Consider the following 42,725-nt stretch of genomic DNA (forward strand, 5'->3'; position numbering starts at 1 on the left):
CTGCTGCCCGACGGCTGGATCGAGACGCTGACCGCCTGGGCGGACGCCCGCGGCTGGTCCGTCTCACTCCAGGGCCGCAAGGTCTACGCGGTGCCGAAGCCGCTGACCAAGAGCGCGGCGGTCGCGGAGGTCCGCCGCCGGACCGGCGCCACCGAGGTCCTCGCGGCGGGGGATTCCCTCCTCGACGCCGACCTCCTCCTCGCCGCGGACCGCGCCTGGCGCCCCGGCCACGGCGAACTGGCCGCCACCGACTGGCACGCCCCGCAGGTCACCGCCCTGACCGAACGCGGCGCCGCCGCGGGCGAACGCATCCTCCGCGCCTTCCACGAGGCGGTACGGGAGGGGGACGGCGCGCTGGGCACGCCGGTGTGACGGTGCGGCCCGGCGCCGCGGGGCGGTTCGGGGCCGGTGGCGTCGAAGCAGGTCAGCGGCAGATACGGTAGGAGGTGAAGACCTCCGGGCGTGGTGTGTTCCTGGACAGCTCCATCACACCGGGGGTCTTCTTCCGTACCCGCGTCCGGCCGCCGTGCCGCGGCGGGCGCGGGGCTCAGCCGCAGCAGCCGCCCCCGCAGCAGCCGCCGCCCCCGCCACCGGCGGGCGCGGGCGCCGGGGCGGAACCGGCGACGGCGACGGTCGAGAGCAGCTTGACGGTGTCCTCGTGCCCGGCCGGACAGACGGCGGGCGCGGCGGACTCGGCCATCGGCCGGCTCAGCTCGAAGGTGGAACCACAGGGACGGCACCGGTACTCGTAACGAGGCATGGCGACAGATTACGGGCTCGCCGGCGGCGGCCGGCCGCGGCTCCGTCCGGCACGGGACGCCGCCGGGCGTCCACCCGGCGGCGTTCGGCTCGTGCGGCCCGGCGATCAGGCCCCGGCCCGGCCGGTCTCCGGCTCCTCGCCCTTCCGCAGCTGCTCCACCGCCGCCTGCCGGGCGGCCGTGGGGCCCGGAGCGGGCGTCGGCCGGTGGGCCGCCTCGGGGTGCCGGGCGCGCCAGTACGGGTTGTCGTGCGACAGCCCGCCGCTGACCCGCCCGTACATGCCGAAGACCACCAGCAGCAGGCCGACCACGAAGCTGAACAGCACGTTCTGGATCTTGAACGCGAGGAAGTTCGCGTCGGTCTGCAGCAGCGCCAGGTTGGCGAAGCCGCTCAGCAGGAACAGCACACCCAGCACGATGTTGAGCGTCGAGGCGAAGTTGCCGCCGATGACCATCCCGCCGAAGAGCACCACGCCCACGACGATCGACAGCACGCTCAGCGCGCCGTTGGTGTTCAGCCCGGCGACCGTCGCGCCACCGGTGTCGAAGAACCCGATCTTGTCGAGCAGACCGAGAATCCCGAACGCGACCAGGACCAGACCCATCAGCCCCGCGCCGATCCGGTAGACCTTGCTGAGCCGGTGGTCGATCGGCAGATGCTCGTCGAGTCGCGTGTGGCGCAGTTTGCCCCCGCGGAACAGATTCGAGGGCCCGTGCAGACCGTGCGGTCCGACCTTCGTGGTCCCGGTGGCCCCGGTGGTAGCCATCTCCGGCCTCCCTTGCGCAGTACGTGCCGCCTGGGCTGTGTCGCTTTCCAGCATCCGCCAGGGGATCGGGTCACGCCAATGCGCCACTGCGGGGGACGGGACGGGGAGGGTGGGGTACGGGCGGCGGCACGGGGCGCCCGGGCCGGAGGGCGAGCCCGGCCGCCGGCGCCCAGGGCTCCCGCGGCCACCCCCGCTCAGCCCCCGGCCCCGCCCCGCTCCTCGCGGATCTCGCGGACCACCCGGGCGGCGGTCTCGCGTACCGCCTCCGTCTCGGTCAGGAAGTGCCACCAGTCGGGGTGGCGGCCCTCCAGACCGTCGACCGCGCGGTCCAGCCGGGCGACCGCGTCGTCCAGCGGGCGCGCATGGCGGGGGTCGGGCGTACTGCGGCCGGTCATCGCCAGCCGCTGGGCGTCGCGGACCGCGAACCGCGTCCGGTCGACCTCCTGCTGCCGGTCGAAGGAGACCGCATCGAGCCGCCGCAACCGGTCACCCGCCGCCGACACCGCGTCGTTCGTGGTGTCCAGCAGCGCCCGGACCGTCGCCAACCGGCTCGTCGCATCCGCCCACCGCTGCTCGTCCCGCGCCTGCTGGGCCTCGCGCAGCTTCGTCTCGGCCTGCGCCACGGAGTCCGCCGCCTGCTCGGGAACGCGCTGGAGGTCCTGCCAGCACGCCGCGCTGTACCGCCGCCGCAACTCGCTCAGCACCGGATCGACCTGCCCGGCACGCGTCGAGATCGCCTGTGCGCGGGTACGCAGCGACACCAGCCGCTTGTCGATCTCCGCCGCCCGCTCCGGCAGCCGCTCGGCCTCCGCCCGCACCTCCTCGGCCTGCCGCAGCACCTCGTCGGCGCGCCGGATCGTCTCCTGCACGCCGTGCCGTCCCGCGCCCTCGTTGAGCTTGGTCAGCTCCGGCGCGAGCGCCGCCAGCCGGGCCGCCAGTCCATCGGCCTTCAGCCCCTTGGCGCGTACGGCGTCCAGCGCGTTGCTCGCCGCGAGCAGCGCCTGCCGGGCCCGCTCCACGGCGGGCGCCAGCCGCGCCAGCTGCGTCTCCGCCGCCGCCAGCAGCGGGCCCAGCCCCTGCCCGAAACGGTCCAGATCCGCCTTGGTGCGCTCCAGCTCCTCCCGGGCCCGCGTCAGATCGGCCCGGGCCCGCCCGGCGGCCGCACCGTCCAGATCGTCGCGGTCCAGGTCATGGGCGTCGACGGCGGTGATGTACCCCTGGCTGACCTCGTCGATCCGCCGGATGAACCCCTGGTACTCCTCGGCCGCCCGGCCCGCCCGCGGAGAGTTGTCGACCGCGGTGATCGTCTCGATCGAGATCCGCAGATCCCGCTGCGCGGTGTCCAGCTCGTAGAACGCCGCCGCGGCCGCGTCCTTCGCCGCCTGCGCCTCGGCCCGCTGCCCGTCCCCGCGCCCGAACCACCGCCGCGTACCGCCCCCGGCGAACGCCGCGGGAGCCACCGCGACCAGCAGCGGCAGCGGCAGCAACAGCAACCCCACCGCCTCCCGCAACGGCCCCCCACGGGCCCGACGGCGTGCTCGCTGCTCGTACGGCTGCGTGTCTGTCGCCGTCACATCCCTCTCCCGATCGGATCGCCCCGGAACCGGCTGCCATTCTCCCACCCGGGAGAAACGAACACACCGACCGGTAAGTTCGCGATATGCCCGCTGGCTTGCAGTTCGGCCCGTACGGCAAGGTAGTCTGTCGCCTCGACCAGGGCGCATAGCTCAGCGGTAGAGCGCTGCTCTTACAAAGCAGATGTCGGCGGTTCGAATCCGTCTGTGCCCACCGGTCCGAAGGCCCCCCGCCGATTGTGGCGGGGGGCCTTCGGCGTTCAGGGTGGTGTCGGTTCCGGGGTGGGCCCGGGTGCGGGAGTGCAGGGGGCGGGGATGTCAGGGGACGGGCGGCGGTACGGGGCGTTCAAGGTGTTTGCGGTGCGGGTCGCGCGGGCCGTGTTGCCGTACGGGCGGGACGGGCGGCGGAGCTCGATCTGGTCGTGGGATGCCCGTGGGCTCTTCATGGTGGCGCTCGGGGGGCCGGTCATGGTCGGGAACGCCGTGGCGCCCGGGCTGGACCGGGTGTGGTGGCAGCGGGCGCACTTCGGGGTCGGGGGCCTCGTCTTTGTCGTGATCGCCGTGCTGACCCTGGTCGGCGGGTGGGGCTTGGCGTCCCGCAAGGAGTGGGCCGCCGCGACGCGCCCTGACTGACGCCGTGACCTCATCCCCCCGAAGGCCCCCTGCGAGCACCACGCAGGGGGCCTTCCGCGTAGGCGCCCCTCGCCCGTCCGCCAGGTCGTTTGTCCCCGAAAGCCCTGCTGTGTATCGTCGAAGCCAATGACTTGAAGTTTCAAGTAAGTCGATTCAAGCAGATCTTCCCCGTGTCCCCGTCCGAAAGAGCGGATCATCATGACCACCCCCCTCGGAACCGTCCCGACGGCGCGCGCCGGTGCGCCGGAACATCCCGACTCGTCCCCGCACGGCTACGCCGCGGGCCTGCTCGTGCTGCGGCTGGTCATCGGTTTGACGATGGCCGCGCACGGGGCGCAGAAGCTGTTCGGCTGGTTCGACGGGCCGGGGCTGGACGGCACCGGGCAGTTCTTCACGATGAGCGGCTACCCGGCCGGACACACCATGGCCGTGGTCGCCGGGCTCAGTGAGGTGCTGGGCGGGCTCGGGCTGGTCGTGGGGGTCTGCACACCGCTGGCCGCCGCCGCCGTCGTGGGCACGATGATCAACGCGCTGGCCGTCAAGTGGGGCGGCGGCTTCTTCGCGCCCAAGGGCGTCGAGTACGAGCTCCTGCTGACCCTCGGGGCGGCCGCCCTCGCGCTGACCGGACCCGGGCGCTACGCCCTCGACCGCTGGGTTCCCGTCCTGCGTGCGCACCGGCTGCGGTACGGCGCCCTGGCGCTGATCCTGGGTGTGGTGGTCGCCGGAATCGTGCTGCTGGTGCGCAACTGACGTTGCCGCCGGTGCGGAGAGGAAGGTGGTTCCGGTGGCGGTGCGCCGGCTGAACCATGCGGTGCTGTACGTACGGGACGTCGCGGCGTCCGTGGCGTTCTACGAGGAGGTCCTGGGCCTCGCGTCGGTCGACGAGGTGCCCGGCCGGTTGGCGTTCCTCCGGGCGGCGGGGTCCTTGAACGATCACGACCTGGGACTGTTCGCCGTGGGGGCGGACGCGCCGGGGCCCGAGGCCGGGCGGGTGGGGCTGTACCACCTGGCCTGGGAGGTCGGCACGCTCCGGGAGCTGGTCGCTACCCGGGAGCTGCTGGCCGCGCGCGGTGCGCTGGTCGGCGAGAGCGATCACCTGGTGTCGAAGTCGCTGTACGCCAAGGACCCGGACGGCAACGAGTTCGAGGTCATGTGGCGGGTGCCCCGCGAGGACTGGCCGGGTCCGGACGAACCGGACCGGCTGCGCCCGCTCGACCTCGCCGCCGCGCTGGCCCGCTGGGGGCCGGACCGGGAGACCGGCGCGGGCGCCGGCCAGACCACCTGAGCCGCCCGGGCGGCGCCCGCTCAGCGGCTCAGGGACGAGAGGAAGTCGTGGAGGGCGTGGTCGAAGTGGGCCACGTTCTCCAGGTTGACCATGTGTCCGGCGCCGGGGATCCGCACCCGGCGCGCGCCCGGGACCGCGAGGGTGAGGGCGTGGGCGTTGGCGGAGATGTCGCGGCTGTCGAGGTCGCCGTCGAGGACGAGGGTGGGGACGCGCAGCTCGCCGAGGCGCTCGGCGGCGCCCGCCTCCAGCGGCATCCCGGTGCCCTCGGCGTGCACCTCGACATTGGCCTCGGCGGCGGCGCGCAGCCGCTCGCGCAGACCGGGGTGGACCGCTTCCGGAGCCCGGTGCGGGCCGTCGACCCAGGCGCGCAGAAAGTGTTCGACGTACCGCTCGACGCCGTCCTCCTCGCCGCTCGCGGCGGCCTGTTCCCGCAGGTGGCCGAGGAGGAACGGGTCGGTGAAGGGGCGTCCGCTGATGCCCGGTGAGGCGAGCGCCAGCGCCGCGACGCGGTCGGGGTGGACCAGCGCCGCGTCGAGGGCCACCCGGGAGCCGTGGGAGAGGCCGACCAGGACGGCGCGCTCCACCGCGAGCGCGTCGAGCAGCGCCCGCAGGTCGTCGTGGTGGGCGAAGTCGCCGGTCGCCGTCGCGGAGAGACCGTGGCCCCGCAGGTCGTACCGGATCACGCGGAGGCCGGAGTTGACGAGCCAGACGAACTGCTCGTCCCACATGCGCTGGTCGAGCAGCGCGCCGTGCAGCAGCACCACGGCGGGGCCGGTGCCGGCGGCTTCGTAGAACAGCTCGCCGTCGTCGATCGGCACCGTGCCGTTCTCGACGTCGCTCCATGCGGTGATGCCCTGGGTCATGCTCCGTCCGTCCTTCGTGAACCGTGTCGTACGAGGTGGGGGGCGGGCGGTGCGCCTGCTCCCTCCGGGGCAACGTCCGGATCGTCCGCGGAGTGCCGGGGATCTCCCGCCCGCGGTCCGCCCGGTCGCCGGGCCGCTCCGGTCAGGCGTCGCCGGACGGCCGCGGTGCCGTGCCGGGCGCGAACGTCACGACGAGGTCGGCGCGTTCGCGGCCGGCCGCCACCAGGCGGGCGTTGGCCTCGTCCGAGGTGCGGACGAAGCGCTCGGCCGCCTCGCGCGCGGTGCCGTACCGCTCATGACGCGCGATCAGCCGCCGCACCCGTTCCGCACCGGCCAGCTCGACGTACCAGACCTCGTCCAGCAGCGCGCGGGCGCGCCGCCACGGAGGTGTGTCCAGCAGGAGGTAGTTGCCCTCGGTGAGGACCAGCGGGACCTCGGGCGGTACGGGGAGCGCGCCGGCCACCGGGTCCTCGATGCGGCGGTCGAACTCCGGGGCGTAGACGACCGATCCGGGGACGGGGTGGCGCAGCCGCTCCAGCAGGGCGGTGTAGCCGTCCGGGTCGAAGGTGTCCGGGGCGCCCTTGCGGCTCAGCCGGCCCAGGCGGCGCAGTTCGGCGGTGGCGAGGTGGAACCCGTCCATCGGGACCAGCGCCGCCTGCCCGGCCAGCCGGTCCACCAGATGGGCGGCGAGCGTCGACTTCCCGGCACCGGGCGGCCCCGCGATGCCGAGCAGCCGCCGGTGGCCGGGCGTCGCGGTGGCGGCGAGCCGGCGGGCGCGCGTCAGGAGATGCTGAGGGTCCATGGTGACTCCATGGTGCCCGAGGGGCCCGGCTCACCCCAGGGCGCGCCCTCAGACCCCGTCGGCCCGTGCCGTCAACCGCCACAACGACGTGACCTCCGCCGACCGCGCCGCGTGCAGCGGGTCGGAGGCGTCGCGCGCCCGGGGATGGCGCGGGGCGATGTCATGACGCCCGACGACGGTCAGCCCGGCCGCGTCGAAGGCCGCCAGCAACTCCGCGCGTGGGCGCAGGCCGAGGTGTTCCGCCAGGTCGGAGAGGATCAGCCAGCCCTCACCGCCCGGCGTCAGATGGTCCGCCAGGCCGTTGAGGAAGCCGCGCAGCATACGGCTGCCGGGGTCGTACACGGCGTACTCGACCGGGGCGGACGGTTTCGCGGGGACCCAGGGCGGGTTGCAGACCACCAGCGGGGCGCGCCCCTCGGGGAAGAGGTCGGCCTCGACGATCTCGACCCGGTCCGCGACGCCCAGCCGCGCGGTGTTCTCCCGGGCGCAGGCGAGCGCGCGCGGGTCCTGGTCCGTGGCGACGACCCGGCGCACGCCCCGGCGGGCCAGCACCGTGGCGAGGACGCCCGTACCGGTGCCGATGTCGAAGGCCAGCTCCGTGGCGGGCAGCGGCGCCTCGGCCACCAGGTCGACGTACTCGCCCCGGGCCGGGGAGAAGACGCCGTAGTACGGGTGGATGCGGTCGCCGCCCAGCGCCGGGATCTCGACGCCCTTGCGGCGCCACTCGTACGCCCCGACGAGGCCGAGGAGTTCACGGAGCGAGACCACCGAGGCGGTGGCGCCGGGAGCGGCGGACCCGGAGGGCTGCCCGTACGCCTGGGCGCACGCCGCGCGGACGTCGGGGGCGCGGGGCAGCGGCACCGCCAGCTCCGCGTCGAGGGGGACGAGCAGCATGCCCAGGATGCGGGCGCGCTGGTTCTGCGCCGCGCGGTGGCGGTGGAAGGCGAGCGCGGGATCGGTGGGCGGCGCCTTGCGCGGACGGCGGTCGATCCGGCGGGCCAGCGCGGCCAGCATCTGCCGGGCGTTGTGGAAATCGCCGCGCCACAGGAGCGCGGTGCCCTCGCAGACCAGCTTGTAGGCGGCGTCCGCCTTCATCCGGTCGTCCGCGATCACGACGCGCCCGGGCGGCGGCGCGCCGCTCTCGGAGCGCCAAGCGGCGGTACGGGCCTCGTCGGCCTCGGTCCATGCGACGACCGGCGGTGCGTTCACCTGAATGTGCCTCGTGTGGATGGTGCGGACCCCGGCCGGCCGCCGCGGGGCGGGGCTCCGCCCGGGGTGCCGGGCCGCCCTCGGCGTGCGCGGGCACGGGGGCGGAGCGGCGGGATGGTGACGGCCGACTCTACCCGGTGCCGGACGGCCGCACCGGTGCGCGCGGCCCGTCGTCCGAGGTCCGGGCGCCGGGGGCGGCAGGGACGGGACCTTCGTCCCGTGCCGGGCGGCATTCACCGGGGCAGGATGAGAGCAGCGGTAAAGGGGCGAAGGGCGTGGGAGGTGTTCAACCATCGCAGGGCGGGCTTTTCCGTATGGGTGCGCCGGGGAGTGGGCTTCTCCGGAGCGCGCCGCGAGCGGTGCCGGACACCGGTCTCCCGCCCGGCGTTCGACGGGCTCCCGCCCGTGAGAGAACCCCACAGATCCAAGGAGAGTCGCATGGAGGGCAACCTTCCGGTCATCGTCGCGGTGGACGGATCCGCCGACAGTGAGCGGGCGCTGCGCTGGGGCAGGGAGGCGGCGCGGTTGCGGGCGGCGCCGCTGCACGTGGTCCACGTATGGCCGTACGCCACGGCCGAGCGGGCCGCCGCCGGGCAGGCGGGCGGTGACCCCGTGCTGGCACGGTTGCGCGACGAGTGGGAGGCGGCGGAAGGGGAGCCGGATCCGGTGTTCCGCAGCATCGGCGGACTGCCCGACAGCGCCCTGCCCGCCTTGGGGGCCGAGGCCCGGATGCTGGTGCTCGGCTCGCGCGGACGCGGTGGCTTCGCCAGCCTGCTGCTCGGCTCCAACGGTCTCGCCGTCGCAGGTCAGGCGGCCTGCCCGGTCGTCATCGTGCCCCGCCCGGACCGCGGCGGCGGACGGCGCGCGGACGGTGAACGGCTCGGGCTCGGCGCTCCGCAGATCACCCTCGGCGTGGACGCGGAGGAGGACGAGCCCGGCGCGATCGGCTTCGCCTTCGCCGAGGCCGACCGCCGCGGCGCCCGCCTGCGCGTCATCTCCGGCTACACCTGGCCGCTCCTGATGCCGCCGGCCTTCGAGTACCTCGCCGCCTACGAGGCCACCCAGCAGGAGTACGAGGACGCCCTCGCCGACCAGCTGACGAAGGTGCTCGACCCGTACCGCCGGCACCACCCGGAGGTCGCGGTGGAGGTGGAGCTGCGCGGCGCCGACGCGGCGGGGATGCTGGTGGACGCCTCGCTGGAGAGCGATCTGGTGGTCGTCGCCCGCCACCGCCGCCGGTTGCCGCTCGGGCGGCGGCTCGGCTCGGTGGCACACGCGGTGCTGCTGCACGCGCTCTGCCCGATCGCCGTCGTACCGGGGCGGACGACGGCCGCCACGGGGGAGCCGGAGGCGGGGACCGGCGCGTGACGGAGCGGTGAGGGTGTCCGCCGCGGCGGGGGCCGGGGTCAGGCCGAGGTGCGGCGTTCCGGACGGCGCATCAGGAACGCCGCGGCCGATCCGGCGAGGACGAGGGCGCAGACGGAGAGCACGGTGCTCATCCAGGAGGCGCCCAGCCACTGCCCGCCGAAGTAGCCGAGGCTGACGCTGTACCCGGCCCAGGCCAGGCCCGCCAGCGCGGACCAGGGCAGGAACTCGCGGACCGTACGGTGGGCCACCCCGGCGCCCAGGCTGACCACCGAGCGGCCGGCGGGCGCGAAGCGGGCCAGGACGACGATGGCGCCGCCGCCCCGGGTGAGGGCGGTGCCGAGGCGCTGCTGGGCGGCGGTCAGGCGGCGGGAGCGGCCGATCGCGCGGTCGAAGCGGTCGCCGCCGCGCCAGGCGAGCCGGTAGGCGACCATGTCGCCGAAGACGGAGGCGGTCGCGGCGCACAGCACCAGCCCGAACAGCTCCGGCAGCGGGGTGCCGCCGTCCACGGTGGCGCCGACCGCGCCCGCGGCGGTACGGGTGCCCGCCGCCGCGGTGGCCGCGGCGATCACCAGGACGCCGCTGGGCAGGAACGGCACGAACACGTCGAGCACGATCGAGAGGCTCACCAGGGCGTACACCCAGGGGGTGCCACTGACGGGCCCCAGGCTTTCCAACAACGTGCCACTCCCGGTCCGAACCCCGCCGCGACGTCGCATGGGGCGGCAGGGGCGGCACTACGGCTATACAGCGTACGCCTGGAATGCGGCGGCTTTTGTCCCAGGGGGACAGATGTTGTTCGTTTCACGTTCGCCCGGGGGATTCGGTCCCCGTGCCCGGACGGCGTACGGCGCCCCCGGAGCGGGTCCCGGGAGGCGCCGTACGGGGCGGCCGGGGGCGCGGGCCGTGAGCGGACGGCCCGCGCCCCCGGGTCAGACGGCCGCCCCCGGGGTGTTTGCCCGCGGTGCGCGGTCGCCGAAGAAGAGCCGGTCGAGCGACCAGGTGCCGGGGCCGAGGAAGAGGATCAGCAGGAACGCCCAGCAGAACATCACGGACGGCTCGCCGCCGTTCTGTATCGGCCACAGCGCGCTGCCCTGGTGGACGGAGAAGTACGCGTACGCCATCGAGCCGGAGCTGACGAAGGCGGCGGCGCGGGTGCCGAGGCCCAGCAGGACCAGCAGGCCGCCGGCGAACTGGATGACGGCCGCGTACCAGCCGGGCCAGGAGCCCGCCGGGATGGTCGCGCCCTGGCCCATCGCACCGCCGAGCACGCCGAAGAGCGACGCCGCCCCGTGGCAGGCGAAGAGCAGGCCGACGACGATCCGGAAGAGCGCGAGGACGTGCGGGGTGTACCGCGTGGTCAGCGGCGCCGATGCGGTATCGGTGCCGGTATGGCGGACGGTGGGCGGATTGAGCGGAGCAGACATGTGGGGACTCCTACGGTTTCGGAGGGGACGTACAACCGATGGAGGCATAGGTTAGGGATGCCTAATAGTGCTTGCAACTTCAATCTCTAACCAAAGGTCGGCCTGGCCGAAACGATTGGTCTGAACCAATCATCCGCGCGGGGCCCGACGCGTCAACGGTCCCGACGTCAGCAAATCCGCACACCGCCCCCGCCGGGCTCCCTGTGTCCCCGACTGCCCCCGTATGTCCCGGCGCCCGGCGCCGCGGCGCGGCCCCCGCGCCGGATTCCGGACATGCGAAAGCCCGCCTCCTGGAGCGGACTCCGGGAGGCGGGCGGTGATCGAGGGGGTGTCCCGGGGTGTCGGTCAGGCCGCCGGTGCGCCGGGCCGACGCTCGTCCGGCGGCTCAGCAGCCGTCGAGGAGCTCCTTCAGCTTGGCCTTCTCCGCCGAGTCCGCCGTCAGCTCGTACGTGTGCTTCACCCAGATCCACATCCGCGCGTACTCGCAGCGGTACGAGGTCTTCGGCGGCAGCCAGTTGGCCGGGTCCTTGTCGCCCTTGGACCGGTTGGAACTGCTGCTGACGGCGACGAGCTGGGAGTGGGTCAGGTCGTTGGCGAAGTCCTGGCGGTGCGCCGTCGTCCAGGCGGAGGCGCCCGACTTCCACGCCTCGGACAGCGGCACGACGTGGTCGATGTCGAAGTCGGACGCGTTGGTCGTCTTGACGTCGTCGTACGGCGAGACCCAGGTGCCGCTGACCGCCGCGCACTTGTCGTCCGCCTTGACGTCGGTGCCGTCGCGCTTGAGCACCACCTCGCGGGTGTTGCAGGCGCCCTCCTGGGTGATCCAGTGCGGGAACTTGTCGCGGCTGTAGCCGTCGGACGAACCCTCGGGCTGCTCCTTGATCTCGGAGAGGTAGGTGCGGGCGGTGGCCGCGCTCGGCGGGCTCGGCGGCGCCGCCTCGGCGGTGGTGCCGGTCAGCGCCACCGTGCCGACGAGCGCGAGGACCGTGCCCGCGGCGACCGTCAGGCGACGCGCGTAGACCTTTGGCATCGAAACTCCCTTGACGTGGGGGGAAGTTGGAAGCGGGTGGGCCCATGCTGGCGGCCTGGGGTGGCCGGTGGACGGGCGCCAGGTAACAGAGTGACGACATGTTCACGTCACTTCAAGGGCTTGACGCGGCGCCATCTTCGTGTCGGAGCACGGGGGTTGGGACGCTCCCGCGCACGCGCCCCCTGTCCGGCGCGCGTACCGTCGCCGGTCAGCGGCGGTCCGGGAGCCGCCTCGCGGAGACTCCGGTCGTCGCCGCGGTCGGGGCGGACCGCGCGTCCGGTGGTCCGGGCGCGTGCCGCCGCCGCGCCCGGAGCGCGTGCCGCCGCCCCGGGCGTCGCGGTGGCCGGGGCGGGGGAGGGCTGCCGTGGCTGCCGGGATCTCTCGTGCGGATGTTCGTCGCGACGAGGCGGGGTCGGCACGGGCCCGGCGCGTGGGATTGGTCACGCCGCCCGGTGTGCCGTCCGGAGGGCGGCGGGCGCGTCCGGCCCGGCGGGGTGCGGCGGTTCACGCCGGTGGCGGTGGAGAGCGCGGGGCGTCGTGTTCCCGGAGCCGTTCGCGCGCGGCCCGGCCGACCCCGTACCCTTGGCCGGAGCAGAAGGGGAGTAGCTCTTCGCCGGACCGTCGACATACTGCCCGCCCTCGTGGCGGGCCGGCGCCCGGAGGCTCGCGACCGCCGGATCCCGGCGCCCGCGGGCCAGCGAGACCTTCGGCCGCAGTGTCCTGACGCTGCCGTGCCGAAGCGACCCCGGATACGGGCCCCTCGGCGCGGCCCGACCGAACGAGGTATCCCACCCCGTGTTCAGCCTTACCGTCGCCGCCGTCGTCTTCGGCGTCATCTTCCTCGCGGAACTGCCCGACAAGACCGCCCTGGCCGGTCTCATGCTCGGCACCCGCTACCGCGCCTCGTACGTCTTCGCCGGTGTCGCCGCGGCGTTCCTCGTCCATGTGGCGCTGGCCATCGCGGCGGGCAGTGTGCTGACGCTGCTGCCGCACCGCCTCGTCCAGGGCGTGGTCGGCGTGCTCTTCCTGGCGGGCGCCGCCGTGCTGCTCTTCAAGAAGGGCGACGGCGAGGAAGAGGTGAAGAAGCCCGCCGACCAGAGCTTCTGGAAGGTCTCCGGGGCGGGCTTCATGATGATTCTGGTCGCGGAGTTCGGCGACCTCACGCAGATCATGACCGCCAACCTCGCGGCGCGGTACGAAGACCCGGTCTCCGTCGGCGTCGGCGCCGTCCTGGGCCTGTGGGCCGTCGCGGGCCTGGGCATCCTGGGTGGCCGCACGCTGATGAAGCGCGTCCCGCTGAAGCTGATCACCAAGGTGGCGGCGGTCGTGATGCTGCTGCTGGCGGGGTTCAGCCTCTACGAGGCGATCACCGGCTGAGCCGCCACCGGGTGGCGACCGGAGACGGCGCCACCCGGGACGACGGGGTGCGGGCCGGGCGGGGCCCCGCGGGGCTGCTCAGGCCCCGGCCGCGTCCCGCCCGGGGAAGCGCAGGGCGAATCCGCCGTCCGGCAGCGCCTCGACGCGGATGCCGGTCAGGTCGCCGACGTGCACCGTCGGCGCGAAGGCCGCGGCGCGTTCGCCCACGCCGACGACCCGCATCCCGGCCGCGCGGCCCGCTTCGATGCCGGCCTCGGAGTCCTCGAAGACCACGCACTCCTCGGGCGCGAACCCCAGCTCCGCGGCGCCCTTCAGGAACCCTTCCGGATCGGGCTTGCTGGCGCCCACGCTCTCCGCGGTGATCCGCACGGCGGGCATCGGCAGCCCGGCGGCGCCCATCCGGACGTCGGCGAGGGCACGGTCCGCGGAGGTCACCAGGGCGTGCGGCAGCCCGGCGAGGGCGGCCATGAAGGCGGGCGCGCCGGGGACCGGCACCACACCGTCGGTGTCGGCGGTCTCCTGGGCCAGCATCCGCCGGTTGTCGGCGAGGTTCTCCGCCATCGGGCGGTCCGGGAGGAGGGCGGCCATGGTGGCCCAGCCCTGGCGGCCGTGCACCACCCGCAGCACGTCCGCGCCGTCCAGCCCCTGCTCGGCCGCCCAGCGGAGCCAGCAGCGCTCGACGACGGCCTCGGAGTTGACGAGGGTGCTGTCCATGTCCAGCAGCACGGCGCGGGTGGTGAGCGTGGTGATGGCCGTCATCGGCGGGCTCCTGGGCGCTACGAGAGTGCGGAGGACGCCGTCAGGCGGGGTCGCTGCGCGCCCGGTGCCGCGGGGGAGAGGTCAAGCGGCTCCGCCCGCCGGTCAGGGAGTGCGGGCGGAACCACTTTGTTCCTACACGATACAAAGCGCGTCGGGGTGCCGACAACCGGCCCCCGTGGAACGTTCGCGGGCCCACGCGTGAACGCCGTGTGCACACCCGGATCCGCACCACCCGGAGCCCCGCCCCGGCCCCCGGCGACGGCGGCCCCCCGCCCGTCGCCACCTGCTCCGCGCGTACGCCGGGGGCGCTCGTCTCTCTCCCGCACGCCCCTGTGGCCGTGGGTCGGGATGTGCCCGACATCACGGCACCGGGGCGGCCCGCGAGGGCGTTGCGGGGCCGCGCCGGGGGGCGCTCCCGGGCGGGCGCCCTACGGCCCGTACGTGTGGGACTCCAGGGAGGCGCGGGTGGCGGGTCCGTAGACACCGCGGAGATCGTCCGGGACGCCGTACCGCGCCTGATAGCGGGCCACCGCGTCCCGGACGCCGGCGCCGTAGTAGCCGTCGACGGGCGTGGTGAAGATCCCCAACTCCCGCAGCCGCAGCTGGAGTTCGGTCACCCGGCGGCCGGTGGCGCCCTCGCGGAGGGTGGCCGGCACGGGCGGGGCGGCGGTGGCGTGGGCCGGGGGGCGCGGGTGCCAGGCGCCGGGGGCGGAGGCGGCCGCGTCCGGGAGCGGGCCGGGGGAGGCGGCGCGGGAGGTGGAGCGCGACGGGGGCAGCGCGTCCGCCGGGGCCCGGTCGTCGTCACGGGCGGTGTCCTCGGCGGCCGGGACCGCCGTGTCGTCGGCGGGGGGTGTGGCCCGGTCGCGGCGGTCGGCGAACGGTTCGCCGCTCAGCAGCCCGGCGGTCACGGCCACCGCGGTACCGGCCATGGCCAGGACGGTCGGGACGGCGCGTTTCCCCGGGCGCGCGCCGGGGGGCGCGGGCACCTCGGCCCCGGGCTCCGGGCACCGCACCGTCCGCGAGGTCGGCCCCGCGGCGCCCGGCCGGGCCCGGCGCCCCGCCCCGGCCCGCGCCACCGGACGGACGCCCCGCAGCCCGCGCAGATCCGGCAGGGCCGCGAGCGGCGGCCGTGCGTCCCCGGGCGGGGCGGGCCCGGCGGGCACCCCAGGGGGCCGCCATCCCGGGGCGGGCGGCGGGGCGACGGGCGGGAGCGCCGGGCCGGGCGCCGGCTCCTCGGGGTCGGGCAGCCGCACGTACGGCCGTAAGCGCAGCGGCTCGAAGTCGTCCGGGGCGGAGACGGCGCACAGGCACGCCGGTCGTCCGCCACCGCTCTCCGGCGCCAGGCAGTACGGGCACCTCGCAGACGTCACAGCGGTACCTCCCGCGGTGCCCGGAACTCCCGACGTGCGCGCGGCGGCCCCGGAGCGGCCCGCTGCCCCCGCCTCCGGGCGTACGGCGGAGCCGCGCGGACGTGCCCCGGCCCGCGGTGGCGCCGCGGGCGTTCGGCCGCTGTGATTATGCGCCCCCGCCCCGGCGCGCGCAGGTACTCCGGCACATCCAGGGGGCGTACGGGGGGTGGCGGCCGGATGTCCGCACGGGGCGGGCCCGGCATGCGCCGCCCGCAGGGGTGCGCGGGGGCGCACCGCCCCGGCGCCGTGGAGCGGCCTCTCCCGGCGGGGCACCGTGCCGGCGGTGTGCCCCCGCTCGGCGGGCCATATCGGGACATTGCGACCAGGATGGAGGGACGGCCGCCCGGCGTGGACGGCCGTTCCCGGCGACCGGGCCCGCCTGATCGCGGCTGCTCACCGGGGCCGGCGCACCCGGCGCCGCGACGGCGCGAGGGCGGTGTGGGAACGAGGAGAACGAGGAGCCGGAAGGCAGCACCTCCGGGCGCCGGGCCCGACCGGGCCCGCCCCGGGCGCCAGGGCCGCCTTCACCGGGCAATCCGGTCACCCGGGCCACCCGGATACCGGGAAGGTCCGGCGACCGACCGGGAGCCGAGAGGCCCGGAGGCCAGTGATCCGGAGGCCGGGCACGCGGTGGCCGGGAAGCCCGGAAGAGCCGGGAAGTCCGGAAGAGGGAGAAGACGCTCATGGCGCAGGACACCGGGGAAGGGACACCCGCGGGGCCCACCGCGGGACCGGCGGGGCCCACCGGGGCCGGGGACCGGCGGACGATTCTCGTGGCGATCGGCGCGCTGCTGCTCGGCATGTTGATCGCCGCACTCGACCAGACCATCGTCGCCACCGCGCTGCCCACGATCGTCAGCGACCTCGGCGGACTCGACCACCTCTCCTGGGTGGTCACCGCCTACCTCCTGGCGTCGACGGCGGCGACCCCGCTGTGGGGCAAGCTCGGTGACCAGTACGGCCGCAAGAAGCTCTTCCAGACCGCCATCGTGATCTTCCTGATCGGCTCGGTGCTCTGCGGTCTCGCCCGGAACATGGGGGAGCTGATCGGCTTCCGGGCGCTCCAGGGCCTGGGCGGCGGCGGACTGATCGTGCTGTCCATGGCGATCGTCGGGGACCTCGTACCGCCCCGGGAACGCGGGAAGTACCAGGGGCTCTTCGGGGCGGTCTTCGGCGCCACCAGCGTGCTCGGGCCGCTGCTCGGCGGGGTGTTCGTGGACCACCTCAGCTGGCGCTGGGTCTTCTACATCAACGTGCCGATCGGCGCGATCGCCCTGGCCGTCATCGCCGCCGTGCTGCACATCCCGGTCCGTCGCACCCCCCACCGCATCGACTATCAGGGAACCTTCCTGATTGCTGCGGTCGCCGCCTGCTTCGTGCTGATGACCTCGCTCGGCGGCGTCACCTACCCCTGGGGCTCCTGGCAGATCATCGGGCTCGCCGTCCTCGGGGTCGTCCTGCTCGCCGCGTTCGTCGCCGTGGAGCGGCGGGCCGCCGAACCGGTGCTGCCGCTGCGCCTGTTCCGTCTGCGGACCTTCGCGCTGACCTCCGTCATCGGCTTCGTCATCGGCTTCGCGATGTTCGGCTCGATGACGTATCTGCCCACGTTCCTACAGGTCGTCCAGGGCGTCACACCCACCATGTCCGGTGTGCACATGCTGCCGATGGTGCTCGGCATGCTGCTGTCGTCGACCGCGTCCGGACAGATCGTCAGCCGCACCGGCCGCTACAAGTTCTTCCCGCTGGCCGGGACCGCCGTCACCGCCGTCGGCCTGCTCCTGCTGCACCGGCTCGGCCCGGACAGCGGCGTCGGGGTGATGAGCGCGTACTTCTTCGTCTTCGGCTTCGGACTCGGCCTGGTCATGCAGGTGCTGGTGCTCATCGTGCAGAACGCCGTCGACTACCGGGACCTGGGCGTGGCGACCTCCGGCGCGACCTTCTTCCGCTCCATCGGCGCCTCCTTCGGCGTCTCCATCTTCGGCACGATCTTCGCGGGCAAGCTCGGCCCCCGCATCGCCGACGCCGTCGCGGGCCGCCCGCTGCCGCCGGGCATCTCCCCGGCCGCCATCGCCCAGGACCCGCGGCTCGCGGGCCACCTGCCACCCGCACTCCGCACCGGCGTGCTCCACGCCTACTCCGCCTCGATCACCGACGTGTTCCTCTACGCGGTGCCCGTCGTCCTCGTCGCTTTCGTACTGGCATGGTTCCTGAAGGAAGAGCCGCTGCGCGCCGGCGTCACCGCACCGGACACCTCCGAGGTGCTGTCCTCCAACCCCGTCGAGCGGTCCTCGTACGAGGAGTGCGCCCGGGCGCTGTCCCGGCTCGGCAGCATGGAGGGCCGCAAACGGATCTACGAGAAGATCACCGAGCGGGCCGGGCTGGATCTGAAACCGGCGGCCAGCTGGATGCTGCTGCGCATCCAGCACCACGGCTCGGTGGAACCGGCCCTCCTCGCCGAGCGCACCACCGTGCCGCTCGGCGTGATCTCCGAGGCCACCCGGCAGGTCGAGGAGCGCGGTCTCGCCGTACGCGAGGGCCTCGACCTGCGGCTCACCGAGACCGGACAGGTCGTCGCGGAGCGGCTGGCGGGGGCCCGGCGGGAGTCGCTGGCGCGGATGCTGGGCGACTGGTGGACGAAGGACCGGCCGACCGATCTGACGGAGCTGGTACGCGAACTGACCTCGGAACTCTGCGGCTCGGACGCCGAGGAACCCCACAACGGCGACGCCCGCCGCACCCTGCCCCGCACGGGCTCGGCGCCGCGCCCGCCGGATCTGGCGAAGTGAGAGGTGGTGGGGCGGCGGCCCCGCGGGCGCCCGCTCGGGGGGCCGCCGCCCCGGGGGCACGTTCGGGGGCAGCCGCCCCTCCCCGGGAGCGCACGGAAAAGGGCCTTCCCCAGGGGAGCTACAAGGAGCCGCCCCCGGAGAAGCCCTGCCGCGGACCGGGCCGGACCTCAGCCCTGCTTCGGACCTGCCTGCTGGACGACCTCGAAGGACCAGAGGGTGGAGCCGGACGCCGCGGGCTTCGGCCGCTCACCGCCCTCGCCGCCGCCCTGGTGGGCGGCCTTCATCGGCCCCTCCATCCACGCCTGGAAGGACGCCTCGTCGCGCCAGCGGGTGTAGACGAGGTACTGGTCGGTGCCCTCGACGGGACGCAGCAGCTCGAACCACTCGAAGCCGTCGGACGAGTCGACGGTCCCGGCACGGGAGGAGAACCGCTGCTCCAGAACCTCACGCTGCTCGGCGGGGACGGTGAGTGCGTTGATCTTCACGATGCTCATGCCGCCATCGTGCCCCATCCCGCCGGGCGGTTCCGGGGCAGGTCCCCCGAGCGGACGACCGGCCGGAGCCGGAATTGGGACCCGGCGGGGAGCTTCGCGGACCTGGGCCGCTCCGGCTGGGCCCGCGATGTGGAACGTCCGGAGTCCGAAGAATTGATGACTGCCGTGCGGGGGGGGGGGGGGGGGGGGCGCCACGGCGAGGCTGAGTCCGTAGGCGTCACACAGCTTCATTGACTTCTGCGTACAACCAGTTGCTGACGTCATCGTTTTGGTTCCCGAAGGCCACATTATTGATGGCAGAGGCGTTCGGAAGAGGGAGATCGGCGCCTCCGCAGTGGTTGAGCGGTGTGCCCGCTGGCAGCGCTGCGAGCAGACCGCTGGCGATTCCGCTGCCGTGCTCGGCGCTTCCTGTGTGGTGCGCTGTTGTGCCGTGGCTGGCGCACGAGTTGGCGAATGAAGGCGACGCGATGGCGATGATCCCGCCGGCCGATGCCGGTGCGGCGCCGGCGAGTCCCGCTCCGAGTGCGGCTGCGGCGAGTCCGAGTGCGGTGGCGAGTGTCCTGCGTGTGGTCATGTTCGGGTAACGACGTGCGGGCCGGTGGGCGCCGGGCGTTCGCTCGTGTGGCCCAGCAAGGCACGGCGGCCAGGCGGCGGCGGGTGTCGAGGCGGAGGCCGGGAGGGCGGCATCCGGCGAGCTGGGCTGAGTGCTCGGCGCTCCGGTGCTACGTGGTGATTCGGCGGATGGCCTGGGCCGGTCAACGAGTGAGTGGGGCCAGGTGAAGTCGTGCTCGGATGACCGGTCGTTCGCCGGGGCCTAGGTTGCGGTTGGCGGGCGCCGGGAGCCGGGGCGATTCGAAGGAGAACCCGAGTGCGGTCAGGAACTCCGTGCCGGGTCGCCAGCCTTCGGTCACCGACGTAGCCACGTGGGTGTAATTCTCTGCGGCGAGTTCGCGGAGGAGAGCGGAGGCCACCAGACTGCCCAGCCCCCGGCGCCGGAAAGCGGGGTGGATGAGGAACAGGCCGAGCGTGCAGGAACCTGCCGTGGGATACCGGATGACGGCGTCGATCACGCCGACGATCTCTCCGCCGACCGCGATCACGATGAGCGTCTTGTCCTGGAAGGCTGCGCCTTCCGGCAAGGCGTAGTACAGGCTTTGGACATCGCCGGGTGCGGCGGGCCGGCCCGTGGCGGCCGTGAACCAGTCTCCAGCCGCGTCGAACAGTGCGAGCACATCCTGCTCGTCATCCGGCTTCAGATCTCTGATCCGGATTCTTCGGCCCTCGTGTTCAAGATCCAGCAGCATGGCGGCACCTTAATTCCGACCTCGCCGTCCTGCGCCGTCGGCGAGGCGCGCGCGTGGCCCCGGCTGAGGGCCCGGAAACACCGGAGCCCGGTGCCGTGACGCACCGGGCTCCTGTGTGTTCCGTACCGCTCGGGAACCGTCGGCCGGTCAGGCCGTCGCGGTTGCCTCCCGGCGGACGGTGCGGGCGACCTCGCGGGCCTCCGCCTCGGTCTCCACCGCGGGCGGCGAGCCGGGCAGCGGCTTGCAGGCGCTCTCCGACATGAGCCAGACGGCGATACCGCCGATGACGGCCGCGGCCATCATGTAGTAGGCGGGCATCATGCGGTTGCCGGTGGCGCCGATGAGCGCCGTGACGACCAGCGGGGTGGTGCCGCCGAACAGCGACACGGAGATGTTGAAGCCGATGGACAGCGAGCCGTAGCGGACCTTCGTCGGGAAGAGCGCGGGCAGCGTCGACGGCATCGTGGAGGTGAAGCAGACCAGCAGCAGGCCCAGCGCGCCCATGCCCAGGGCGATGGCGAGCAGCGAGCCCTGCCGGATCAGCAGCAGCGCGGGCACCGAGAGGAGCAGGAACCCCGCGCATCCCGCGGCCATCACCGGGCGGCGGCCGAAGCGGTCGCTGAGCCGACCCGCGAAGGGCTGGACGCCCATCATCACGACCATGACCGCGAGGACGACCAGCAGCCCGTGCGTCTCGTCGTACTTCAGCTCCGAGGTCAGATAGCTCGGCATGTACGAGAGCAGCATGTAGTCGGTGACGTTGAAGACCAGGACCAGGCCGACGCAGAGCAGCATCGTGCGCCACTGGCCGAAGATCATCTCGCGGACGCCGACGCGCTTCTCCGCCTCGCGGCGCTCCTTCTCCTTCGCCCGCGCCTCCTTCTCCAGCTGCGCGAACGCCGGGGTCTCCTCCAGCCGCATCCGCAGGTAGAGGCCGATGATGCCCATCGGGCCCGCGATCAGGAACGGGATCCGCCAGCCCCAGGACAGCAGGTCGTCGGTGGAGAGCAGGGCGGTCATCAGGGTGACCAGGCCGGCGCCGCCGACGTAGCCCGCCAGGGTGCCGAACTCCAGCCAGCTGCCGAGGAAGCCGCGCTTCTTGTCGGGCGCGTACTCGGCGATGAAGGTGGACGCGCCGCCGTACTCGCCGCCGGTCGAGAAGCCCTGCACCAGGCGGGCGACGAGCAGCAGGATCGGGGCGCCGACGCCGATGGAGGCGTACGACGGGATCAGCCCGATGCAGAAGGTGCCCGCCGCCATCATGATCATGGTGAGGGCGAGGACCTTCTGGCGGCCGATGCGGTCGCCCAGCGGGCCGAAGACCATGCCGCCGATCGGCCGGACCAGGAACGCCGCGGCGAACGCGCCGAACGTCGACAGCAGCTGCGCCGTCGGATTCCCGGACGGGAAGAAGACCTTGCCGAGGGTGACGGCTATGTAGCTGTAGACGCCGAAGTCGAACCACTCCATCGCGTTGCCCAGCGCCGCGGCGGAGACCGCGCGCTTGACCATCGCGGGTTCGACGACCGTCACGTCGCCGGCGGATTCTCTGGAGGGCGTTCCCCCGGTGCGCTGTTCCGAGTCGGGTGCGGCGGTTGTCTGGTTGCCGTCCTTGTCACGGGGTCCCGGTGCGACGGGGGACTGCGTCGGCACGTGCTCGCTCGCCTGCGCTCTCTGGGTCGACTACAAGAAAAAGTCCCGTCACGGGTGACGGGCGAAAGTCGACCATAGGGGCAGACCCGGTCATCACGGACGGTGCACGGGTGACCGCGCAACTGCTCGCCTACCCGCTCCACACAGGGCAAACGTGGCTTCGCAGGCGCTTCGGCGAGGAGCCGTGGTGTGAGCCATATCGCGGTGAGAGCCTGCAACCGCGCGCCGGGGTGACGCGGCCCACACCCCGCGCGCGGCGCCCTCGTACGCGCCCCTCCCGCACGCCTTCCCGCCCGCCGCGCACGGCCCCGGCGGCCCGTGCGGACGCCGCGTACCGGGCCCGGGAACGCGACCGGCGCGGCAGCCCGCAGGGGCCACCGCGCCGGGGGATCGTCGCGTCACTCAAGGATCCGCCCGCCCCGCCCGGACCGCCACCCGGCGGCCGCCGCTCACTCCATCCACGCCTCGTACGAGAGGACCGCGCCGGCCTCGACCCGGGTGCCGGGGATGTCCTCCGTCGTGGTGGTCTCGCTGCCCAGGAGGCGGCCGTCGGCGGGGTCGAGGATCAGCATCTGGCGGATGCCCTCCATGGCGCCCGGCCGCCCGGTGCAGACGTACGCCTGACCGCGGCGGCCCAGCCGGTCGGTGACGGGGCCCACCGGGCGCAGATCCCCGGCGGTGGCGAGCAGCCGCACCACGGCGGCGTTCTCCCGCGGCCCCGGCGTCCACTCCTGACGGAACGCGGACAGCGCCTGCAGCAGCTGCGGCGTCCCGCCGTCCGCCTCGCCGTAGAGCGCGCCCAGCAGCCGCCGCAGCGCCTGCGGGTCGGCCGGCGGCGGGGTCCGCGACGCCGGACCGCCGCGCCGCGTCTCGGCGCCCGCCGGGTACGCAACCCGGTGCAGCACCTTTCCGTCCTCGACGGTGGAGCGGCGGCCGTCGTCGGTGGTGTGGATCACCGGGCGCCCCGGGTGGCGCGGATCGGTCGCCACGACCAGCTCGGAGCCGCTGCCGTCGGCGTTCCACCGGGTCAGCCGCTCCTCGGGCACGGTCACCGGCGGCGCGTCCACGGTGCCGGTTCGGCGGTCCAGGTACCAGCTCTGCAGATGGCTGCCCCGGTGTGGCCCGGCCCCGGGGCCCGCCGCGGCGGCGTGCGCCCCGGCGCGCCGCGCCAGCTCGGCCAGCGGCACCGCCGGGGCGCCGGCACGCACCTGGAGGGCGGCCGGAACGGCGGCGGCGGGCGTGGAGCCGGGCCCGGAGAGGGTGTAGGCGAGCACCGCGAAGAGGGCCAGCGCCGCCGCCTCGGCGCGGAGCACCAGCCGCCGGCCGATCTTCCGGCGGCGGTTGCGGTACAGCAGCTGGTTCAGCGCCCGCTCGGCCCGGTGGTCGAGGGGCCGCTCCCGCCACGGGCCGGTGCGCGCCGACACGGGATCGGCCGTGCGCAGCAGCTCCAGTTCGTCATCCATCGCACTCGTCTCCTGCTCGCGCGGACACCGGCGTCCGCATCCGGTCGATCTGGGTACGGAGCCGGGCCCGCGCCCGGTGGAGCCGCATCGCCGCCGCGCTCCGGCCGCAGCCGAGGGTGACGGCGAGCTCGTCGACGGTCAGCTCCTCCCACGCCGTCAGCCGCAGCACCTCCTGGTCGGCGGGGGAGAGCCGGGCGAGCGCCTCGTGCACCCAGGAGCCGGGCCGCTCCGCGTCCGGGCTCTCCACCGTCCCCCGGCGGTGGGCGATCTCGTGGTTGCCCAGCCGGTGCAGCAGGCGGCGGTGACGGCCCCTGCCGCGCACCGTGTTGGCCAGGCAGTTGCGGGCCACCCCGTACAGCCAGGGCAGCGGCGCGTCGGGGAGGTCCGCGCGGCGGCGCCAGGCGGTGGAGAAGACCTCCGCGACTATTTCCTCGACCTCGTCCGTCCGCCCGTCCAGCCGCCGTGCCACGAAACGGCTGACCGCCCAGTAGTGGGCGCGGTAGGCAGCGGCGAAGGCATCGTCCGTGCTCATGATCGGTTGGTGTCCGGCACGCCCCCGATCGTCACACCCCGCCGCGGTGATCCATCCCACGGCCTGCCGGTGGCCGCCTCGGTGACGCCCGGCGGGGTGCCGGACACCTACCGGGCATGAGAACTCCTGTGAAGTGGCTGACGACCACGGACCACAAGGCGATCGGCACGCTCTATCTCGTCACCGCGTTCGCGTTCTTCTGCATCGGCGGGGTGATGGCGCTGCTGATGCGCGCGGAGCTGGCCCGGCCCGGCCGTCAGATCCTGTCGAACGAGCAGTTCAACCAGGCGTTCACGATGCACGGCACGATCATGCTGCTGATGTTCGCGACGCCGCTGTTCGCCGGATTCGCCAACTGGATCATGCCGTTGCAGATCGGCGCCCCGGACGTCGCCTTCCCGCGGCTCAACATGCTGGCGTACTGGCTCTATCTGTTCGGGTCCCTGATAGCCGTCGGCGGTTTCCTCACCCCGCAAGGGGCGGCGGACTTCGGCTGGTTCGCGTACTCCCCGCTGTCCGGTGCGGTCCGGTCGCCGGGGATCGGCGGCGACATGTGGATCATGGGGCTGGCGCTCTCCGGGTTCGGCACGATCCTCGGCGCCGTCAACTTCATCACCACGATCATCTGCATGCGTGCCCCCGGCATGACGATGTTCCGCATGCCGATCTTCACCTGGAACGTCCTGCTGACCGGCGTCCTCGTGCTGCTCGCCTTCCCGGTGCTCGCCGCCGCGCTGTTCGCGCTGGAGGCGGACCGGAAGTTCGGGGCCCATGTCTTCGACGCGGCGAACGGCGGGGCGCTGCTCTGGCAGCATCTTTTCTGGTTCTTCGGGCACCCCGAGGTGTACATCATCGCGCTGCCGTTCTTCGGCATCATTTCCGAGGTCATTCCGGTCTTCTCCCGGAAGCCGATGTTCGGTTACGTCGGTCTGATCGCCGCGACGATTTCCATCGCCGGGCTCTCGGTGACGGTCTGGGCGCACCACATGTACGCCACCGGCGGCGTACTCCTGCCGTTCTTCTCCTTCATGACCTTCCTCATCGCGGTCCCGACCGGTGTGAAGTTCTTCAACTGGATCGGCACCATGTGGAAGGGCTCGCTCTCCTTCGAAACCCCGATGCTCTGGGCGATCGGCTTCCTCATCACCTTCGTCTTCGGCGGTCTGACCGGCGTCATCCTCGCCTCACCACCCCTCGACCTCCACGTCACCGACTCGTACTTCGTGGTGGCCCACTTCCACTACGTCATCTTCGGTACGGTCGTCTTCGCGATGTTCTCCGGATTCCACTTCTGGTGGCCGAAGTTCACCGGCAAGATGCTGGACGAAAGCCTCGGAAAAATCACCTTCTGGACGCTCTTCGTCGGCTTCCACGGCACCTTTCTCGTCCAGCACTGGCTGGGCGCGGAAGGCATGCTGCGCCGTATCCCGGACTATCTGGCGGCCGATGGATTCACCGCGCTGAACACCATCTCGACGATTTTCTCGTTCCTGCTGGGACTGTCGGTCCTGCCGTTCTTCCACAACGTCTGGAAGACCGCCAAATACGGCGAGAAGGTGGAGACGGACGACCCCTGGGGCTACGGCCGTTCCCTGGAGTGGGCGACCTCCTGCCCGCCGCCGCGTCACAACTTCCTCACCCTGCCGCGCATCCGCTCCGAATCCCCGGCGTTCGACCTGCACCACCCGGAGGTCGCCGCCCGGGACGATGCGCTGCGGAGCGGGGAGCGGGCGGTGCCGGTGCCCGAGCGGAGCGGACGGGCATGAGCGAGACGACCGGCGGCATGCGCACCGACGAGGCGATCAACGAGATCGAGGGCTTTCTGCTGTGGGAGGCGGAGAAGCGCCGGGCGCGGAGCCGGGCCGAGGCGTTCTGCGCCGGACTGCCCTGGCTCACCGGGACCCGGCGCGCGGAGGTCGCCCGCCACTACTGCCGCGACCAGGCGGAGCTGTCCCGCGAGGTCCTGGAGCGGATCGCCGCCCGCGCCACCGCCCTGCGCGCCGAGTACGAGGGCGTCCACCGGACGCTGCGGCGACGGCTGCTGACCGGGTACGCGGCGGGCACGGTCGCGGTGGCGGCGGTGGCGGGCTTCGCCCTGTACGGCAGATGAGGCACCGCCCGGTGGTGCCGCCGGTGGCCGTGGGGGAGCGGCCACCGGCGGCGGGACCGGTGCGGTGCGTGGGCCGACCGAGGTGCGGGCGGTGCGGCGGTCAGCTGCCGACGGTGATCTGGGACGCGGGGTCGGTGGTGTCGCTGACGGTGTAGGTGGCGTTGAAGTTCGAGCTGGTCGCGGTCGTCGGGCAGCCGAAGCCGCCCTCGACCTTCACCGGGACCGCCGCGTCGGTGAACTTCAGGGTGGACGGTGCGCCGTTGGTCCAGGTGCCGTTGACGGTGGCCGCCGCGGTCGGCGCGGCGGTCACCGTACAGCTGGCCAGTCCGCTGGTCTTCAGGACGAATCCGCCGGACGGCATGGTGAGTCCGGCGGTCGCCGGGGAGCCGTTCTGGAGGCCCACGGTCCAGTCGCCGGTCGTGGTGACGGTGGCGCTGACGCCCGGCATGCTCGTGGTGCAGGAGCTGTAGGTGGGGGCGGAGACGGCGTTGGTCACCGGCCCGGAGGCGTTGGTGTTGCCGGGCGCGGCGGGGACCGAACCGGTGGCCCCGGAGGCGGTGCAGGTCACCGTCACCGAACCGGCGGAGAACGTCGCGGAGCCGGAGAGTTTCGCGCCGAAGGCGTGCCCGGCGGGCGTGACGGTGGTGGACGCGGCGGCGGTCCCGGCCGTGGGCGCGGGCTGGGCGGTCGCCGGTCCGGTCACCGCCAGCGTCAGCCCGAGGGCCGCCACGACACCGGCCGACGCGGTGAGCACGGTGCGGGTGAGGTGCTGGGTCATCGCTGAACTCCTTCGTACGGGAGGGCGCCCGGGGTTCCGGGCCGTGAGGGGGAGTGCGGTGGTGCGGGCGCACGCGGCGGCGCACGGACGCGCGGCCGCGCGGCGTGGTGGGCGCGCACGGCGGAGCCGCGCGCGGGGTGGGGCAGCCGTACGGGGCCGGTCGGCCGGGGGGTGCCGTACGGAAGGGGGCGAACCGGGGGCGGGGCTACCGCGTCACGGAAGGCGGCTCGCCGCGGCCGCACCCGGGGCGCCGGGAGGGCCGGACGCACCGGACGCGTCTGATACCTCGGCCACCTCGGCCACGCCGGACGCCTCGGCCCGGGTCCCGTCCGCCTCCGGTGGCACCTCCCTCGTCACCGGCCGCCAGGCGAAGATCATCGCGCCGCCGAGGATGCCGAGGAGGGTGCCGATCAGGAAGCCGCCGAGGTTGGACATGACGAGCGCGGCCATCGCGCCGAGGACGGTGAGGACGCCGGCGAGGGTCCGGTGCTGGGGGGTGAACCACGCCGACAGGCCCATCAGGATCATCACCAGGCCCATCAGCACCGACGGGACCCCGGCGATGCCCTGCTGGAGCATGACCTTCAGCGGGGCCAGCGGCAGGGCGCAGATCTCCGCCCCGGCCAGCACCGCCGCCAGCCCGCCCCAGAAGGGACGGCTCCGGCGCCAGCGCCGCCAGCGGTTCGGCGCTCCGGCGGCGCCCATCTCAGAAGCATTCCTTCGTGCCCTTGGACACCTTCATGCTGAGCCCGGAGAGCCGGAACGTCCCGGCGTTGGTGGACCAGGCGGTCTGCCGCAGATGGTTGATGGCGACGTCGTCGGCCTGCTGCGCGAAGAGGTCCTGGAGGCCCTTGGCGTCGGCCGGGCCCTTGCTGAGCGTCGAGGCGTCCCGGCCGATCTCGATGCCGTGGAAGGACGCGTCGCCGGAGAGCTGGGTGGCGTCGACGAACAGGTTGGTCGCCTGGACGGGCTTGCCGGCGCCGGCCGTCAGGTTGAGCGAGATGTCACCGAGGACCGGCAGGTGGGTGACGACGGACTGGCACAGATGGTGCAGCTCGGCGGTCTTGATGGCGGTGACGGCGACCGGCAGCAGATCGCCCCGGGCGTTGGTGTCCACGCTGCCGTACTGGGCGAATCCGTCGCCGGTGAGGCGGTCGGCCGACACCTTGAACTGCTGCCCCGAGACGGCGAACGAGGCCGCGAGCGCCCCGTTGGCGAGGGCGATGCCCAGGGCGGCGGTGCCGGCGACGGCCGGGACGGTCAGCACGGCGAACCGCCGCCAGCTGATGCGTCCCGTGACGTGTCTGCCGTGTGCGTCCTTCACGACGTGTCCCCTTCGAAGAGTGCGGTGGATCGCGCTGTCGAACGTGTGGGGGGCGTGCCAGGTGCGGGTGCGCGGCGTACGGTCCCGGCGTCGCGGCCGTCGGGCGGCGTGGGGCGCGGGCGGGCACGGTGGCCGTGCGGCGGTACGGGAGCGGGACGGCAGGCCCTGCGGACGGCGCGCTGCCGATGGCGCTGAACTACCGGTGTTACCACGGGTGTTACCGGCGAGTGGAATGTAATTCCGGCGCTGTCCGCTGACAAGGACACGCGTGCGACGGTTTTCGGCCGACTGCGCGGCCCGGTGGCGCGCGCCCGGACACACGCGAAGGTCCACTGCCCCGGGGCGCGCGAAAGCCCGCCGCCCCAAGGCGACGGGCCGCTCCCGTACGGCGACGCGTCGGCCGCGCGCGTCCGCTACACGTACCGCACCCGCATCTCCTTCACGCCGTTGAGCCATGACGAGCGCAGCCGGCGGGGCGCGTCGGTGAGGGTGATGTCCGGCAGGGTGTCGGCGATGGCCTGGAAGATCAGGTTGATCTCCAGGACGGCGAGGGACTTGCCGAGGCAGAAGTGCGGTCCGCCGCCGCCGAAGCCGAGGTGCGGATTGGGGTCGCGGGTGATGTCGAAGACCTCGGGGCGGTCGAAGACGTCCGGGTCGTTGTTGGCGGAGGCGTAGAAGATGCCGACCCGCTGGCCCTCGCGGATGTGCGCGCCGCCCAGGGTGGTGTCCTGGGCGGCGGTCCGCTGGAAGGAGACCACCGGTGTCGCCCAGCGGACGATCTCCTCGGCGGCGGTGGCGGGCCGCTCCCGTTTGTAGAGGTCCCACTGCTCGGGGTGGGTGAGGAAGGCGTGCATGCCGTGGGTGATGGCGTTGCGGGTCGTCTCGTTGCCGGCCACCGCCAGCAGCAGGACGAAGAAACCGAACTCGTCGGAGCCGAGGTTGCCGTCGTCCTCCGCGGCGACCAGTCTGCTGACGATGTCCTTCGCCGGGCACGCCTTGCGGTCGGCGGCGAGGTTCATCGCGTACGAGATCAGTTCCATCGCGGCGGTGGTGCCGACCTCTTCGGTGATGGCGAGTTCCGGGTCGTCGTAGGCGATCATCTTGTTCGACCAGTCGAAGATGCGGGCCCGGTCCGCCTGGGGGATGCCGATCAGCTCCGCGATGGCCTGGAGCGGCAGTTCGCAGGCGATGTCGGTGACGAAGTCGCCGGTGCCGGAGCGGCGCGCGCCCTCGACGATCGCCGCGGCGCGCTCGCGCAGCGCCTCCTCCAGTGCCCGCACCGCGCGCGGCGTGAACCCGCGCTGCACGATCTGCCGGACCCGGGTGTGCTCGGGCGGGTCCATGTTCAGCATGATCAGCTTCTGGACGTCGATCTGGTCGCGGGTCATGGAGTCGTTGAAGCGGATGATCGATGTGTTGCGGTGGGCGGAGAAGATGTCCGGTTTGGTGGACACCTCCTTGACGTCCTCGTGGCGGGTCACCACCCAGTAGCCGTCGTCGCCGAAACCGGCGATGTTGTGCGGCTGGGCGCACCACCACACCGGTGCGGTCCGCCGCAGCCGGGCGAATTCGGGGAGCGGGACGCGGGACTGGTAGACGTCGGGGTCGGTGAAGTCGAAACCCTCGGGCAGCGCGGGGCATGGCATCGGCGGCTCCTGATCCGGTCCGGCGCGGCCCGGCGGCCGGCCGCCACGGGCCGGGTGGCGCCGGCGCCACCACTGGTTCTGACGAGTCATCAGATGTCGCGGCGAAGGTAGTAACGAGTTCTACAAGTGGCAAGGGTCACGGCGTCATTCACCCCTCGGCAAGGGGGCGCCGGCGGCCAACTCCGGCGCGCGCGACGCCGATACCGCGGCTGCATGCCCCTTGCGCCCCCGGGGTACGGCTCATGAGACTGACCGCAGAACTAGAACGCGTACTAGTTCTTCTGCCGTGGGTGCCGGGATACCCGCGGACGCGAGGAGAGGACGAGTCAGTCATGGCCGCGGAACCCGTCATCGTCGAAGCCGTACGCACCCCCATCGGCAAGCGCCAGGGCGCGCTCGCCAACCTCCACCCCGCCTACCTCCTGGGCGAGACGTACCGCGAACTCCTCGCCCGTACGGGCCTCCAGCCCGACTGCGTCGAGCAGATCGTCGGGGGCACCGTCACCCACGCCGGTGAGCAGTCGATGAACCCGGCCCGCAACGCCTGGCTCACCATGGGGCTGCCGTACGAGACCGCCGCCACCACCGTCGACTGCCAGTGCGGCTCCTCGCAGCAGGCCAACCACATGGTCGCCAACATGATCGCGTCCGGCGTCATCGACATCGGCATCGGCTGCGGCGTCGAGGCGATGTCCCGGGTGCCGCTCGGCAGCGGCTCCAAGCACGGACCCGGCAAGCCCTGGCCCGACGAGTGGCACGTCGACCTGCCCAACCAGTTCGAGGCCGCCGAACGCATCGCCCGCCGCCGCGGCCTGACCCGCGAACGCGTCGACGCGCTCGGCCTCCTCTCCCAGCAGCGCGCCCAGGCCGCCTGGGCGGAGGAGCGCTTCAAGCGGGAGACCTTCGCCGTCCAGGTCCCCACCACCGAGGAGGAACAGGCCGCCGGCCAGGGCATGTGGCGGCTGGTCGACCGGGACGAGGGGCTGCGCGACACCACCATGGCGGCGCTCGGCGGCCTCAAGCCCGTCATGCCGCAGGCCGTCCACACCGCCGGGAACTCCTCGCAGATCTCCGACGGCGCCGCCGCGGTGCTCTGGGCCTCCAAGCGCATGGCCCGCGCCCTCAAACTCAAGCCGCGCGCCCGCATCGTGGCGCAGGCGCTGGTCGGCGCCGATCCGCACTTCCACCTCGACGGGCCCATCGACGCGACCCGCGCCGTCCTCGGCAAGGCCGGGATGACCCTCAAGGACATCGACCTCGTCGAGATCAACGAGGCGTTCGCCTCCGTCGTCCTGTCCTGGACGCAGGTCTTCGACCAGGACCTGGAGAAGGTCAACGTCAACGGCGGCGCCATCGCACTCGGCCACCCCGTGGGCGCCACCGGCGCCCGCCTGATCACCACCGCCCTGCACGAACTGGAACGCCAGGACAAGGAGTTCGCGCTCATCACGATGTGCGCGGGCGGGGCGCTGGCGACGGGGACGATCATCCAGCGGCTCTGAGGAAACCGGCTTGACCTTCACACCGTGCGAAGGTCTTGTCTGGGGTCTCGGAGGTGGTCGCGATGACCCTGTCGGAGAAGGACACACCCACCACGCGCGCGCTCCGGGCGCTGGCCCACGGCGACGCGTCGGTACGGCTGCGGGCCGCGCTCGCGGTCGGCACGCAGCCGGGGGCGCCGTGCGTGGCACCGCTCATCGAACGGTGCGCGGTCGAGCCGGAGTTCTCCGTACGGGAGATGCTGACGTGGGCGCTCACCCGGCACCCGTCGGACGCGACGCTCCCCGGACTCCTCGGTGAACTCCGCTCGGCACGCCCCCAGGCCCGCAGCCAGGCACTGCACACCCTGTCCAAGATCGGGGACCGGCGGGCGTGGCCGGCGCTCACCCGCTCCCTGCTCACCGACCCCGACGACGAGGTGGCCCGGAGCGCCTGGCGCACGGCGGTCGCCCTCGTCCCGGAAGGAGAGGAAGAGGAGCTGGCCGCGGTGGTGGCGACGCAGCTCGGCCGCGGCGGGCGGGAGACACAGCTGAGCCTCAGCCGGGCACTGATCGCGCTCGGCGGGGCGAGCACACCGGCCCTCCACACGGCGACGGCCGACCGCGACCCCCTGGTACGGCGGCATGCGCTCGCCACGGAGCAACTGCGGCGGGACCCGGACGCCGGGTTCGATTTCGCGATCGAGGAGGCGAAGCGCATCGTGGCTCTCGGCACGGACGGCCGGGAGGGGTGAGCGACGGTGCTGATCGGCGAGGTGGCGCGGCGCTCCGGGGTCAGCGCCCGGATGCTCCGGCATTACGACACGCTCGGCCTGGTACGGCCGACGGACCGTAGCGGGTCCGGGTACCGGGAGTACTCCGGCGACGATCTGCGGCGCCTCTTCCACGTCGAGAGCCTGCGGTCGCTGGGGCTGTCGCTGCGGGAGGTCGGGCGGGCCCTGGACGGCCCCGGCTTCGCGCCCGGGGAACTCGTCGACGACCTCATCCGGCAGACCCGGGAACGCATCGCAGCGGAGACGGCGCTGCTCACCCGGCTCCGCCGGATCGGCGCCGCGGAGCCCGCCGAATGGGCGGACGTCCTCCAGACCGTCGCCCTCCTCCAGGAGCTGGGATCGCCGAGCGCCGGACGCCGCCAGCGCGCCGCCCTGACCGCGGCGGCGGACCGCCCGGCACCGGTGGAAGCGCTGGTCGAGGCGGTGTTGAACGAGCCGGAGCCGAACGTCGCCGGGGCCCTGAAATGGGCCCTGGCCCGCTCCGGGGACGGCGCCCCGCAGCTGCTGGCCCAGGCCCTCGACGCCCCCGCGGCCACGACCCGGCACCGCGCAGTGCAGGCCCTCGCCGCACTCCCGGGCGACGCGGCGACCACCCCGCTGCGCACCGCCCTCACCCACCCGGACACCGCGGTCCGCCGCGGTGCGGCTCTGGCGCTCGGCGCCCGGGGACTGACCGAGGCGGTCCCCACCCTCGTCGGCATGGTCGCGGAGGGCGCCAACGACGTCGACGCGGCCGATGTGCTGAGCGCCTTGGCGGGCGACCCGGCGGTGGCGGAGGAGATCGCCGCCGGGCTCGTCGCCCGCCTCACCCCGGGCGCCGAGGGCGCGCCCGCCCGGCGGCGGCTCGCCCAGGCACTGGCCGGGGTCCCCGGGGCCACGGCGTCGGACGCCCTCACGGAGCTGGCACGCGACGCGGACCCCGGTGTGGCGGTGACGGCGGGGTACGTCCGCGGGTTGCGGGAGGCGGCTTCCGAGGGGGGCGGCTGAGCGCGGGGCCCCGCGCGCGGCGGGCACGGTCCTGACGGGGGCCGGGCCGTCCGCCGGGGACCACGCGGCCGGGCGCCGGGCCCCCGCCCGTCACGGCCCGCGGGTGCCGCCCCCGCCGGGCGCCGCGCGGGAGCCCGCCCCGTCCGGCGACCGCTCCGTCACCGGCGGCTCGTGCGCCGTCGCGAACTCCACCGGGGCGTCGAACGCCGCCCGCCGGGTCGCCCGCCGCAGCGCCTTCAGCAGCGGACCGCCGACCGTCAGGGTCAAGACCACCGTGACCGCCGCGCGCGGCAGGTCCCAGCCGAGAGAGGTCGCCAGGCAGTACGTCAGATACCGCGCCAGGTTGTCGGCGAGCGGGTCGCCCGGCACGAAGGAGACACCCGAGGCCGGCCCGGCGATGTACGGCCAGCCCTGGAGGTTCATCACCAGGCCGTAGCCGACCGCGGCCACCGCCCCGTACCCGGCGAGCAGCGCCAGCTCACGGCGACCGCGGAGCCGGTCGGGGCCGGGCAGCAGCCCGGCGCCCATCGACACCCAGCCCATCGACAGCATCTGGAACGGCATCCACGGCCCGACGCCGCCGGTCAGCAGCGCCGACGCGAACATCGCCACCGACCCGAGGACGAACCCGAAACCGGGACCCAGCACCCGCCCCGCCAGCACCATCAGGAAGAACATCGGCTCGATGCCCGCGGTCCCCGCGCCGAGCGGGCGCAGGGCGGCGCCCGCCGCGGCCAGGACGCCGAGCATCGCGATGGCCTTGGCGTCCAGACCGGAGTCCCCGATCGTCGCCACCACCACGGCCAAAAGCATCGGCAACAGCGCGGCGAACAGCCACGGGGCGTCCGCGGAGTGCGCGAGCCCGGAGGCGGAGGAGGCCAGCAGCGGCCAGCCGAATGCCATCACGCCCGTCGCCGAGACGAGCGCCAGCGCGACGACGGACCGGGGCCCGAGCCGCACCGCCCGCGCCTGCCGCCCCGTGCCCGTGGCGGGCTCCCGTACGGCCGTCACGGTGTGGCCTCCAGGGCGCGGGCCACCTGCGGCACCGTCAGCCACGGCAGCGGCGCGAGGACCTTCGCGACCTGCGGGGCGAACGCGGGCGAGGACACCACGACCTCCTCGGTCGGCCCGTCTGCGACGATCTCCCCGCCGGCCAGGATGACGACCCGCCGGGCCAGTTCGGCGGCGAGCTCCACGTCGTGGGTGGCGAGGACGATGCCGTGCCCCCGCGCCGCCAGCTCCCGCAACACCTCGATCAGCCGCGCCTTGGCCGCGTAGTCCAGGCCGCGGGTCGGCTCGTCGAGCAGCAGCAGCGGCGGTCGCGCGGTCAGCACCACGGCCAGCGCCAGCGTCAGCCGCTGGCCCTCGGACAGATCCCGCGGATGCGTCGCGTCCGAGACGCCCGGCAGCAGCCGCGCGACCAACGTGCGGCAGGTGCCCGCCGCGGCGTCCGCGTCCCGGTCGGCGGCGGCGCACTCGGCGGCGACGGTGTCCGCGTACAGCAGGTCCTGCGGCTCCTGCGGTACCAGCCCGACGTGCCGGACCAGCGTGCCGGGCGCGGTGCGGTGCGGCACGGCGCCGCCGACGGCGACCGTGCCGGACGCCGGTGCGTGCAGCCCGACCAGGGAGCCCAGCAGCGTCGACTTCCCGGCGCCGTTACGGCCCATCAGCGCCACCGTCTCCCCGGCGCCGACGGTCAGATCGACCGCGTGCAGCGCCTCGATCCGGCCGCGGCGGACGGCCAGCCGCCGCACCTCGGCGAGCGGCGCCCCGGGCGCGGCACCGTCCGGCGCACGGTCGGCGCCGCCACGCCGCCGCAGCAGTCCGGCCCGCTTCGGACGGCGGGTACGGGCCGGCGGAGCGGGCACCCCGCCCTCGGCCGGCGGCTCCGGGACCGCCGGCCGGTGCGGCTCGGTCCCCGCCAGCCGGGCGCGCAGCCCGGGGGCGCGGCGGCGGGCGTCGCGTACCGACAGCGGCAGCGGGGACCAGCCGGCCAGCGCCCCGAGCTCGACGACCGGCGGCCGGACCGGGGAGTGCGCCATCATCGCGGCGGGCGGGCCCTGCCGCGGCGCGGCGCCCGGCCCCGGCATCAGGATGACCTGGTCCGCGTACTGCACCACCCGCTCCAGACGGTGTTCGGCCAGCAGCACCGTCGTCCCCAGGTCGTGGACGAGGCGCTGGAGCACGGCGAGGACCTCCTCGGCGGCGGCCGGGTCCAGCGCGGACGTCGGCTCGTCGAGGACCAGCACCTTGGGGTGGGCGGTCAGCACCGACCCGATGGCCACCCGCTGCTGCTGCCCGCCGGAGAGCGTGGTCAGCGCGCGGTCCCGCAGCCCGGCCAGCCCCAGCAGGTCCAGCGTCTCCTCGACCCGGCGCCGCATCACGTCCGGCGCGAGCCCCAGCGACTCCATGCCGTACGCCAGCTCGTCCTCGACGGTGTCGGTGACGAACCGGTCCAGCGGGTCCTGCCCGACCGTGCCGACGACGTCGGCCAGTTCGCGCGGGGCGTGGGTACGGGTGTCCCGCCCGGCGACGGTGACGCGGCCGCGGAGCGTGCCGCCGGTGAAGTGCGGCACCAGCCCGCACACCGCGTTCAGCAGTGTCGACTTACCGACGCCGGAGGGGCCGACGAGGAGACACAGCTCCCCTTCGGCGACGGTCAGGTCGACCCCCTGCACGGCGGGCGCGGACGCCTCGCGGTAGGTGACCGAGACCTGCTCGAACCGGATCACTGGGCGTGCTCCTTCGTGGGGCGGTTGGAGGAGAGGGGACAGGGCGTGTGGGCGGGCCGCTCCCGGCGGGCGGGCGCCCGGCCGACGAGCCGCTCCCGGCCGGTGCCCGGCCCCGTACCGGAGGCCCGCCCGGGAGACTCCTGGCCGGCGGGCCGCTCCCCGGCGGGCCCTTCCCCGCCGGCGGTCCGTGCCCGCCCGGCGGCCCGGTCCCGGCCCCCGCCGTCCGGCCCCGCCCCGGGACCGCCGTCCGCCTCCCGTCCGGTCACGTCCGCCGGACGCGGCGCCACCCACGCGGGCAGCAGCCCGACGAGGACGGAGAGCGCCGGCCACAGCGGCAGCCGCGGCGCGGTCAGCGGCACCGCCGACGGGTGCAGCGCCTCGGGCGCGTAGCCGCCCGCCGCGATCAGCAGCGCCGCCACCGCCACGCCCGAACCCGCCACCAGCCAGGCCCGCACGCCCCACCGCTCGGGCCGGTAGCGGGTCCGCACCGAGCGGCGGCCGCCCAGCCACAGCCCCGCCAGCGCCGCCACCAGCCCGGCGATCAGCAGCGGCAGCCCCAGGCCCGCACCCGCCTGCGCCAGCAGGCCGTACGTCCCGGCGCACACGCCCAGCAGCCCGCCGAGCGTCAGCGCCGCCGTGATCCGCCGCACCGCGTGCGGCACCTCGGCCCGGCGGCCGTACCCCCGCGCGTCCATCGCCCCGGCCAGCGCCACCGAACGCTCCAACGCGCCCTCCAGCACCGGCAGCCCCACCTGGAGCAGCGCGGCGAACCCGCGGTCCGGGCGGCCGCGCAGCCGCCGCGCCGCCCGCAGCCGCCGCACGTCGGTGACCAGATGCGGGGCGAACGTCATCGCCACCACCACCGCCACGCCCGCCTCGTACAGCGCCCCCGGCAGCGACTTCAGCAGCCGCGCCGGGCTCGCCAGGGCGTTCGCGGCGCCCACACAGATCAGCAGGGTGGCCAGCTTCAGCCCGTCGTAGAGGGCGAAGACCATGCCCTCGGCGGTGACCCGGCCGCCGACCCGGACGCCCTGTGCCCAGTCGGGCAGCGGCAGCTCCGGCAGCGTCACCAGGGTGTGCGTCCCCGGGATCGGCGACCCCAGCAGGAACGCGAAGACCAGCCGGATGCCCAGCACCAGCAGCCCCAGCTTCACGAACGCGCCGTACGACCGGGCCCACGGCGCATCCGTCCGGCGCGCCGCCACGACATACCCGGCCACCGCGATCAGCAGCCCCAGCAGCAGCGGATTGGTCGTCCGCGACGCCGCCGCGGCCAGCCCCAGCGCCCACAGCCACCAGGCGCCCGCGTGCAGCGCCGTGCTCCGGGTGGCCTGCGGCGCCCTCATCCGCGCCGGCGACGGGTCTGCCACACCGCCGCCGCACCCAGCACCACGACCGCCGCGCCGCCACCGATCAGCCCGGCCGACGGCCCGCCGTCGCCGTCCGCCCCGGCCGCCGGCGCACCCGACGCCTCCGGCGCGGACTTCCCCCCACCGCTCACCTGCTCCGCGCACCCCGCCTTCGGATACCCGGCGACGCCGCACAGCAGCCCCTGCGCGTCGTACCGCAGCGGCTTCGCCACCGCGGCCAGCGCCTCACCGGCCGACGCGTCCTCGGGCACCCGCGCACACGCGGTCCGCTCCTTCGGCGGCCGCTCACCCTCCGGCGCGTCCGCCGCCGACCCGAAGTCGACGACGACACCGACCCGCTTCGTCCCGGAGTGCCGCGGCGTCCCGGAACACAGCTTCCCGAAATCGGCCGCGGCCCGCGGCCGGGCCACCGCGGACGACTCCGCGCTGACCGTGAACCGGAAACCGGCCACCGCGCCGTCCGCGGGCCGCAGCGTCGCCGGACCCTGCGTCGCGTACGCCCAGGTGCCGTCCGCGCCGTCCCAGAACGACCAGTACCGGTACGCCTGCCCCTGGGCCTGCGCCGGGCCCGCGCCCAGCGCCGATATGGCTCCGGCCAGCGCCAGCGCCAGCACACCGGCCCACCGCGCACGCCGCATCACTGCCCGCGCTTCCGGCGGCCGCTCATGAGGAACCCGATGCCCGCACCCGCGGCGAGCCCCACCGGCACCAGCCACCATGCGCTGATCGACCCGGTGCCCTTCTCCTTCGGCACCGCCTTCTCGCCGGCCTGCGACGGCTTCGGGCCGGTCGCGTTCAACGCCGCCACCAGGTCCGTACCGCCGAAGTCCCGCGGGTCGGTGCCCGTGGCGTGCGCGGCGAGGACCAGCTGCGCATACGCCGCCGGACCGGCCGGCTTCGCCCACGCCGGGCCGTTCTTCTCCAGCCACGCCAGCGGCTTCCGCGCCGCCGCGCCGTGCCCGCCGGCGGCCAGCGCCACCACCGCGTCCGCGGTGTTCCCGACGTCCGGCTGCGGCTTCGCGCCCGGCATCGCCGACATCAGGTGCTGCCCGTGGGCGTCCATCTCCCTCACCAGGTACGCGCTCGCCCCGGACGCGGCGGACCGCAGCGCGGCAGGGTCCGCCCCGGACGGCTCCTTCTTCCCGTCGCCGCACTCCGGCGCGGCCACCGGGGTGTCCGCGTCCTTGCCCGCCGCCGGGACGACGAAGCCCTTGCCGAGCGCACCGGTCGCCGCGGCGGCCGAGGCGTCCGCGTTGGCCGCCGCGCCCTTGAGCTGGAAGGTGAACGCACCCCGCTCGGCGGGCTTCACCGCGCACCCGAGCCGGAACGTCAGCAGCCCCTCGTACGGCGTGTGCCCCTTCGGCGACGTCACCTTCGCCGGGTCCTGGCCCGCCGCGGTGAGCGCGCCGATGACCACCGCGGTGGAGTTGGCGTCGCTCGCCGACCCGGGCAGCGACGGCCAGCCGCCGTCGTCGTTCTGCACCGACTTCAGCCAGTGCACCGCCTTCTCCACGGTCGCGCCGTGCCCGCCGAGCGCCGCCAGCGCCTGGACCGCCGCACCCGTCTGGTTGGTGTCCCGCATCGTCGAGGCGCCGCACGCCTTCGCGGTGTCGGCGCGGTACGCGGTGAACGCGCCGTCGGCGCACTGCTGGCCGGTCAGCCAGTCCACGGCCGCCGCGGCGGGCTCGACCCGCACGGTGTGCTGGGCGAGCAGCGCCAGCGACTGCCGCCACACGCCGTCGTACTGCGGATCGCCGGAGCCGTACAGGCCCGCGGGCAACTTGGGGGAGGGCGTCGGAGCGGCGAACGCGGTGGGCGCGGTCGCCGCGACGGGTACGAGCGCCGCGGCGCACACCACGGCGGCGCGGCGCAGCAGCGCGGCGCGGGAAGGGGCCAGGGGGGCCATCGTCGGTGCCTCTCAGTCGGTTCGCTCGGGGCGTCGCGGGGTGGGTGGCCACGCTCGGCCGTCCACCTCGCGACGGCCGGGGCCGTACACGAGGGCACCGGGCTCAGCTCCGTATACCTCGACGGTGCCGCCACCGGCGGGCCGCCGCACGCGGCCCGCCGGTGGCGGGAGCCTGTCGCGCCCCCTCGGGTGTTCCGGCTCGGACGGGGCGCGCGCACGGCGCACGTCCGCCCTGACGGTTGCGGGTCAGCGCCGGATTTTCACCGGCTTCCCCCGATCAGGCACGCATGGAGTTGTCCGCACATTTTAGCGGTCACCCGACCGGACCCACCGGGGACGGGGGTGCCGGCCACGGCCTCACGAGGGGCCGCGGGGTGCGGCGGGCACCGTCGTGGGGCGGCCGCGCGGGCCCGGCGCCACACGGCGAGACGGCCGTCCCGGGCACGCCGCCACCGGGGCACGCCGGCGGGCCCGGCCCCCGTCGGACGCCCCGCCGTGTCGTACGCCTCACACCGCCCGGTACGTCACCGGATCCGACCCGGGCACCGCCGCCGCCCGGCCCAGCACCGTCAGCCGCCGCAGATGCGCCTCGGCCTCCGCCACCGCGATGTTCCGCGAGGCGTACGGGATCCGCTCCCACGGCCGGTTCCACTCCATCGCCACCGTCAGCTGCCACAGCGTCAACGGCTCCGCCAGCAGCCGCACCAGCCCGCCGAGCCGCGCCTCGTGGTGCGCCAGCAGCGCCCGGGCCCGCCCCGCCGCATCGGTGAACGGATGCTGATGCGCGGGCAGCACCTCCGCCGGGGCGAGCCGCGCCACCCGCTCCAGCGACGCGAGGTAGTCGCCCAGCGGATCGGTCGGCGCCTCGCCCGGACTCTCGTACACCCCGATGTGCGGGCTGATCCCCGGCAGCAGATGATCACCGGAGAACAGCCGCCCGAACCCGGCGCCCGGACCGTCCCCGCGCGCCCCCGGAGCCCGCCCCGGATGCGCCTCCTCCAGATGCAGGCAGACATGCCCGGGCGTGTGCCCCGGCGTCCAGACGGCACGCAACCGGCGGCCGGGCAGCTCCAGCAGCTCCCCCGGGGCGAGGTGCCGGTCCGGCACCGCCGCCCGCCGGCCGGGCAACTCCCCGCCGCGTGCCGACCGCAACGGCGCGAGGTGCTCCTCCGGCGCCCCGGCGGCGGCCAGCTTCGCCAGCAGCTGCGCCCGCCAGGCGGCGGGCCGCGCCTCCCGGGTGCGCCGGACGATGTCGGCGTCCGCCTCGTGCATCGCGATCCAGGCACCGGACGCCTCCCGCACCGCGCCGGACAACCCGTGGTGGTCGGGGTGGTGGTGGGTGAGCAGCACCCCGTGGATGTCGGCGACGGCGAAGCCGCAGGCGGTGATCCCGGCGGTCAGCGCGGACCAGGAGGCGGGGTCGTCCCAGCCGGTGTCGATGAGCACCGGCCCGCGGTCGGTCTCCAGGAGGTGGACGAGGGTGTGGCCGAGCGGATTGCCGGGCAGCGGCACGGAGATGCTCCACACCCCGCCCCGGTGGTCGGTCACCTGCGTCATCCCGGTCCCCTCCCGGTGTGCCCGCCCGTCGGTTCACGTCCGCACGCACGCACCGGCCTCGCCGCGAACCGATGCGCGACGGCACTATAACGAGAACGCGTTCTCATGTACCGGTGGCCGCGGTGGTGACATCGGCACGGGCCCCGCCGCCGGTTCCCGGAGCCCTGTGGACTCCTGCTCCGGCAGGTGGTATCAGTTCAACGACCCATAACTGACGCGCCGTCAGAACCGCTGGGTGCCGCCCCGCCCGACCCGGCGGGCGGCCCGCGACGGCGCCGGACACGCATGACGCGCAGGCAGTTGACGGAAGCTACCGCCCCGCTCCCGGACACCGGACGGGGCGGCCGACCGCGGGAGGCGGCAGCCATGAGCGACCTCGTCGAACACGGCAAGCTCTACATAGGCGGTGCACTCGTCGACCCCGCCGGACCCGACACCCTCGACGTGATCTCCCCGCACACCGAACAGCTCATCGGCCGCGTCCCGCACGCCACCCGCACCGACGTCGACCGCGCCGTCACCGCCGCCCGCACCTCCTTCGACTCCGGCGTCTGGGCCGATGCCCCGCTCGACGAACGGATCGCGGTGATCACCCGCATCAAGGACGCCTTCGCCGTCCGCAGCGAGGAGATCGCCAAGGTCATCAGCGCCGAGAACGGCACCCCCTACACCTCCGGCGTGATGGTCCAGGCGCTCGCCGCGATGCTGGTCTGGGACGCCGCGCTGACCGTCGCCCGCGACTTCCCGTTCGAGGAACGCCGCGCCGGCATCCTCGGCCCGCTGCTCATCCGCCGCGAACCCGCCGGAGTCGTCGCCGCGGTCGTCCCCTGGAACGTCCCGCAGTTCACCGCCGCCGCCAAACTCGCCCCGGCGCTCCTCGCCGGCTGCTCCGTCGTCCTCAAGGTCTCGCCGGAGACCCCGCTCGACGCGTATCTCCTCGCCGACATCGCGACGGAGGCGGGCCTGCCGCCGGGCGTTCTGTCGATCCTCCCCGCCGACCGCGAGGTCAGCGAATACCTCGTCGCTCACCCCGGCGTCGACAAGGTGTCGTTCACCGGCTCCGTCGCCGCCGGCAAACGCGTCATGGAGGTCGCCGCCCGCAACCTCAGCCGCGTCACCCTGGAGCTGGGCGGCAAATCCGCCGCGGTGATCCTGCCCGACGCCGACCTCGACGCGGCGGTCGCCGGCATCACCCCGTTCGCCTGGATGATCAACGGCCAGGCGTGCGTCGCCCAGACCCGCATCCTCGCCCCGCGCTCCCACTACGACGAGATCGCCGACCGGTTCGCCGCCGCCGCGGACGCCCTCACCGTCGGCGACCCCCTCGACCCCGCCACCGAACTCGGCCCCCTCGTCACCCGCCGCCAGCAGCAACGCTCCCTCGACTACATCGCTCTCGGCCGGCAGGAGGGCGCCAAGCTCCTCGCCGGCGGCTCCGTCCCGGCCGACCGACCCACCGGCTGGTACGTCGAACCCACCCTCTTCGGCGACGTCACCCCCGCCATGCGCATCGCCCGCGAGGAAATCTTCGGCCCGGTGATCTGCCTGCTCCCGTACGAGGACGAGGCGGAGGCGGTCCGTATCGCCAACGACTCGGAGTACGGCCTGTCCGGCTCCGTGTGGACCGCCGACACCGGCCGCGGCATCGACCTCGCCCGCCGCGTCCGCACCGGCACCTACTCCGTGAACACCTTCAGCATCGACATGCTCGGCCCGTTCGGCGGCTACAAGAACTCCGGCATCGGCCGCGAATTCGGCCCCGAGGGCTTCGGCGAATACCTGGAGCACAAGATGATCCACCTCCCGGCAGGTGCGTGATGGGCGACCGCTGGCAGGTGCGCGTGGACCGCGGCGTCTGCATCGGCTCCGGCATGTGCGCCGCCACCGCCCCCGGCCACTTCCGTCTCGACACCGCCCGGCAGTCCCACCCGTCGACACCGGAGACGGACGCGACGGAGCCCGTCCTGGCGGCAGCCGAGGGCTGCCCGGTGGAGGCGATCACCCTCGCCCTGGCGGGGAGCGGCGAAGCGGTCTTCCCACCGGAGGAGTAGAGAGAGGAACAGGGGGCGAGCCCTTACGGGATCATCCGTACGGGCCCCGCCACCGGGCCGGCTCCCGCGACACACGCCCCGCCCCGCCCCGCTCCCACGCCGCCTCCAGCCGGACGTCAGTGACGCGTTACCCGTACGTCGGCGAGACATCAGTGGCGCTCGGCACTCTTGTCGTCGGAAGCAGGAAACCCCTCGGAGAGATCGGGACGAACGTGTCGCACCCCACCCGCCGCTACGCTCGCAAGGCCGCCGCCGCCATGGTGATCACCATCGCCGCATTCGGGCTCACCGCCTGCCAGGACGGCGGCACCGGCACCTCGTCCACCTCGTCGTCCTCGTCCTCGTCGTCCGCCGAAGCCCCCGCGGACGGCGCCGGCTCCGCCACGGCCGAGGCGGGCCGGGGCTCCGCCGGCGGCGCGGCGGCCCGGACACCCGGCAAGCCCGGCGTGAAGTGCACCGATCAGATCAATTACGCGGGCGACTCGCGGTCCAATGCCGAGAT

40 protein-coding genes, 1 tRNA gene, 2 pseudogenes and 1 riboswitch (1 of these 44 running past the window's edge) are annotated in these 42,725 nt (G+C 74.3%); of the genes and pseudogenes, 16 read left to right on the forward strand and 27 right to left on the reverse strand.

Features of this window, described 5'->3' with window-relative positions; translation table 11 throughout:
• Nucleotides 1-372: the 3' end of an HAD family hydrolase gene (locus ACF1BH_RS14270; protein ID WP_391642756.1), read on the forward strand. Its footprint begins 465 nt before the window's first position; only the last 372 of its 837 coding nucleotides appear in the window; its start codon lies off the left edge, out of view; the stop codon is at nt 370-372.
• Between the two features lie 175 nt (nt 373-547).
• On the opposite strand, the gene ACF1BH_RS14275 is transcribed toward ACF1BH_RS14270, so the two are convergent.
• The 3 genes from ACF1BH_RS14275 to ACF1BH_RS14285 all read right to left on the reverse strand — a co-directional run bounded on the left by ACF1BH_RS14275 (nt 548) and on the right by ACF1BH_RS14285 (nt 3,099).
• Entirely contained in the window at nt 548-760 is a 213-nt protein-coding gene (locus ACF1BH_RS14275; protein ID WP_391642757.1) for a zinc ribbon domain-containing protein, read from the reverse strand.
• A 105-nt stretch (nt 761-865) separates the two neighbouring features.
• Entirely contained in the window at nt 866-1,525 is a 660-nt protein-coding gene (locus ACF1BH_RS14280) for a DUF4383 domain-containing protein (RefSeq protein WP_391642758.1), read from the reverse strand.
• 194 nt (nt 1,526-1,719) lie between these two features.
• Nucleotides 1,720-3,099 carry a hypothetical protein gene (locus ACF1BH_RS14285; RefSeq protein WP_391642759.1) on the reverse strand — a complete coding sequence of 460 codons (1,380 nt, stop codon included), beginning with the start codon at nt 3,097-3,099 and terminating at the stop codon, nt 1,720-1,722.
• A gap of 142 nt (nt 3,100-3,241) precedes the next feature.
• On the opposite strand from ACF1BH_RS14285, the gene ACF1BH_RS14290 reads away from it, so the two are divergent.
• The 4 genes from ACF1BH_RS14290 (at nt 3,242) to ACF1BH_RS14305 (ending at nt 5,017) form a co-directional block, all read left to right on the forward strand.
• A tRNA-Val gene (locus ACF1BH_RS14290) sits at nt 3,242-3,313 on the forward strand.
• Nucleotides 3,314-3,459: 146 nt separating this feature from the next.
• The gene (locus tag ACF1BH_RS14295) at nt 3,460-3,732 is read left to right on the forward strand and encodes a hypothetical protein (protein ID WP_391642760.1); all 273 of its coding nucleotides are present in this window, start codon (nt 3,460-3,462) and stop codon (nt 3,730-3,732) included.
• Nucleotides 3,733-3,930: 198 nt separating this feature from the next.
• Nucleotides 3,931-4,482, forward strand: a complete 552-nt coding sequence (locus ACF1BH_RS14300; protein WP_391642761.1) for a DoxX family protein — start codon at nt 3,931-3,933, stop codon at nt 4,480-4,482.
• Nucleotides 4,483-4,516: 34 nt separating this feature from the next.
• The gene (locus ACF1BH_RS14305; protein ID WP_391642762.1) at nt 4,517-5,017 is read left to right on the forward strand and encodes a VOC family protein; all 501 of its coding nucleotides are present in this window, start codon (nt 4,517-4,519) and stop codon (nt 5,015-5,017) included.
• Between the two features lie 20 nt (nt 5,018-5,037).
• Here the strand turns inward: ACF1BH_RS14305 and ACF1BH_RS14310 are convergent, their stop codons facing one another.
• From ACF1BH_RS14310 to ACF1BH_RS14320, 3 genes are all read right to left on the reverse strand, one after another.
• Nucleotides 5,038-5,880, reverse strand: a complete 843-nt coding sequence (locus ACF1BH_RS14310) for an alpha/beta fold hydrolase (protein WP_391642763.1) — start codon at nt 5,878-5,880, stop codon at nt 5,038-5,040.
• A gap of 142 nt (nt 5,881-6,022) precedes the next feature.
• Nucleotides 6,023-6,682, reverse strand: coding sequence for a nucleoside/nucleotide kinase family protein (locus ACF1BH_RS14315; protein WP_391642764.1), 660 nt, complete (start codon nt 6,680-6,682; stop codon nt 6,023-6,025).
• A 48-nt stretch (nt 6,683-6,730) separates the two neighbouring features.
• Nucleotides 6,731-7,891, reverse strand: coding sequence for a methyltransferase (locus ACF1BH_RS14320; protein WP_391642765.1), 1,161 nt, complete (start codon nt 7,889-7,891; stop codon nt 6,731-6,733).
• A gap of 438 nt (nt 7,892-8,329) precedes the next feature.
• Here ACF1BH_RS14320 and ACF1BH_RS14325 point away from each other — a divergent pair, with 438 nt between their 5' ends.
• Nucleotides 8,330-9,259 (forward strand): universal stress protein, encoded by a 930-nt coding sequence (locus ACF1BH_RS14325; RefSeq protein ID WP_391642766.1) that lies wholly within the window; start codon nt 8,330-8,332, stop codon nt 9,257-9,259.
• 38 nt (nt 9,260-9,297) lie between these two features.
• On the opposite strand, the gene ACF1BH_RS14330 is transcribed toward ACF1BH_RS14325, so the two are convergent.
• The 3 genes from ACF1BH_RS14330 to ACF1BH_RS14340 all read right to left on the reverse strand — a co-directional run bounded on the left by ACF1BH_RS14330 (nt 9,298) and on the right by ACF1BH_RS14340 (nt 11,713).
• Nucleotides 9,298-9,936 carry a DedA family protein gene (locus ACF1BH_RS14330; protein ID WP_391642767.1) on the reverse strand — a complete coding sequence of 213 codons (639 nt, stop codon included), beginning with the start codon at nt 9,934-9,936 and terminating at the stop codon, nt 9,298-9,300.
• A 252-nt stretch (nt 9,937-10,188) separates the two neighbouring features.
• Nucleotides 10,189-10,683 (reverse strand): DoxX family protein, encoded by a 495-nt coding sequence (locus tag ACF1BH_RS14335; protein WP_391642768.1) that lies wholly within the window; start codon nt 10,681-10,683, stop codon nt 10,189-10,191.
• Nucleotides 10,684-11,068: 385 nt separating this feature from the next.
• On the reverse strand, nt 11,069-11,713 hold the full coding sequence (locus ACF1BH_RS14340) for an HNH endonuclease family protein (protein WP_391642769.1): 645 nt from the start codon (nt 11,711-11,713) through the stop codon (nt 11,069-11,071).
• Nucleotides 11,714-12,508: 795 nt separating this feature from the next.
• On the opposite strand from ACF1BH_RS14340, the gene ACF1BH_RS14345 reads away from it, so the two are divergent.
• Nucleotides 12,509-13,090, forward strand: coding sequence for a TMEM165/GDT1 family protein (locus ACF1BH_RS14345; protein ID WP_391642770.1), 582 nt, complete (start codon nt 12,509-12,511; stop codon nt 13,088-13,090).
• A 78-nt stretch (nt 13,091-13,168) separates the two neighbouring features.
• Here ACF1BH_RS14345 and ACF1BH_RS14350 read toward each other — a convergent pair whose 3' ends face one another.
• Together ACF1BH_RS14350 and ACF1BH_RS14355 are read right to left on the reverse strand one after the other, a co-directional pair.
• Nucleotides 13,169-13,849 carry an HAD-IA family hydrolase gene (locus ACF1BH_RS14350; protein ID WP_391642771.1) on the reverse strand — a complete coding sequence of 227 codons (681 nt, stop codon included), beginning with the start codon at nt 13,847-13,849 and terminating at the stop codon, nt 13,169-13,171.
• A 428-nt stretch (nt 13,850-14,277) separates the two neighbouring features.
• Nucleotides 14,278-15,219 carry a peptidoglycan-binding protein gene (locus ACF1BH_RS14355; RefSeq protein WP_391642772.1) on the reverse strand — a complete coding sequence of 314 codons (942 nt, stop codon included), beginning with the start codon at nt 15,217-15,219 and terminating at the stop codon, nt 14,278-14,280.
• A 722-nt stretch (nt 15,220-15,941) separates the two neighbouring features.
• Between ACF1BH_RS14355 and ACF1BH_RS14360 the strand changes: the two genes are divergently transcribed.
• On the forward strand, nt 15,942-18,044 hold the full coding sequence (locus ACF1BH_RS14360; RefSeq protein WP_391642773.1) for a DHA2 family efflux MFS transporter permease subunit: 2,103 nt from the start codon (nt 15,942-15,944) through the stop codon (nt 18,042-18,044).
• Nucleotides 18,045-18,211: 167 nt separating this feature from the next.
• On the opposite strand, the gene ACF1BH_RS14365 is transcribed toward ACF1BH_RS14360, so the two are convergent.
• From ACF1BH_RS14365 to ACF1BH_RS14390, 6 genes are all read right to left on the reverse strand, one after another.
• Entirely contained in the window at nt 18,212-18,538 is a 327-nt protein-coding gene (locus tag ACF1BH_RS14365) for an antibiotic biosynthesis monooxygenase family protein (RefSeq protein WP_391642774.1), read from the reverse strand.
• A gap of 217 nt (nt 18,539-18,755) precedes the next feature.
• Complete coding sequence (locus ACF1BH_RS14370) at nt 18,756-19,112, reverse strand: hypothetical protein (protein WP_391642775.1); 357 nt, start codon at nt 19,110-19,112, stop codon at nt 18,756-18,758.
• Nucleotides 19,113-19,293: 181 nt separating this feature from the next.
• Entirely contained in the window at nt 19,294-19,842 is a 549-nt protein-coding gene (locus ACF1BH_RS14375; protein WP_391642776.1) for a GNAT family N-acetyltransferase, read from the reverse strand.
• 147 nt (nt 19,843-19,989) lie between these two features.
• On the reverse strand, nt 19,990-21,375 hold the full coding sequence (proP, locus tag ACF1BH_RS14380) for a glycine betaine/L-proline transporter ProP (protein WP_391642777.1): 1,386 nt from the start codon (nt 21,373-21,375) through the stop codon (nt 19,990-19,992).
• 569 nt (nt 21,376-21,944) lie between these two features.
• Nucleotides 21,945-22,958 (reverse strand): CU044_5270 family protein, encoded by a 1,014-nt coding sequence (locus ACF1BH_RS14385; protein ID WP_391642778.1) that lies wholly within the window; start codon nt 22,956-22,958, stop codon nt 21,945-21,947.
• Nucleotides 22,951-23,490: an RNA polymerase sigma factor gene (locus ACF1BH_RS14390; RefSeq protein WP_391642779.1), complete on the reverse strand. Its 540-nt coding sequence runs from the start codon at nt 23,488-23,490 to the stop codon at nt 22,951-22,953. Before ACF1BH_RS14390 ends, ACF1BH_RS14385 begins: the two co-directional genes overlap by 8 nt.
• A 128-nt stretch (nt 23,491-23,618) precedes the next feature.
• On the opposite strand from ACF1BH_RS14390, the pseudogene ctaD reads away from it, so the two are divergent.
• Both ctaD and ACF1BH_RS14400 read left to right on the forward strand, forming a co-directional pair.
• A pseudogene (ctaD, locus tag ACF1BH_RS14395) lies at nt 23,619-25,256 on the forward strand (cytochrome c oxidase subunit I); the annotation flags it as partial.
• Nucleotides 25,253-25,600: a hypothetical protein gene (locus ACF1BH_RS14400; RefSeq protein WP_391642780.1), complete on the forward strand. Its 348-nt coding sequence runs from the start codon at nt 25,253-25,255 to the stop codon at nt 25,598-25,600. The pseudogene ctaD and the gene ACF1BH_RS14400, both read left to right, overlap by 4 nt.
• Before the next feature lie 100 nt (nt 25,601-25,700).
• Here the strand turns inward: ACF1BH_RS14400 and ACF1BH_RS14405 are convergent, their stop codons facing one another.
• The 4 genes from ACF1BH_RS14405 to ACF1BH_RS14420 form a co-directional block, all read right to left on the reverse strand.
• The gene (locus ACF1BH_RS14405) at nt 25,701-26,378 is read right to left on the reverse strand and encodes a hypothetical protein (RefSeq protein ID WP_391642781.1); all 678 of its coding nucleotides are present in this window, start codon (nt 26,376-26,378) and stop codon (nt 25,701-25,703) included.
• 213 nt (nt 26,379-26,591) lie between these two features.
• Nucleotides 26,592-27,083: a DUF6114 domain-containing protein gene (locus ACF1BH_RS14410; RefSeq protein ID WP_391642782.1), complete on the reverse strand. Its 492-nt coding sequence runs from the start codon at nt 27,081-27,083 to the stop codon at nt 26,592-26,594.
• Nucleotide 27,084: 1 nt separating this feature from the next.
• The gene (locus ACF1BH_RS14415; RefSeq protein ID WP_391642783.1) at nt 27,085-27,702 is read right to left on the reverse strand and encodes a DUF6230 family protein; all 618 of its coding nucleotides are present in this window, start codon (nt 27,700-27,702) and stop codon (nt 27,085-27,087) included.
• Between the two features lie 413 nt (nt 27,703-28,115).
• Complete coding sequence (locus ACF1BH_RS14420; protein ID WP_391642784.1) at nt 28,116-29,348, reverse strand: cytochrome P450; 1,233 nt, start codon at nt 29,346-29,348, stop codon at nt 28,116-28,118.
• Between the two features lie 332 nt (nt 29,349-29,680).
• Here ACF1BH_RS14420 and ACF1BH_RS14425 point away from each other — a divergent pair, with 332 nt between their 5' ends.
• From ACF1BH_RS14425 to ACF1BH_RS14435, 3 genes are all read left to right on the forward strand, one after another.
• Complete coding sequence (locus ACF1BH_RS14425; RefSeq protein WP_391642785.1) at nt 29,681-30,850, forward strand: steroid 3-ketoacyl-CoA thiolase; 1,170 nt, start codon at nt 29,681-29,683, stop codon at nt 30,848-30,850.
• A gap of 62 nt (nt 30,851-30,912) precedes the next feature.
• Nucleotides 30,913-31,581 (forward strand): HEAT repeat domain-containing protein, encoded by a 669-nt coding sequence (locus tag ACF1BH_RS14430; RefSeq protein WP_391642786.1) that lies wholly within the window; start codon nt 30,913-30,915, stop codon nt 31,579-31,581.
• Between the two features lie 6 nt (nt 31,582-31,587).
• Nucleotides 31,588-32,607 (forward strand): HEAT repeat domain-containing protein, encoded by a 1,020-nt coding sequence (locus ACF1BH_RS14435; protein ID WP_391642787.1) that lies wholly within the window; start codon nt 31,588-31,590, stop codon nt 32,605-32,607.
• A gap of 90 nt (nt 32,608-32,697) precedes the next feature.
• Here the strand turns inward: ACF1BH_RS14435 and ACF1BH_RS14440 are convergent, their stop codons facing one another.
• The 6 genes from ACF1BH_RS14440 to ACF1BH_RS14465 form a co-directional block, all read right to left on the reverse strand.
• The gene (locus ACF1BH_RS14440; RefSeq protein WP_391643064.1) at nt 32,698-33,510 is read right to left on the reverse strand and encodes an ECF transporter S component; all 813 of its coding nucleotides are present in this window, start codon (nt 33,508-33,510) and stop codon (nt 32,698-32,700) included.
• Between the two features lie 104 nt (nt 33,511-33,614).
• Entirely contained in the window at nt 33,615-35,339 is a 1,725-nt protein-coding gene (locus ACF1BH_RS14445) for an ABC transporter ATP-binding protein (RefSeq protein ID WP_391642788.1), read from the reverse strand.
• Nucleotides 35,336-36,685 (reverse strand): CbiQ family ECF transporter T component, encoded by a 1,350-nt coding sequence (locus ACF1BH_RS14450; RefSeq protein ID WP_391643065.1) that lies wholly within the window; start codon nt 36,683-36,685, stop codon nt 35,336-35,338. Before ACF1BH_RS14450 ends, ACF1BH_RS14445 begins: the two co-directional genes overlap by 4 nt.
• Nucleotides 36,682-37,347, reverse strand: coding sequence for an SCO2322 family protein (locus ACF1BH_RS14455; protein ID WP_391642789.1), 666 nt, complete (start codon nt 37,345-37,347; stop codon nt 36,682-36,684). Before ACF1BH_RS14455 ends, ACF1BH_RS14450 begins: the two co-directional genes overlap by 4 nt.
• Nucleotides 37,347-38,615: a prenyltransferase/squalene oxidase repeat-containing protein gene (locus ACF1BH_RS14460; protein ID WP_391642790.1), complete on the reverse strand. Its 1,269-nt coding sequence runs from the start codon at nt 38,613-38,615 to the stop codon at nt 37,347-37,349. Before ACF1BH_RS14460 ends, ACF1BH_RS14455 begins: the two co-directional genes overlap by 1 nt.
• 166 nt (nt 38,616-38,781) lie before the next feature.
• Nucleotides 38,782-38,923, reverse strand: a riboswitch (cobalamin riboswitch).
• A gap of 199 nt (nt 38,924-39,122) precedes the next feature.
• Nucleotides 39,123-40,172 (reverse strand): MBL fold metallo-hydrolase, encoded by a 1,050-nt coding sequence (locus tag ACF1BH_RS14465; protein WP_391642791.1) that lies wholly within the window; start codon nt 40,170-40,172, stop codon nt 39,123-39,125.
• A gap of 366 nt (nt 40,173-40,538) precedes the next feature.
• Here ACF1BH_RS14465 and ACF1BH_RS14470 point away from each other — a divergent pair, with 366 nt between their 5' ends.
• The 3 genes and pseudogenes from ACF1BH_RS14470 to ACF1BH_RS14480 all read left to right on the forward strand — a co-directional run.
• Entirely contained in the window at nt 40,539-41,990 is a 1,452-nt protein-coding gene (locus ACF1BH_RS14470; protein ID WP_391642792.1) for an aldehyde dehydrogenase, read from the forward strand.
• Complete coding sequence (locus tag ACF1BH_RS14475) at nt 41,990-42,223, forward strand: ferredoxin (RefSeq protein ID WP_391642793.1); 234 nt, start codon at nt 41,990-41,992, stop codon at nt 42,221-42,223. Before ACF1BH_RS14470 ends, ACF1BH_RS14475 begins: the two co-directional genes overlap by 1 nt.
• A 119-nt stretch (nt 42,224-42,342) precedes the next feature.
• Nucleotides 42,343-42,725, forward strand: a pseudogene (locus tag ACF1BH_RS14480) (hypothetical protein); the annotation flags it as partial.

Source organism: Streptomyces sp. NPDC014733 (assembly GCF_043083385.1).
GTDB lineage: Bacteria > Actinomycetota > Actinomycetes > Streptomycetales > Streptomycetaceae > Streptomyces.

Excerpts from the sequence above, each read along its gene's own strand:
- ACF1BH_RS14360 (WP_391642773.1), top strand. The coding sequence starts at position 15,942 with ATGGCGCAGGACACCGGGGAAGGGACACCCGCGGGGCCCACCGCGGGA.
- ACF1BH_RS14425 (WP_391642785.1), top strand. The coding sequence starts at position 29,681 with ATGGCCGCGGAACCCGTCATCGTCGAAGCCGTACGCACCCCCATCGGC.
- ACF1BH_RS14400 (WP_391642780.1), top strand. The coding sequence starts at position 25,253 with ATGAGCGAGACGACCGGCGGCATGCGCACCGACGAGGCGATCAACGAG.
- ACF1BH_RS14440 (WP_391643064.1), bottom strand. The coding sequence starts at position 33,510 with ATGGCATTCGGCTGGCCGCTGCTGGCCTCCTCCGCCTCCGGGCTCGCG.
- ACF1BH_RS14365 (WP_391642774.1), bottom strand. The coding sequence starts at position 18,538 with ATGAGCATCGTGAAGATCAACGCACTCACCGTCCCCGCCGAGCAGCGT.
- ACF1BH_RS14280 (WP_391642758.1), bottom strand. The coding sequence starts at position 1,525 with ATGGCTACCACCGGGGCCACCGGGACCACGAAGGTCGGACCGCACGGT.
- ACF1BH_RS14390 (WP_391642779.1), bottom strand. The coding sequence starts at position 23,490 with ATGAGCACGGACGATGCCTTCGCCGCTGCCTACCGCGCCCACTACTGG.
- ACF1BH_RS14340 (WP_391642769.1), bottom strand. The coding sequence starts at position 11,713 with ATGCCAAAGGTCTACGCGCGTCGCCTGACGGTCGCCGCGGGCACGGTC.
- ACF1BH_RS14450 (WP_391643065.1), bottom strand. The coding sequence starts at position 36,685 with ATGAGGGCGCCGCAGGCCACCCGGAGCACGGCGCTGCACGCGGGCGCC.
- ACF1BH_RS14455 (WP_391642789.1), bottom strand. The coding sequence starts at position 37,347 with ATGCGGCGTGCGCGGTGGGCCGGTGTGCTGGCGCTGGCGCTGGCCGGA.
- ACF1BH_RS14275 (WP_391642757.1), bottom strand. The coding sequence starts at position 760 with ATGCCTCGTTACGAGTACCGGTGCCGTCCCTGTGGTTCCACCTTCGAG.
- ACF1BH_RS14350 (WP_391642771.1), bottom strand. The coding sequence starts at position 13,849 with ATGACGGCCATCACCACGCTCACCACCCGCGCCGTGCTGCTGGACATG.
- ACF1BH_RS14470 (WP_391642792.1), top strand. The coding sequence starts at position 40,539 with ATGAGCGACCTCGTCGAACACGGCAAGCTCTACATAGGCGGTGCACTC.
- ACF1BH_RS14325 (WP_391642766.1), top strand. The coding sequence starts at position 8,330 with ATGGAGGGCAACCTTCCGGTCATCGTCGCGGTGGACGGATCCGCCGAC.
- ACF1BH_RS14375 (WP_391642776.1), bottom strand. The coding sequence starts at position 19,842 with ATGCTGCTGGATCTTGAACACGAGGGCCGAAGAATCCGGATCAGAGAT.
- ACF1BH_RS14335 (WP_391642768.1), bottom strand. The coding sequence starts at position 10,683 with ATGTCTGCTCCGCTCAATCCGCCCACCGTCCGCCATACCGGCACCGAT.
- ACF1BH_RS14300 (WP_391642761.1), top strand. The coding sequence starts at position 3,931 with ATGACCACCCCCCTCGGAACCGTCCCGACGGCGCGCGCCGGTGCGCCG.
- ACF1BH_RS14370 (WP_391642775.1), bottom strand. The coding sequence starts at position 19,112 with ATGACCACACGCAGGACACTCGCCACCGCACTCGGACTCGCCGCAGCC.
- ACF1BH_RS14430 (WP_391642786.1), top strand. The coding sequence starts at position 30,913 with ATGACCCTGTCGGAGAAGGACACACCCACCACGCGCGCGCTCCGGGCG.
- ACF1BH_RS14410 (WP_391642782.1), bottom strand. The coding sequence starts at position 27,083 with ATGGGCGCCGCCGGAGCGCCGAACCGCTGGCGGCGCTGGCGCCGGAGC.
- ACF1BH_RS14460 (WP_391642790.1), bottom strand. The coding sequence starts at position 38,615 with ATGGCCCCCCTGGCCCCTTCCCGCGCCGCGCTGCTGCGCCGCGCCGCC.
- ACF1BH_RS14420 (WP_391642784.1), bottom strand. The coding sequence starts at position 29,348 with ATGCCATGCCCCGCGCTGCCCGAGGGTTTCGACTTCACCGACCCCGAC.
- ACF1BH_RS14465 (WP_391642791.1), bottom strand. The coding sequence starts at position 40,172 with ATGACGCAGGTGACCGACCACCGGGGCGGGGTGTGGAGCATCTCCGTG.
- ACF1BH_RS14475 (WP_391642793.1), top strand. The coding sequence starts at position 41,990 with ATGGGCGACCGCTGGCAGGTGCGCGTGGACCGCGGCGTCTGCATCGGC.
- ACF1BH_RS14310 (WP_391642763.1), bottom strand. The coding sequence starts at position 5,880 with ATGACCCAGGGCATCACCGCATGGAGCGACGTCGAGAACGGCACGGTG.
- ACF1BH_RS14405 (WP_391642781.1), bottom strand. The coding sequence starts at position 26,378 with ATGACCCAGCACCTCACCCGCACCGTGCTCACCGCGTCGGCCGGTGTC.
- ACF1BH_RS14315 (WP_391642764.1), bottom strand. The coding sequence starts at position 6,682 with ATGGACCCTCAGCATCTCCTGACGCGCGCCCGCCGGCTCGCCGCCACC.
- ACF1BH_RS14385 (WP_391642778.1), bottom strand. The coding sequence starts at position 22,958 with ATGGATGACGAACTGGAGCTGCTGCGCACGGCCGATCCCGTGTCGGCG.